The sequence below is a fragment of the Dactylosporangium sp. NPDC000244 genome (assembly GCF_040300725.1).
In the GTDB taxonomy this organism is placed as follows: Bacteria; Actinomycetota; Actinomycetes; order Mycobacteriales; family Micromonosporaceae; genus Dactylosporangium.
This window is the reverse complement of sequence record NZ_JBEPEH010000066.1, coordinates 1-48,168: the sequence shown is the minus strand read 5'-3', so window position 1 is coordinate 48,168 and position 48,168 is coordinate 1. Positions and strand designations below refer to the sequence as shown.

45 protein-coding genes and 7 pseudogenes are annotated in these 48,168 nt (G+C 68.8%); 28 read left to right on the top strand and 24 right to left on the bottom strand.

From position 1 onward, the window contains the following. Positions 1-280: 280 nt before the first annotated feature. Positions 281-970, bottom strand: a complete 690-nt coding sequence (locus tag ABT369_RS54200) for a BON domain-containing protein (protein WP_350625930.1) — start codon at positions 968-970, stop codon at positions 281-283. Positions 971-1,963: 993 nt separating this feature from the next. Between ABT369_RS54200 and ABT369_RS54195 the strand changes: the two are divergent. Further along, positions 1,964-2,224, top strand: a pseudogene (locus ABT369_RS54195) (SPFH domain-containing protein); the annotation flags it as partial. A 17-nt stretch (positions 2,225-2,241) separates the two neighbouring features. On the opposite strand, the gene ABT369_RS54190 reads toward ABT369_RS54195, so the two are convergent. Continuing rightward, a complete protein-coding gene (locus tag ABT369_RS54190; protein WP_502891951.1) occupies positions 2,242-3,036 on the bottom strand; it encodes a slipin family protein in 795 nt (264 codons plus the stop codon). A 404-nt stretch (positions 3,037-3,440) separates the two neighbouring features. On the opposite strand from ABT369_RS54190, the gene mgtA reads away from it, so the two are divergent. Beyond that, positions 3,441-6,077, top strand: coding sequence for a magnesium-translocating P-type ATPase (mgtA, locus tag ABT369_RS54185; protein WP_350625926.1), 2,637 nt, complete (start codon positions 3,441-3,443; stop codon positions 6,075-6,077). 524 nt (positions 6,078-6,601) lie between these two features. Here the strand turns inward: mgtA and ABT369_RS58110 are convergent. Beyond that, positions 6,602-6,805, bottom strand: a pseudogene (locus ABT369_RS58110) (transposase); the annotation flags it as partial. Between the two features lie 283 nt (positions 6,806-7,088). Here ABT369_RS58110 and ABT369_RS54175 point away from each other — a divergent pair. The 6 genes and pseudogenes from ABT369_RS54175 to ABT369_RS54150 all read left to right on the top strand — a co-directional run. Beyond that, positions 7,089-7,445 (top strand): annotated as a pseudogene (locus ABT369_RS54175) (IS30 family transposase); the annotation flags it as partial. Next, positions 7,423-7,752, top strand: coding sequence for an integrase core domain-containing protein (locus ABT369_RS54170; protein ID WP_502891948.1), 330 nt, complete (start codon positions 7,423-7,425; stop codon positions 7,750-7,752). The pseudogene ABT369_RS54175 and the gene ABT369_RS54170, both read left to right, overlap by 23 nt. Positions 7,753-7,795: 43 nt before the next feature. Next, a pseudogene (locus ABT369_RS54165) lies at positions 7,796-8,440 on the top strand (IS5 family transposase); the annotation flags it as partial. Positions 8,441-8,671: 231 nt separating this feature from the next. Continuing rightward, positions 8,672-9,223, top strand: coding sequence for a hypothetical protein (locus ABT369_RS54160; protein ID WP_350625920.1), 552 nt, complete (start codon positions 8,672-8,674; stop codon positions 9,221-9,223). A gap of 6 nt (positions 9,224-9,229) precedes the next feature. Beyond that, positions 9,230-10,312: an SRPBCC family protein gene (locus ABT369_RS54155; RefSeq protein WP_350625918.1), complete on the top strand. Its 1,083-nt coding sequence runs from the start codon at positions 9,230-9,232 to the stop codon at positions 10,310-10,312. A gap of 210 nt (positions 10,313-10,522) precedes the next feature. Further along, positions 10,523-10,897: a hypothetical protein gene (locus tag ABT369_RS54150; protein ID WP_350625916.1), complete on the top strand. Its 375-nt coding sequence runs from the start codon at positions 10,523-10,525 to the stop codon at positions 10,895-10,897. Between the two features lie 286 nt (positions 10,898-11,183). On the opposite strand, the gene ABT369_RS54145 is transcribed toward ABT369_RS54150, so the two are convergent. Continuing rightward, on the bottom strand, positions 11,184-11,600 hold the full coding sequence (locus ABT369_RS54145) for a hypothetical protein (RefSeq protein ID WP_350625914.1): 417 nt from the start codon (positions 11,598-11,600) through the stop codon (positions 11,184-11,186). Positions 11,601-11,712: 112 nt separating this feature from the next. Between ABT369_RS54145 and ABT369_RS54140 the strand changes: the two genes are divergently transcribed. Beyond that, complete coding sequence (locus tag ABT369_RS54140) at positions 11,713-12,036, top strand: transposase family protein (protein ID WP_350625912.1); 324 nt, start codon at positions 11,713-11,715, stop codon at positions 12,034-12,036. Continuing rightward, positions 11,999-12,247: a transposase gene (locus ABT369_RS54135; RefSeq protein ID WP_350625910.1), complete on the top strand. Its 249-nt coding sequence runs from the start codon at positions 11,999-12,001 to the stop codon at positions 12,245-12,247. The genes ABT369_RS54140 and ABT369_RS54135 overlap by 38 nt, the downstream gene beginning before the upstream one ends. A 401-nt stretch (positions 12,248-12,648) precedes the next feature. Here ABT369_RS54135 and ABT369_RS54130 read toward each other — a convergent pair whose 3' ends face one another. From ABT369_RS54130 to ABT369_RS54105, 6 genes are all read right to left on the bottom strand, one after another. Next, on the bottom strand, positions 12,649-15,078 hold the full coding sequence (locus ABT369_RS54130) for a winged helix-turn-helix domain-containing protein (RefSeq protein ID WP_350625908.1): 2,430 nt from the start codon (positions 15,076-15,078) through the stop codon (positions 12,649-12,651). A 324-nt stretch (positions 15,079-15,402) separates the two neighbouring features. After that, positions 15,403-16,131, bottom strand: a complete 729-nt coding sequence (locus ABT369_RS54125; protein ID WP_350625906.1) for a GAF and ANTAR domain-containing protein — start codon at positions 16,129-16,131, stop codon at positions 15,403-15,405. Positions 16,132-16,182: 51 nt separating this feature from the next. Then, positions 16,183-16,833: a GAF and ANTAR domain-containing protein gene (locus tag ABT369_RS54120; protein ID WP_502891950.1), complete on the bottom strand. Its 651-nt coding sequence runs from the start codon at positions 16,831-16,833 to the stop codon at positions 16,183-16,185. Between the two features lie 273 nt (positions 16,834-17,106). After that, entirely contained in the window at positions 17,107-17,520 is a 414-nt protein-coding gene (locus ABT369_RS54115; protein WP_350625902.1) for a sigma factor, read from the bottom strand. Positions 17,521-17,821: 301 nt separating this feature from the next. Continuing rightward, the gene (locus tag ABT369_RS54110; protein ID WP_350625900.1) at positions 17,822-19,330 is read right to left on the bottom strand and encodes a GAF domain-containing sensor histidine kinase; all 1,509 of its coding nucleotides are present in this window, start codon (positions 19,328-19,330) and stop codon (positions 17,822-17,824) included. Positions 19,331-19,601: 271 nt separating this feature from the next. Next, positions 19,602-19,781, bottom strand: a complete 180-nt coding sequence (locus ABT369_RS54105; protein WP_350625898.1) for a hypothetical protein — start codon at positions 19,779-19,781, stop codon at positions 19,602-19,604. Positions 19,782-19,871: 90 nt separating this feature from the next. On the opposite strand from ABT369_RS54105, the gene ABT369_RS54100 reads away from it, so the two are divergent. Beyond that, positions 19,872-20,372: an inorganic diphosphatase gene (locus ABT369_RS54100; protein ID WP_350625896.1), complete on the top strand. Its 501-nt coding sequence runs from the start codon at positions 19,872-19,874 to the stop codon at positions 20,370-20,372. Positions 20,373-20,463: 91 nt separating this feature from the next. Here ABT369_RS54100 and ABT369_RS54095 read toward each other — a convergent pair whose 3' ends face one another. Then, positions 20,464-20,676: a hypothetical protein gene (locus ABT369_RS54095; protein ID WP_350625894.1), complete on the bottom strand. Its 213-nt coding sequence runs from the start codon at positions 20,674-20,676 to the stop codon at positions 20,464-20,466. A 314-nt stretch (positions 20,677-20,990) separates the two neighbouring features. On the opposite strand from ABT369_RS54095, the gene ABT369_RS54090 reads away from it, so the two are divergent. Further along, positions 20,991-21,686: a hypothetical protein gene (locus ABT369_RS54090; protein WP_350625892.1), complete on the top strand. Its 696-nt coding sequence runs from the start codon at positions 20,991-20,993 to the stop codon at positions 21,684-21,686. Here the strand turns inward: ABT369_RS54090 and ABT369_RS54085 are convergent. Continuing rightward, positions 21,647-23,335: a Na+/H+ antiporter gene (locus tag ABT369_RS54085; protein WP_350625890.1), complete on the bottom strand. Its 1,689-nt coding sequence runs from the start codon at positions 23,333-23,335 to the stop codon at positions 21,647-21,649. The genes ABT369_RS54090 and ABT369_RS54085 overlap by 40 nt on opposite strands. Positions 23,336-23,862: 527 nt before the next feature. Continuing rightward, entirely contained in the window at positions 23,863-24,072 is a 210-nt protein-coding gene (locus tag ABT369_RS54080) for a hypothetical protein (protein ID WP_350625888.1), read from the bottom strand. Between the two features lie 347 nt (positions 24,073-24,419). Here ABT369_RS54080 and ABT369_RS54075 point away from each other — a divergent pair, with 347 nt between their 5' ends. Beyond that, a complete protein-coding gene (locus tag ABT369_RS54075; RefSeq protein ID WP_350625886.1) occupies positions 24,420-24,623 on the top strand; it encodes a cold-shock protein in 204 nt (67 codons plus the stop codon). A 230-nt stretch (positions 24,624-24,853) separates the two neighbouring features. Here ABT369_RS54075 and ABT369_RS54065 read toward each other — a convergent pair whose 3' ends face one another. Next, on the bottom strand, positions 24,854-25,837 hold the full coding sequence (locus tag ABT369_RS54065; RefSeq protein ID WP_350625884.1) for a DUF8129 domain-containing protein: 984 nt from the start codon (positions 25,835-25,837) through the stop codon (positions 24,854-24,856). A gap of 273 nt (positions 25,838-26,110) precedes the next feature. Then, positions 26,111-27,547: a wax ester/triacylglycerol synthase family O-acyltransferase gene (locus ABT369_RS54060; protein ID WP_350625882.1), complete on the bottom strand. Its 1,437-nt coding sequence runs from the start codon at positions 27,545-27,547 to the stop codon at positions 26,111-26,113. Between the two features lie 532 nt (positions 27,548-28,079). Here ABT369_RS54060 and ABT369_RS54055 point away from each other — a divergent pair. Together ABT369_RS54055 and ABT369_RS54050 are read left to right on the top strand one after the other, a co-directional pair. After that, positions 28,080-28,766, top strand: a pseudogene (locus ABT369_RS54055) (transglutaminase-like domain-containing protein); the annotation flags it as partial. 46 nt (positions 28,767-28,812) lie between these two features. Then, complete coding sequence (locus ABT369_RS54050) at positions 28,813-29,070, top strand: ricin-type beta-trefoil lectin domain protein (RefSeq protein ID WP_350625938.1); 258 nt, start codon at positions 28,813-28,815, stop codon at positions 29,068-29,070. A gap of 344 nt (positions 29,071-29,414) precedes the next feature. Here the strand turns inward: ABT369_RS54050 and ABT369_RS54045 are convergent, their stop codons facing one another. Together ABT369_RS54045 and ABT369_RS54040 are read right to left on the bottom strand one after the other, a co-directional pair. Then, positions 29,415-30,143 carry a GAF and ANTAR domain-containing protein gene (locus ABT369_RS54045; protein WP_350625880.1) on the bottom strand — a complete coding sequence of 243 codons (729 nt, stop codon included), beginning with the start codon at positions 30,141-30,143 and terminating at the stop codon, positions 29,415-29,417. A 39-nt stretch (positions 30,144-30,182) separates the two neighbouring features. Beyond that, positions 30,183-30,815, bottom strand: coding sequence for a GAF and ANTAR domain-containing protein (locus ABT369_RS54040; protein WP_350625877.1), 633 nt, complete (start codon positions 30,813-30,815; stop codon positions 30,183-30,185). A gap of 482 nt (positions 30,816-31,297) precedes the next feature. Here ABT369_RS54040 and ABT369_RS54035 point away from each other — a divergent pair, with 482 nt between their 5' ends. Beyond that, positions 31,298-32,230: a sigma-70 family RNA polymerase sigma factor gene (locus ABT369_RS54035; protein WP_350625875.1), complete on the top strand. Its 933-nt coding sequence runs from the start codon at positions 31,298-31,300 to the stop codon at positions 32,228-32,230. Here the strand turns inward: ABT369_RS54035 and ABT369_RS54030 are convergent. Further along, positions 32,195-33,460, bottom strand: coding sequence for a glycosyltransferase (locus tag ABT369_RS54030; RefSeq protein ID WP_350625873.1), 1,266 nt, complete (start codon positions 33,458-33,460; stop codon positions 32,195-32,197). The genes ABT369_RS54035 and ABT369_RS54030 overlap by 36 nt on opposite strands. After that, the gene (locus ABT369_RS54025) at positions 33,457-33,795 is read right to left on the bottom strand and encodes a glycosyltransferase (RefSeq protein ID WP_502891947.1); all 339 of its coding nucleotides are present in this window, start codon (positions 33,793-33,795) and stop codon (positions 33,457-33,459) included. The genes ABT369_RS54030 and ABT369_RS54025 overlap by 4 nt, the downstream gene beginning before the upstream one ends. Positions 33,796-33,904: 109 nt before the next feature. On the opposite strand from ABT369_RS54025, the gene ABT369_RS54020 reads away from it, so the two are divergent. After that, entirely contained in the window at positions 33,905-34,060 is a 156-nt protein-coding gene (locus ABT369_RS54020) for a hypothetical protein (RefSeq protein WP_350625869.1), read from the top strand. 27 nt (positions 34,061-34,087) lie between these two features. Here the strand turns inward: ABT369_RS54020 and ABT369_RS54015 are convergent, their stop codons facing one another. Both ABT369_RS54015 and ABT369_RS54010 read right to left on the bottom strand, forming a co-directional pair. Beyond that, the gene (locus ABT369_RS54015) at positions 34,088-34,408 is read right to left on the bottom strand and encodes an STAS domain-containing protein (protein WP_350625867.1); all 321 of its coding nucleotides are present in this window, start codon (positions 34,406-34,408) and stop codon (positions 34,088-34,090) included. A 381-nt stretch (positions 34,409-34,789) separates the two neighbouring features. Further along, positions 34,790-35,041, bottom strand: coding sequence for a hypothetical protein (locus ABT369_RS54010; RefSeq protein ID WP_260729069.1), 252 nt, complete (start codon positions 35,039-35,041; stop codon positions 34,790-34,792). Positions 35,042-35,180: 139 nt separating this feature from the next. On the opposite strand from ABT369_RS54010, the pseudogene ABT369_RS58105 reads away from it, so the two are divergent. Next, positions 35,181-35,473: pseudogene (locus tag ABT369_RS58105) on the top strand (response regulator); the annotation flags it as partial. A 459-nt stretch (positions 35,474-35,932) separates the two neighbouring features. On the opposite strand, the gene ABT369_RS58100 reads toward ABT369_RS58105, so the two are convergent. Continuing rightward, positions 35,933-36,022 (bottom strand): hypothetical protein, encoded by a 90-nt coding sequence (locus tag ABT369_RS58100; RefSeq protein ID WP_502891949.1) that lies wholly within the window; start codon positions 36,020-36,022, stop codon positions 35,933-35,935. A gap of 867 nt (positions 36,023-36,889) precedes the next feature. Here ABT369_RS58100 and ABT369_RS54000 point away from each other — a divergent pair. The 3 genes from ABT369_RS54000 (at position 36,890) to ABT369_RS53990 (ending at position 38,715) form a co-directional block, all read left to right on the top strand. After that, entirely contained in the window at positions 36,890-37,936 is a 1,047-nt protein-coding gene (locus tag ABT369_RS54000; protein WP_350625864.1) for a fatty acid desaturase family protein, read from the top strand. Positions 37,937-38,019: 83 nt separating this feature from the next. Continuing rightward, positions 38,020-38,475, top strand: a complete 456-nt coding sequence (locus ABT369_RS53995) for an STAS domain-containing protein (RefSeq protein WP_350625861.1) — start codon at positions 38,020-38,022, stop codon at positions 38,473-38,475. Positions 38,476-38,517: 42 nt separating this feature from the next. Continuing rightward, a complete protein-coding gene (locus ABT369_RS53990) occupies positions 38,518-38,715 on the top strand; it encodes a hypothetical protein (protein ID WP_350625936.1) in 198 nt (65 codons plus the stop codon). A 57-nt stretch (positions 38,716-38,772) separates the two neighbouring features. Here ABT369_RS53990 and ABT369_RS53985 read toward each other — a convergent pair whose 3' ends face one another. Further along, positions 38,773-39,213 carry a DUF5994 family protein gene (locus ABT369_RS53985; protein WP_350625934.1) on the bottom strand — a complete coding sequence of 147 codons (441 nt, stop codon included), beginning with the start codon at positions 39,211-39,213 and terminating at the stop codon, positions 38,773-38,775. 433 nt (positions 39,214-39,646) lie between these two features. Between ABT369_RS53985 and ABT369_RS53980 the strand changes: the two genes are divergently transcribed. The 3 genes from ABT369_RS53980 (at position 39,647) to ABT369_RS53970 (ending at position 43,013) form a co-directional block, all read left to right on the top strand. After that, a complete protein-coding gene (locus tag ABT369_RS53980) occupies positions 39,647-41,062 on the top strand; it encodes an AI-2E family transporter (RefSeq protein ID WP_350625858.1) in 1,416 nt (471 codons plus the stop codon). Between the two features lie 272 nt (positions 41,063-41,334). Beyond that, the gene (locus ABT369_RS53975) at positions 41,335-41,622 is read left to right on the top strand and encodes a DUF4193 family protein (protein ID WP_350625853.1); all 288 of its coding nucleotides are present in this window, start codon (positions 41,335-41,337) and stop codon (positions 41,620-41,622) included. Between the two features lie 932 nt (positions 41,623-42,554). Continuing rightward, on the top strand, positions 42,555-43,013 hold the full coding sequence (locus ABT369_RS53970) for a hypothetical protein (protein ID WP_350625850.1): 459 nt from the start codon (positions 42,555-42,557) through the stop codon (positions 43,011-43,013). On the opposite strand, the gene ABT369_RS53965 is transcribed toward ABT369_RS53970, so the two are convergent. Next, entirely contained in the window at positions 42,972-43,127 is a 156-nt protein-coding gene (locus ABT369_RS53965; protein WP_350625848.1) for a DUF6131 family protein, read from the bottom strand. The two genes, ABT369_RS53970 and ABT369_RS53965, sit on opposite strands and share 42 nt — an antisense overlap. Positions 43,128-43,856: 729 nt before the next feature. Between ABT369_RS53965 and ABT369_RS53960 the strand changes: the two genes are divergently transcribed. From ABT369_RS53960 to ABT369_RS53945, 4 genes and pseudogenes are all read left to right on the top strand, one after another. Further along, positions 43,857-44,564 (top strand): hypothetical protein, encoded by a 708-nt coding sequence (locus ABT369_RS53960; protein WP_350625846.1) that lies wholly within the window; start codon positions 43,857-43,859, stop codon positions 44,562-44,564. A gap of 396 nt (positions 44,565-44,960) precedes the next feature. After that, positions 44,961-46,046, top strand: a complete 1,086-nt coding sequence (locus tag ABT369_RS53955) for a ferredoxin reductase (RefSeq protein ID WP_350625932.1) — start codon at positions 44,961-44,963, stop codon at positions 46,044-46,046. 23 nt (positions 46,047-46,069) lie between these two features. After that, on the top strand, positions 46,070-47,194 hold the full coding sequence (locus ABT369_RS53950; RefSeq protein ID WP_350625844.1) for a fatty acid desaturase family protein: 1,125 nt from the start codon (positions 46,070-46,072) through the stop codon (positions 47,192-47,194). Positions 47,195-47,403: 209 nt separating this feature from the next. Then, positions 47,404-48,102 (top strand): annotated as a pseudogene (locus ABT369_RS53945) (IS256 family transposase); the annotation flags it as partial. Positions 48,103-48,168: the final 66 nt, after the last annotated feature.

Below are 48,168 nucleotides of genomic sequence, written 5' to 3'. Positions count from 1 at the left end.
GCAACCCACGCCCGTTCATCTGGACCAAGACCGCCGAAGAGATCCTCGAATCACTCGCCCGATTTTGTAGGCGAATTTCCGGCGCAGCACACTAGTGGGCCGACCGCGCCGAGGCGGAGATCACCCGATCCCGCCACCGTGCCGTCCGCGCCGCAGGCGGGTCCGAAGACGGGACCCGAACCGAGAGGACCGCAGCGCGCCGCTGAGACCATCGCGTAGAGACAGCGAACAGAGCTGCGTGCGGGCGCGGATGCGCTCGCAGCCGTTGATCACCGCCGGGTCAGGATGCGATGTGCAGTTCGTTCCGAACGCTCGTCACGCCGGCGGCACTCCAGGCGGATCGCTCCGCCTCGCGTACCTCCGACCACGACCCGACACTGCCGTGCAGCGTCAGTTCGGATCCGTCGAGGTCGATCGTGATCCACCGCGGGTTCAGCATGGCGTTGCGTCGCATCGCGGCCTCGACCGCTGCCTTGGTGTCGGCGGTCGGCGGCTGCGACTCGAGCGAGATCTCGTTGCTGATCTGCGTCACGCCCTTGAGGTACATTACTGCCCGCGCTGCGGCGTTGCGCTGGTACTCCCATGTCACCTCACCCGAGAGGGTGACCTTGCGGTCGCGAACATGGGCGGTGACCGCGTCGGGCGGGACGTCGACTGCCCATGCAAGGATCTGGTGGGCGGCCTGGGCGATGTCCTGGTCGTTGATGGCCTGGGCCGTGGGGGCGCGGACGTTGGTCTTGTTGGTGACACTCTTGACGCCGCCGACCCGGATGGCGGCGTGTTTCGCCGCGAGCCGTTCCGGCAGGCTGGCGACCTCGCCGGATAGCGTCACCGTTCCGTCGCTGACCTGCACGTCAACGCCGGATGCGTCGACGCTCGGGGTGTATTGTAGTTCCTCGATTACGGCGGTCTTCAGTTCCTGGTCGGTCTTGTGCGGTGTCGGTGCCACAAGCCCCACGATGTCCCACATCCGGAGTGGGTGCCAGCCAATTTGGTCCGTATTGCCAAGATCTTTTTGATCCGCGAGAAACGCCACAGTTCATAGCGATATAGATGCTTCATCCGGGCAAGGTATTTGGCCCTGAGTATTGTGGCGGCAACGGTCGATCCAGACCCCGGCAGCGTGATCGCCGTGCCCAACCGGTGGTTTGCGCGCGTGCTGCGTCAGCCGCGGCGTGCCGTACGTGGGGGACCAGCCTGGTGGATTCGCACCGGGAGGCGCTGCATCACCTGCACACGGTTGACCGGGATGACCGGTCAGCCGGACCACTCGCACTGGACAAGTCCGCGGGCAATCATCAGTCGTGATCGGACGTTCAGCAGTCCCACAGGGATCGCACGACGGGCTGTAGTGGCTCCCGGCGGCGAGTCTGCGAGCCGTCGACCGCGACCGGCAGGTGTCGGCGCTCGCGGCTTGCAGTGGATGCAGCCGGTGTCGGGTCCACTCGCGTTGCCGGTTGGCGCAGACGACAGGGTCCCGACGTTCGTGAGCGGTCTGCCACGCCATGGCGCGTTTGACGTACTCGCGGAGCACAACGTCATTGAGGTCGACCCGTTGGGCCTGCACGCCCCACGGACCTTCGGTGACGGCGTTGATGGCGTTGGTGAGATCGATGGTGACGTCGTCGCGCGGACGCTGGATCCGCTGATCCGGTGGTGCTCTGCGGGGAGGCCGACGTGCACGACGAGCAGTGACCTCGGGACGTTCGCCTCTGTCCGGCACGGCCGACACGACGGACGGTTGAGACCTGGAAGGACCGTCAAGCATCGATCCTCCCGGCTGCGCGTCCGGCAGACCTCACGTCCGCCCGCGGCGCGGCGACCGAACGATCACCGTGTCGTGCAGGACGTCGCGGCGGCGCGCTGACCGGCAGGCCAGCCGTTGGCGGACGACCCGTTCGCCGGTCACCGCGCCGCGTATCTCCCGTGCCCGCAGTTCGCGGACCGGACGCGAACACCCGAAGTGGAGCGCGTCAATGAACACCTTCATCACCGTCCTTGTGATCGTCGCGGTCGTAGCCCTGAATGTCCTGGCCCTCGCGATCCGGATCGTCAAGCAGTACGAGCGGGGCGTGCATCCGGCTCGGCCGGGTCATCGGCGCCCGCGAGCCCGGGCTGCGGCTGCTTCATCCCGATCGTCGACCAGCTGCACCGCGTCTCGCTGCGCATCATCACCATGCCGATCCAGTCCCAGGGCATCATCACCCGCGACAATGTCGGCGTCGACGTCTCAGCCGTCGCCTACTTCCGCGTCGCCTCGGATGTTCCGGTCGGGGCGGCGACCACCGGGGTCAGTTTGGTGATGTCGGACGGTACGGTCCGTGACGCGGCGGCGGTGGCCTCGCGGGTCAGGAAGGAGCCGAGCTCTCCGATGGTGCTCATCAGCGGTGCGGGGAACACGACGGTGGTGTTCTTGTCGACGCCGATCTCGACGAGGCTCTGCAGGTTGCGCAGTTGCAGGGCGAGGGGGTGGGCCATCATGGTGTCGGAGGCGTCGCCGAGTGCGGCGGCGGCGAGGGATTCCCCTTCGGCGTTGATGATCTTCGCGCGCTTCTCGCGTTCGGCTTCGGCCTGGCGGGCCATCGCGCGTTTCATGGTTTCGGGCAGTTGGATGTCTTTAAGCTCGACCAGGGTCACCTCGATGCCCCATTCGGTGGTCGTGACGTCAAGGATCTCGCGGATGTCGATGTTGATGCGGTCGGTTTCGGACAGGGTCTCGTCGAGGGTGTGTTGTCCGACGACCTTGCGCAGGGTGGTCTGGGCGATCTGGTTGATCGCCGCTTGGACGTTCTCGATGGCGACGACCGACTTGACCGCGTCGACGACGCGGAAGTAGGCGACGGCTGAGACGTCGACGCTGACATTGTCGCGGGTGATGATGCCCTGGGACTGGATCGGCATGGTGATGATGCGCAGCGAGACGCGGTGCAGCTGGTCGACGATCGGGATGAGCAGCCGCAGTCCGGGTTCGCGGGCGCCGATGACCCGGCCGAGGCGGAACAGCACGCCGCGTTCGTACTGCTTGACAATGCGCACCGCCAACGCCAACGTGACCAGGGCCAGGATGACGACGACGACGATGATCAACGTTCTCATCGACTTGCTCCGTTCCGGTTCGAAGCCGAGGAGCGGGGACTTCGCTCCTTGTCAAGGTCAACCGTTGCTCGACCTCAGCACCGATGACAGGGGTCGAAGGTCACCAGTTCGATCCGAATCAGGTGCCCGGGGTGCAACGCCTCATTCGGCCAGCTGGCATCGGACGCTGCCAGCCCGTTGGTCCCGACCGGCCGGGCGACCGGCCCTGATCCGCACGGGGGCGTGCGTGGCAGGCTCGGATTGTTATGACAGCAAGGCGTGCGGGGCGTACCGGGGTTGAACGGTCGGCGATTGTGACGGTCGCCGGCGGGCCGTCGCCGGACCTTTTCGAGTCCGGGTTGGACGTGTCCAGGGCCGCGGAGCTGCCCGGCGAGCAGGTGCTGCACGGCCTCGGCGTGGACCACGACGGGCTGTCGGCCGGGGAGGTGACGCGCCGGCTCGCCCGGTACGGACGCAATGCGGTCTCTACGCACCGGGCTCGGCTGCTGCCGGTGCTGTGGCACCAGGTGCGCTCCCCGCTGTTGGTGCTGTTGCTGGTCGCCGCGGTGGCGTCGTACTTCGTCGGTGAGCGCAGCGACGCGATCATCATCGCGGTGATCCTGGCGCTGTCCGTCGGCCTGGGACTGGTCAACGAGTACCGGGCGGAGAAGGCGGCCGAGGCGCTGCACTCGAAGATCAGCCATCGGGCGCTGGCCGTACGCGGCGGACACCCGGTCGCGGTGGAAGTGACCACGCTAGTCCCGGGGGATGTCGTCGACCTGCAGCTGGGGGACGTGGTGCCAGCTGACATCAGGCTGCTGCAGGCATCCGGGCTGGAGTGCGACGAGTCGGTGCTGACCGGCGAGTCACTGCCGGTCGACAAGAACCCCGCACCGGTGCCGGCCGGTACACCGCTGGCTGGGCTGTCCGGCTGCGCGCTGATGGGCACCGTGGTGCACGCCGGGAGCGGGCGTGGGGTGGTGACGGCAACGGGGACGCGCACCCGGTTCGGGAGCATCGCGGGGGGTCTGGGCGGCCACCCGATCGAGACGCAGTTCCAGGCTGGGTTGCGACGGTTCTCGATGCTGCTGGTCTACGTCGCCGCCGGTCTCACCACCTCGATCTTCGTCATCAACGTGGTGCTGCACCGGCCGATCCTCGAAGCGCTGCTGTTCTCCCTGGCCATCGCGGTGGGGATCACTCCACAGCTGCTGCCCGCGGTGGTGTCGATGAGCCTGGCCGCCGGGTCCCGGCAGATGGCCCGGCGCAAGGTCCTGGTCAAACGCCTGGTCTGCATCGAGGACCTCGGCGACATCGATACCCTGTTCACCGACAAGACCGGCACCCTGACCCAGGGGCGGATCAGCTTCATGCGCGCGGTCGCCACCGACCCGGATTCACCCGACGCACCGTTGCGGTGGGGCCTGACCTGCACCGAATCCGTCGTCGAGGACGGCCACGCGATCGGTGGCAATCCCCTCGACATGGCGTTGTGGGACTCGCCGGCCGCGCTGGGCCAGCACGTTGCCGTGGCCGGGGACACCCGGCTGTCGATCCTGCCGTTCGACCACGAACGGCGCATGGTGTCCATCCTCGTCCGTGACCAGCACGGCGCCCAGACGATGGTCACCAAGGGTGCGCCGGAGGCCGTCCTGGAGCGTTGCGGCAACGTGCCGGACACCGCCGCGACGGCCCTGGCCGCCGAGTTCACGGCCGGCAACCGGGTCGTCGCCGTCGCCACCCGCCCCGCTTCCGACCTCACCCAACTCACCACGGCCGACGAAGGCAACCTGCGGCTGGCCGGCCTGCTGGTCTTCCTGGACCCGCCCAAGCCCGACGCGGCGGCCGCGCTGGGCCGCCTCGCCGCGCTCGGCATCACGGTGAAGATCGTCACCGGGGACAACCCGGCGGTGGCCGTCAAGGTCTGCCAGGACGTCGGCCTGCCCGTCGGCACAGCGCTGACCGGCACGGACATCGACAGCCTCGACGACCCGCACCTCGCGGCAGCGATCACGACCACGACGGTGTTCGCCCGGGTGAGCCCCGAGCACAAGGCTCGCATCGTGCGCATCCAACGCATGACCGGGCGGGCCGTGGCATTCCTCGGCGACGGGGTCAACGACGCCCTCGCTCTGCATGCCGCGGATGTCGGCATCTCGGTCGACTCCGCCACCGACGTGGCCAAGGACGCCGCCGACGTCATCTTGCTGGAGAAAGACCTCAACGTCTTGGCCGACGGCGTCGCCGAGGGCCGACGGATCTTCGCCAACACCATCAAGTACGTCCTGATGGGCACGTCCAGCAACTTCGGCAACATGTTCAGCGCCGCGGGCGCGTCGATGTTCCTGAAGTTCCTACCGATGCTGCCCTCCCAGATCCTGCTCAACAACCTGCTCTACGACACCAGCCAACTCGCCATCCCCACCGACCACGTCGACGAAGAACAGCTACGCCGCCCGTCGCACTGGGACATCCGGTTCATCCGCCGCTTCATGCTCTACTTCGGGCCGTTCAGCTCCGTATTCGACTTCGCCACCTTCGCCGTCATGCTGTGGGTGTTCCACTCCGGACCGGCCCAGTTCCGCACCGGCTGGTTCGTCGAGTCCCTCGCCACCCAGACCCTGGTCATCTTCGCCATCCGCACCCGCCAAATCCCGTTCTTCCGCAGCCACCCCAGCCTCCCGTTAACCCTTGCCGCCCTCGGCGTGGTCACCGTCGGCGCGCTGCTGCCCGCCACCCCCCTCGCCAATGTGCTGGGCTTCCATCCCCTACCCAGCGGCTTCTTCGCCGCACTCGCGATCATGGTTGTCTGCTACCTCGGTCTCGTCGAGGTTGGCAAGCGGCTGTTCTACGGCGTTGCACCCGCGCCGCCCGGCCTGCCGGCACTCCCTGTCGGGCGCCGTCACCTGCGTCGCCGTGCCGCCTACTTCAGCATCGGCCACCGCCGCGAGCTCGGATCCGATCAGGCCGCGACGGCGCCTGCCGATGTGTCAACGAAGTGACCCTCGTTGTCTCACACCGAAGTCGGTCGGCATCGCGTTCGGCCCGGGACCCGGTACCGCGGACGCGCGCCGAGCACATCCGGTGCCCGGACGGTGTCGGTCGGGTCGGCCGCCACCGCGATCATGGTGCGCCCCACGGCTTCGGCCGCGCATCGGACTTCCACCATTGCGGACGTCACGGCCAGCCGCCGTACCGGCCACCAGCCCCGACGTCACCTGGTAGTGCACCGGACCGATGCCAGCAGCATCGGTGGTGGAACCCGGGACGTGCAGACGCCGTTGCAGCCGGGCGAAACAGGCGCTGCGGTGGCCGGGTCGAGGGTGACGAACTCGCGGTCGAGGACGGCACTGCGCCCGTGCAGGAGCGTGGCCACTTCCCGTGTCTCGGGTAACGAGGTGCTGATGTCGTGTCCGGCTCTTGAGTGCACGATCGCGGTCGAGCTGCCGGTGCGGGCGATGGCCCGGATGCCGTCGAACGTAGGGTGCATCAAAGTACACCAGCGATGGTGGTACTGAGAAGAGCGCCGAACAATGGTGTGCAGCCCGGAGGCGACCTCGGCGTCGCATCGGGTGGCCATCACGTACGAGATGTCCTGCTCCTCCAGCCAGCCACGCAGCTCCGGGTTCTGTCCGTAGAGCTCGGCGGCGGGGAATCAGGCGAACGGCACCCCCGCCGCGATCGCCCGTTCCAGCATCACCCGGGCCTGCTGCGGCTTGGTCGCGAAGGCCCGCTCAAATCGGGCCTCGTGCCCAGCTTCGCGAATAGCACGAGCGCCCTCGCGCCTGCGAACGCGCTCGTGTTGAACTCGCCGGTGCCCAGCAGGTTCTCACCGTTCGCCGGCCCTTTGCGCAGGTAGGAGGCGGCGGCTTCGGCGGCAAAGGCGCGCTGGTCCGCATCGAGCTGGGTCCAGCCGGGCAGTTCGGCGACGTTCAGAGCGTCCCGGTCGGAAGAGTAGGCCTGCCCACCGGTGAACGAGCCAAGTAGCAGAGTTGGAAGAACGCCTGGTCGGGGCGATCGCCGCGACGATCACCGCCCTGCCCGAGCAGTTTCGCCGCACGCTGACCTGGGATCGCGGCAAAGAACTCGCCCAGCACGCGAAGCTGACGATCGACACCGGCGTGCAGGTCTACTTCGCCGACCCGCACAGTCCGTGGCAGCGCGGCACGAACGAAAACACCAACGGGCTGCTTCGGCAGTACTTTCCCAAGGGCACGGACCTCGCCCGCTGGAACACCGGTGAACTCGAGGCGGTCGCCGCAACGTTGAACAGCCGGCCGCGCAAGGTACTCGGGTGGAGGACGCCTGGCGAAGCCATCAACGACCTGGTACCGTCCACTCAGGACAGTGGTGTTGCAACGATCGGTTGAAACCGGTCAGTACACCAGCGCCCAGCACGCCCGCCTCGCCCGCCAGCACGGCGTGCGGCTCTCCGTTGGCCGGCGCGGCCAATGCTGGGACAACGCCGTCGCAGAATCGTTCTTCGCCACGATCAAAACCGAACTCATCCACCGGCAGGCCTGGCCCACCCGCACCGCCGCCCGCCAGGCCATCTTCGAATACGTCGAAGGCTGGTACAACACCCGCCGCCGGGACTCCAGCCTCGGCTACCACAGCCCGACCGCCTACGAAGACGCCACCAACGTCCCGCCGCTACCCGCACTCAAGGTAGCTTAAGGATCAACACATCGGCCCTGTCCGTCGAATCGGGTCAAGCCTCGTGGACACCTTAGCGGTGACGAGGCGGCATGACTTGACCGACGCGCAGTGGGCGGCGCTTGCGCCGTTGCTGCCTGCGGTGTCGGTGCTGGGCAGGCCGCTGAAGTGGAGTAGGCGGCAGCTGATCGATGGGATCCGGTGGCGGATCCGGGTTGGTGCGCCGTGGCGTGATGTGCCGGCGGACTATGGGCCGTGGCAGACGTTGTACTGGTTGTTCCGCCGGTGGCAGCGTGACGGCACCTGGCAGATGGTGCTGACCGGGTTGCAGGCGCACGCCGACGCCGCGGGGCGGATTCGGTGGGACGTCAGCGTCGATTCCACGAGCGTCCGCGCGCACCAGCACGCCGCTGGCGCGCGCCGTGACAGTGGCTTGCAGAGGGAGCCGCCTGGTGGGGTGGACACCGAACCGGACGATCATGCGTTGGGCCGGTCACGGGGCGGGCGGACCACGAAGGTCCACCTCGCGTGCGAGCAGGGCCGTAAGGCGTTGTTGCTGCTGCTGACCGCCGGGCACCGTGGTGACAGCCCGCAGTTCGTGCCGGTCCTGCAGGGCATCCGCGTTCCCCGTCTCGGTCCTGGCCGGCATGTCCACGGCGATGAACGCACCTGGGTCAGGCCGCGCCACGTCGGCCACGAGCGGCGGGCCGGGGCCGTGCGGTACTGGGTGTCCTTGCCGAAGCGCCTCGTCCTGAAGGCGTTGCACCGTCCCGCGGGCCGCGCGGCCCGTCGCGGGTGAATGGCTGTTTCGCCCAGGGGGGTGGGGGTACTCCCCGGTACTGCGAGCCTCATAGGTCAGTTCAGCTCCGCGCCGACCGCACTGCCGTCGGGGCGTCGCACGGGCCAGGTGCCGGTCGGCCATCACGCCGAGGGAGAGGCCATGAACTGCAAGACTCAGGTTGCTCTGGCGGCCGGCATCGGCTACCTGCTCGGGAGACAACGCAAGCTGCGCTGGGGCCTGCTGCTTGCCGCGGCGGCCGCGTCCGGCCGGCTCCGGCCCGGTTCCCTGCTGGACCACGGCGCGCGCGCACTCAAGGCGACGCCGGAGCTGGGCAAGCTCGGTGAGATGGGTGGCCCCCTGGTCGCGGCCACGAAGGACGCCGCGCGGGCCGCGGTGACCGACCGGATCGGCTCGATCAGCGACCGGCTGCGTGAGCGCACCGAGACGCTGAAGGGACGGGCCGTGCCCGAGCCCGAGGAGGAGGCCGAGGAGGCACCGGAGCGTGGGAGGCGGCGCGCCGGCGGCGCCCGTCGTGCGCGGCCGCGCGCCGAGCGCGAGGAGGAGCCGGAGGAGGACGAATACGAGGAAGAGGACGAGGACGAGGGAGCCGACGAGGACGAGCGCGAGGAGGAGGACGAGAGCGAGGACCTGGTGAGGGCGGGCAGGCGGCGCGGTGGCCGGCCTCCGGTACGGCGGCGCAGAGAGGGATAGCCCATCATGACTGGACAATCGAGCGGCAAGGTCGTCGGCGGCATCGGCGAGAAGATCGGCCAGCTGGTGAAGGACGAGCTGCAGGAGCTGGCCAAGGCCGCCGGGCGCAGCGCGATCGAGACGGCCGGCCGGAAGGTCGGTTCGTTGACGGAGCACCTGACCGAGTACGCCAGCGGCTCGGGCAACCCAGGTCTCAGCGCGGCCGCGGCCGGCGCCAAGCAGATCTCCGAGGGCAAGTCGCCGGCCCGGGCGGCGATCTCCGGCGGCTGGGCCGGGCTCAAGGAGAAGGTCAAGGGCGTGTTCGGCGGCGGCGGCAAGGGCAAGCCCAAGAAGCTGAAGCTCACCAACATCGAGGAGACGCTGGACGTCGGCGTCCCGGTGCGGGTCGCGTACAACCAGTGGACGGAGTACTCCCAGTTCCCGAGCTTCATGAAGAAAGTCGAGAACGTCGAGAAGGAGTCGGACGAGAAGACCAACTGGAAGGCCCAGGTCTTCTGGTCCCACCGCACCTGGGAAGCCACGATCGTCCAGCAGATCCCCGACTACAACATCGTCTGGCGATCCAAGGGGGCGAAGGGCCACGTCGACGGCGCGGTCACCTTCCACGAGATCGGGCCGAACCTCACCCGGGTCATGCTCGCCATGGAGTACCACCCGCAGGGACTGTTCGAACACACCGGAAACCTGTGGCGGGCGCAGGGCCGCCGGGCCCGGCTGGAGTTCAAGCACTACCGGCGGCACGTCATGACCCAGTCGATCCTTAAACCGGACGAGATCGAGGGCTGGCGCGGTGAGATCCGCGACGGCGAGGTCGTGAAGGACCACGAGACCGCAGTACGGGAGGAAGAAGAACAGGAGAAGGAGCAGGGCGGCCGCGAACCAGAAGCGCCCGAGAAGCCTGAGGAAGAGAAGCCTGAGGAAGAAGACGAGGAAGAAGAGCCTGAGGAGAAGGAAGCGGAAGAGGCCGAAGAGCCGCAGGACGAAGGCGAAGAGGCGGAGGAGCCGGCATCAGGGGAGCGGCCCCGGCGGCGCCAGGAGCAGCCCGTGCGGCGCACCGCAGACCGTTCCGGCCGCGACAGGAGGGATTGACGGCGAGCTGAGCGGACTGCGCCGGATCCGGCGGTACCCCCGGGGCAAGGGCGATTCGGAGGTGGCCCGACATGAGCCATAGCCCGTACTCCGGCTCCGCGCTCGCCTCCGGCGGCAGCCGCGCGGCGGCGCCCGGGCACCAGCCGGCGAACCTCGGCGACATCCTGGAGCGCGTCCTCGACCGCGGCATGCGGGCTCTGCCAGCGCAAGATGCAAGCCCAGCACTCACACGACGTCGCGTACTACCGGTGTCGATTCCCTCAGGAGTACGCGCTGGCGAACATCATCGACCATCCCCGCAACGTGATCATGCGGGAGGACGTGATGATCGGTCCGCTCGACGCCTGGCTCGCCACCGCGTTTGACCCGGTGGGCCGCGAGCAGACGATTCGAGCGCTCGCCACCGCATCACTCGACGACGACCGGCCGGACCCGATCGCAGCGGCGGCGCGAGCCGCGATCGAAGAGTGCGACACGAAGCTGGAACGGTACCGCGCCGCGCTGGAAGCGGCGCGGATCCGGCGATCGTCGCCGGATGGATCAGAACCGCCCAAGCGGCTCGTGTCATTGCCGAACGGGATCTGAGTAGCCGAACCACGCGGCCGGACCGCGCGCTGACCGTCGAACAGGTCACTCGACTGGTCGACGAACTGGGTGACCTCGCGACCGCAGCCGGGGGAGGCCTCACCTGAGGACAAGGCCGCCGTATACCAGCAGCTTGGGCTGCGTCTGGTCTACTACCCAGACAAGCAAGCGGCGCATGCCCACATCGATCTGGGCATGCGCCATTGGGAAATGGTTGGTGTCGAAGGGGGGATCCCGGCCCTCGTTTTGTGGCAGCCTGCACAATGCAGGTGTCCATACGAGAATCTTAGCTATCGCGAGCTACGACCTCAAACGTGGTTTTCTGTCTATTTGCCCGGCCGTTTTGGCAAATGAGCCCACAACGGTTCGACTGCGGTTCGTCCATGGCAGCCAGGTCGGCGGTGAACTCTTGGGCGTTGACGAACATCAGCACGTACTTCATCGGTGATTCCTCCCCCTCGGTCTGCTGGAACATGGCGGCCGGTCGACGCCCCATCTCCTCCTGGCTGACGTCCTCCACGTGTGATGCCACCACCCCAAGCCGTGCCCGAAGGGGCAGGGTCCCGCCAGAGTCGTGATGGGTGTCCGACTTGAGGTGCTTGGTGTAGACGCGCCTTTGCTGGCGGTAGTAGGACGGGCATGACCGATTCGAAAGATCATCGAGGTTCTCTACGCCTTGTTGATCGCTTCCGAAGTGAGTCATGCCCGCATCGCATCATCGCTGATCGTCTCGCTGTCGGCCGCACGGGCCGGACTCTCCGCGCAGGAACTGGCTTCCGGGCTGCCCACGGCCCTGGCGCGGGTGCCCGATCCGCGTGCTCGCCGGGGCATCCGTCATCAAACTTGCGGTCGTGGTCACCGCAGCGGTCTGCGCGGTGGTGGCCGGCAACCGCTCGTACACCGCGATCGGAGAATGGGTCGCGGACCTGCCCGCCGACACGGCGGTGCTGCTGGGCATCGACGCGGACCGGCGACCGTCCGAGGCGATGATCCGCAGACGGTTGCAGGCCCTCGACCCCCGATCTGCTCGCCGCCGCGGTCGGGAAATGGCTCGCCACACGGACTCCCGCACCAGCGCCCGGATCCCGGCGAGCGATCGCCGTGGACAACAAGACCCTGCGTGGCTCACGCAGCCGTGACAGCCCTGCCCGGCACGTTCTGGCCGCCGCCGACCAGCACACGGGCATCGTGCTGGCCAGCATCGACGTCGACACCAAGGCCAACGAGATCACCCGCTTCGCCGCCCTGCTGGACCACGTCAACGACCTGCGCGGCATCGTGGTGACCGCCGACGCGCTGCACTGCCAGCGTGACCACGTCGCCTACCTCGCCGGGCGCGGCGCCCACTGAATCCTGACCGTCAAAGGCGACCAGCCCAGCCTGTACCAGCAACTGGCCGGCCTGCCCTGGCGGCTCGTGCCCGACGCCGACCGCGACTCCGCCCGCCGACACGGCCGCCGCGAGATCCGCACCCTGAAGATCCTGTCCGTCTCCACCGGCATCGACTTCCCCACGCCGCGCAGGCGATGCAGATCCGGCGCCGCCGGCGCCGTCTCGACGAGCCGAAGCGCTTCACCACCCAGACCGTCTACGCGATCACCGATCTCCAAGCGCACCAGGCGAAACCGATGCACCTGGCCGACTGGATCCGCGGACACTGGTCCATCGAGAACAAGACCCACTGGGTTCGCGACGTCACCTACGACGAAGACCGCTCCCGCTCAAGGCGGCCGTGTTCATCGGCAGCCTCGTCAGGTGCCGGTCGGCATGGGATTCGGTGGAATGTGGCCGGTGGGGAGGATGTCGAGGGCGAGCGCGGCGTGTATGGCGTCGCGCCGGGTGTGGACCGCCAGCTTGCGGTATATCGACGCGACGTGGGTCTTCACCGTGTTCGGGGAGAGGTGCAGCTCGGCGGCGATCTCGTGGACGGTTCGGTGTCCGGCCAGGTGTCGCATGACCGAGAACTCACTTGGGCTCAACGGACCGCCCGCCGGTGGGGTGATGGCCGTCGAGGGGAGATGGTTGAGGGTCGGGGCGAGTACGTGGTGGTTGGCATGGAACGGGTGCCGTAGCTGTTCCAGGTCGGCGAGGACCATGGCCTGGCGCAGCAGGTGCGTGCCGTGCTGCGGGTCGCCGGTGGTGGTCGCCTGGTGCGCCATGAGCAGGCGGTGCTCGACCTGGTGGAACAGCGAGAGGCGTGGGTCGTGGAGCAGGGGCCGCAGCAGTTGGTCGAGGCGGGCCTGCGGTTGGCGGGCGAGCACGAGTTTCGCGGTGGTGATCGCTGCGGTCGACGCGGGGACGGCGGCTGCGTCGGCACGCCAATGCCGGTGGGCGTCGTAGAGCTGGCCGGTGGCGACGAGGAGCTCGATCCGTAGCACTCGTGCGGCCCATTGCGGGACCAGCAAGGCGTCGTCGCCGTCAACGATGAGTCGTTGGACGACATCCAACGCGGCGGCGTAGTCGTGGCGTTGCTGGCAGAGCAGCGCGGCCTGGAACTGCTGGGCGGCGACGAGCGTGGGTACCGACTGCCACAGTTGGACTGCGAGCGCGTCGAGGTGCTGCACGGCCGCTTCGGGTGTGCCACGTTGGACGGCCACTTCGGCAAGGATCAGCCGCGCCCAGCCGCCGTCGTGGGAGCCCACGAGGCCGTTCGCGCGAACGTCCTCGCCGAGGGCGTCGGCGTGGCGGACCGCGTCGCGTAGCCGGCCGGTCATCCGGGCGGTGACGGCGTGCAGGCGCAGCATCGTGCTTCGTCGCAACGGGCTGCGTCCGGTGGCCGACCCGTCGGAATCAAGCGCTGCCCGCGCAGCTTCGTAGTCCCCTCGGCGCAATGCATGCCAGATGGGTTGCGCCGAGTGCTGGATCAGGTCAGCCGGTCCTGCTGCCTTCCGCCGGACGGCGGTCGTCGAGTGCCGGACCGTGGATGGCGGGCCTGCGGTGTCGTTGCTGACGCTGCGGTGCGCGGCGAAGGCGCGGGCGAGTGGTGCATCGTTGGTGAGTGATGCCCAGAGGCCCGGAGTTGCGGCGGTGACAGCCGCCTGTGGGGTGGCCTCGCGGATCTGCTCGCCGTGCTGCTGCATGATCCTGATGGCCGATGACCGGTCGGCCGCGGCCAGTGCGTGACGCAGTCCTTCGGCGGGCTGGAGGTGTGCGGTGTACCAGTCGGCGGCGGTGGCATGCAGTCGGTGCGTGCGGGCGGGGTCGTCCTCGGTGAGTGTGGTGTAGAGGGCGGTGCGCCAGAGCCGGTGGTAGCGGTACCAGGCGGACGTGTTGTCAAGGCGGGTGGCGAACATATCGTCGCGGGCGAGGTCGGCCAGGACGTCTGCGGCGTCGGTGCGGCCGGTGAGCGCGGCGAACAGGTCCGGGCAGACGGATTCGACCACGCTGGAGTCGCGTACGGCTTGGCGGAGGTCGGCCGGGTGCCTGCCCAACACGTCCCGCATCACGTACTCCGACAGCCCCGCGCCGGTGCGCAGCAGCTGTTCCAGGACGCTTTCCGGCTCATGCGGTTCCCCGTTCAGCATCGCGGTCGCGACCGCGAGCCCCGCAGCCCATCCCTCGGTGGCGGCGTACAGGCGCCTGCTGACGGCCGTGGTCAGGTCAAGCCCTCGCTGAACGCAGAGGGTAGCCGTTTCGGCGGCGGTGAAGGCCAGGTCACGCCCGCGGAGCGCGTTGATCTGGGATTGAGCCAGGCGTTGCGGGGATCCGTCCGGCGGGGCGTGCCTGCCCAGCAGCACGACGTGCAGGCGATCCTCACTGGTGGCAAACTGATGGACCTGTGGCAGGAAGCCGGTGCCGGCAACCGCCTCGGTGCCGTCCAACACCACGATCACCTGGCCGCCGATGTGCGCCGGAATGCCCTCATGCAGCGCCTGGGCCAGCTCGGCCGCGTTGACCGCCCACGACGGCCACCACGAAGGGGAGCGCAGCGGCGCCTGCCACCATCGGACGGTAGCGCACGCGGCGAGGTCCACGAACACTGACCGGGACAACGCGCCGACCGCCTCGATCCAGTCCACGACGAGATCCGTCTTGCCCGCACCGGCCGGAGCATAGACCGTCGTGATCGACTGCCGGTCAGCCGCGGCGAATGCCGCGTGCAGCCGGGTCCGGCGCAGATGCCGTGACGCGACGGCCCGACCACCGACGATCTCAGGTGAGGATACATAGCCGACCATCATTACCCTCTGGGTGACGTCGAATCCTTGACCTACAGAATTCGCCACCGGGGTCCGAGGTGACGCCCGACGATATCGCAATCCGGTCGGCCGTTTCCAGCCCAGCAGACAAACCAGCCGCGCAGCTTCTATTAGGTCCCTCGGATGCGGCCCTGCTCCAGGTACTGGATGGCGTCCGGTTCGTCCAACGGTCATGAGGTTCGATCCATGGCCATGTGAGCTCCCGCCCGTGGTGAAGCAGGCATTGCAGCGTGCGATGCTCCCTGGAGTCCGATGCGAGGACCGGCCGGCGGACAGGCTGTACTGAGGAGATGCTGTGGCAGTGCGTCAGGCAGTGGTGAGGTCCGGCAGGCTGCTCAGGTCGGTGACCACGAGGCGGGCGACCTCGCTGAGCCGCCGGTTGGTCCGCCGGGCGTAGGCCCGGATCAGTTCGAAGGCCGCATCGACGGAGATGTGATACGACTGGGCGATGGCACCCTTGGCCTGCTCGATGACGATCCGGCTGTTCAACGCCCCTTGGAGTTGTTCGGTGAGGACCTCACCGCGGCGGATCGTCCGTTCCTGCAGCAGGCCGATCGCGGCGACGTCGGCCAGGGCCTGCACGATCTGCACGTCGGCATCATCGAAGGCGGTGCTGCCGGTGCCGAAGACGCCCATCGCGCCGATCACCTCGTTGCGCAGCCGCAGCGGGAACGCATGCACTGAGCGGAACCCGGCGGCCGTGGCGTAGGGCGCGAACCGCGGCCAGCGGGCGCTTGCGGTGCGCAGATCGGCATTGACGACCGGCTCGGCGGTGCGGAACGCGTCCAGGCAGGGGCCGTCCTGCCACTGCAGCTGGAACAGCTCCAACAGCTTGGTGGTCTCGTCCGAGGCGGCCATGAACCGCAGCCGGTTCTGCTCGTCGGCCAGCAGCAGCCCTACGGTGGCGGTGTCGATAAGCCCGGCGGCGCGGTCGGCGAGCATCTGCAGGAACTCGATCAGGTCGAACTCGTCGACGAGGGTGTCGGCGACCTCGACGAAGATCCGCGCCAGGCGTTGCTCGGATACGGTAGTCATGACGGCTTCCCGGCCTTCCTACAATCGTCGTCGCGGTGGTCCTTGCGGTGGTCATGCGTGGTCGCTGTCGAACCGCAGCCGGCGGGCGACGATGTCCGCGGCCACCTCGCTCAACGGCCGGTTGCTGGCATAGGCGTGGGCCCGGATCCACACCAGGGCATCGGTGAGGGGTATGCCCAACTGGACCATGACCATTCCCTGGGCCTGGAACAGCTCGGCGCCGTGCTCGAACACCTCGTCGAACTCGCCGACGCCGGCCCGTTCCTGACCGTCCAGCAGCGTCATGACCATCAGGTCGGCGAACGCGAACGCCTGACCCAGTTCCGCTCGGGACAACGAGCCAGGGCGAGTGCGGAAAACGTCCAGGACGCCGAGGCGGGCCGCACCGATCTGCAACGGAAACGCGAACACTGCCCGGACCCCGGCGTCGCGGACCGCGGGGGTGTACAGCGGCCATCGACTCGTCGCTCCATCTGCCAGATCGCTCACCAGAACGGGCCGACCGGACGCAAAGGCATCGATGCAAGGGCCTTCGCCGAGGGTGAACTGCAGCTCCTCGATCCGTGCGGTGCTCGAGTCCGACGCTGCGGCCATGCCGTGCACGCCGTCGCTGGCCATCACGCTCACCCCGGCTCCCGAGGCAGACAGCGCCTGCACGACGTCGACGCAAACACGCTCCAACAGCTCAACCACGCCGGCCATCTTGCGTGACAGCCAGGCGTCGAAGACACGGCGGGGCACTTGACGGATGAGCATCGGCCGTGCCGATTACGACAGCCCAGGGCAACGGGTCACAACTGCCGGCAACACGTTGGTCTTGGCGCCAGCTCATGACCGCACCCCTCCGCAGACCGGCACTGCCGGCCAGGGCAGTCAAGCGCCGGGATCGGCGTCGTGCGCTGACGCTACTCCCCAGCTGTGCGTCAAGACAATGCGGGCAGCGCAGGCAGGTGACATGACGGCGGGCCAGGATCATCAGCTGCCCGATCGCCGGTGTCCCTCGCGGTACGCGGCCCGCCCGTGCCGGAGCAGGGCGTTCAACTCCTGGCTGATGTGCTCGTCGTAGCCCATCGCCGGCGGGAACGGAAGTCCTTGTGCCCGCAGATGATCGGCAACCCGCCGATTGGCGATCGTGAGCAGCCATGCGTGTGCATCGTCGTGCCACAACCTCGACGCCGGTGCGAGTCGCCACACTTCGACGAAGACCGCACGGACGATCGACACAGCGGCGGCAGTGTCGCCCAGGCCGGCGCGAACGTGGACGAAGATCCGGCGGACCAGGAGACGGTGGAGATGGGCAAGGGCAGCCGGGTCCCCGCCTGCGATCTCCCGGACGAGACTGTTGTATGACGTCGAAACGATGGACGGGTCCACCTGCGGTGTTGTCATCGGAGCTCCCAACGATGCCAGCAGCGAGGGCACCGCCGGGGTCCGGAGCGGTCGAGACGCGCCAATGGTAGGCCACTGAGGGGTTCGACAGCGCATGAGCGATGCACCAGCCCTCTTTCGGGGTTCATCATCGGAAACCGACCCGGTACGCCTGACAACGGTTCCCGCGGCTGCGGCGCTGGTCTTGCACATAACGATCACCGGGTGCTGCTGCTGAAATGGCATCGGCGGGCGGCTCCAGACGAGGCCGTCGTCCGCTGCTCCAGCGCATCGCCCTTGGTGCATCGCTGCGACCACTCACTCAATCGACATCTGGCGGCGAAGCGTCAAACCGCCCGGAGTCGATGTCGGTCGGGAAGATGATGCACAGTGACGTCGCCCGACCTGCCGGACGTGAGATCTCCAGGCGTCCGCCGTGTGCCTCCACCCAGTCGGTGAGGCCGACGAGCTCCGTGCCGAGGGACAAATCGGCTTCCCCGACACCATCGTCGCGGACCGAGACCACGAGGAACTCGCGCCCGGTCGCCCGGTTGACGGTGGTGTCGACATCGACATTGATCGAGAGAGAGTGCGCGTCCTTGGCCGCGTTCGTGAGCACCTCGCATACGGCGTCGTACGCGGCCACCTCGACGCTGCGGGGCAGCTGGCGCTCGGGACCAGGGCTGATCGTGACTGGGACGGCCGAGCGTCGCGCGAGCGCCTTGAGCGCAGGCATGAGCCCGGCCTGGGTGAGGAGGGCCGGGTGGATGCCGCGTGTGATCTCTTCCAGGACCGTGAAGAGGTTTGTCAGGCCGTCGATCGTGCGGGAGAGCCGCGCCTTGAGCTCGTCGAGTTCGTCCGGCACGATCGCCTCCGCCGCACGAAGTTCCAGGCCGAGCGACACCAGACGCTGCTGGACGACGTCGTGGACGTCGTGTTCGAAGCGACGGCGGTCCTCCTCGACGCCACGGACGATCCGGGCACGTGACGCGTTGCTCTCGACGTTCGCCATCGCGGTGGCCACGCCCTTGGCGAACTGTGCCAGCCGCTCCTCGGCGCCGGGTGGCGGTGGCTCCCGGCGGGACCACAGCACCACGAGGGAGCCCCACGGGCGGCCACCCACCGTGATCGGTGCGGCGACCGACGAGGTGAAGCCTTCGCGGCGCGCGAGGTCGGCGAAGGCACCGGGACAACCGTCGTAGCTGTCCACCCTGGCCGGGCGGGAGGCTCGCAGCACCGGCTCCGTGACGTCGCCGTCCATGTGGAATCGCCGACCCAGCCAAGTCTCGGTGCCGGGCGTGCCGTACCCGGCGAAGACGGTGACGGTGCCGGCGGACGTATAGCGCATCAGCCTGGTGGCGTCCGCGTCCAGCAGCGTGGCGGCCTCGGCGACGATCCCGGCGAGCACATCGGCCGGGGGAGCACCGGACGCGACGAGCACCGCCACCCGCCGCAGACCCGCCTGTTCCGTCGCGAGGTCGTGCACTTGGTCCCGGCTCGTCCGCAGGGACTCGGCCATCGCCTTGTATTCGGTCGCGACTGCCAGCAGCGTCTCCAGCTGGGGCACCACGCGTTCGCGGAGGCGCTGCAGGGTCGCCTCGGGCAGATCGGCGGGGACGAGGAGGGTGCCGGGCTGCGAGCGATACCGCAGTGGCAACGCAACCCGGCGCTCGTCGCCTGGGACGCTGTCGAACTCGATCGCAGCGAACGGCACCCGCAGTTGCAGCGCCAGGCGGCGCGAAACCTCCGGCAGCACCGAGCGCACATCGTCCGCGCACATGATGAGACGGCTCAGCACGGCAAGGAAGTCCGCCTCCTGGTATGCCTCCATCAGCGGCCCCTTCGCCGACCAGACGCATCGGCGCCCACACTATGCCGGTCACCGGTGACCACCGGGGTGAGACACCGGGTGACCATCCCGCCGGTCGACCGGCCCGACCCCATGGCAGCCCACGGCGTGGGGATGGCTGTTCCCCGGTAGCGGTAGCGTGTGGTGCGCATCTTGTCCGGCTTGAACAGGCCGATCTCCGGCGTGGTTGGCCAACTGTCGCCAGGTCCTGGAATCTGATGCCGACGTCGCGGCTCTGGCTGCCAGACCGAAGTCACGAGCCGCGTTGGGCGCCGATCGGCGGCGGGTCCGGTGGAACCTCGCCGGCCGAGAGAATCCCGAGGGCTTGTGCAGCGGGTACGGCGTCGCGCCGCACTGCCGTCTTGCGATAGATCGACGCGAAGAGCGGTTTGCGGACGAGCCCACGTGCCACTTCAGCCGTGTAGCTTTGCACCAGAGGTCTCCCGTGCGGTGGGAGTTCGGTCGGCTTGAGTCAGCGCAAGTGAAATCCCCGTGATGTCGTCCGAAGGGCGGAGCATCGGCCATGGAGTTCGACGTCACTATCGAGATCCCCAAGGGAACGCGCAACAAGTACGAGATGGATCGCCGGACCGGTCGGATCCGGCTGGACCGTACCCTCTTCACCGCGACCCAGTACCCGGCCGACTACGGTTTCATCGAACACACGCTCGGCGAGGACACCGACCCGCTCGACGCACTGGTCATGGTGCAGGAACCGACCTTTCCCGGCTGCCTCATCCGTTGCCGGGCCATTGGCATGTTCCGTATGCGCGACGAGAAGGGACCCGACCCGAAGGTGCTGTGCGTGCCCACGGCTGACCCTCGCCTCGGGCACCTGGGCGACATCACGGATCTGGAACACTTCTACAAGCTGGAGATCGAACACTTCTTCCAGATCTACAAGGACCTTGAGCCGGGCAAGAGCATCGACGTCGAACGCCGGACCTGGGCCGACCGGGCGGAAGCCGAGGCGGAAATCAAACGCTCGCAGGAACGCGCCCGCCCATCGCTGCCTGCCGGGTGAGCAGGATGCGGCCGATGTTCGTCGAAGTACGGCACCTGGCCAGGCCCGCCCGTCATCGGACGGCAGACCTTGGCGTGTCGAGAGTGTTGCGTCACACCGCCGGCGGGTTCGGCAACCGGGCGTGTTGCAGGGTACTGATGAAGGCCAGGGTGGATTCGGCGCCCTGGTTGAGGTTGGGTCCGTGTGGGGCCAGGCTGTCGTATCCGCCGCCGGTGCTGGGATCCCACATCGCGCCGAGGCCCGCGAAGGTCATGGCGCGCAGTGCGGTGGACCGGCGGCTCGCGGCGACGGTGAACGCCGTCAACGCCTCGATGCGGATCCAGGGTGCCGGGCTGCGGGCCGCTGCCGTGCCCAGGCCCCACAGCGCGCGCCCCCACCAGTCGCCGAGCCCGGGCTCGTCGGTCCAGCGCCGGTCGTGGGAGAGTTCGGCGATGCGAAGTTGTTTGGCTCCAGCTGGTTCGGGCGCGGCGGCGGTGGTGTGGTCGGTTGGGGTCGTAGCATCAGCGCAGGGCGGGCCGGTCCGGGCTCCTTTCCGACAGTTGAAGCGCGGACCGGCCCGGCGCTGTCTGGCAGGTGATGGTGGGGTGTCGGCGCTTCGGGTTGGCTCGTTGGTTGGGTGTGGAGCGGTTCGAGCCGGTGGGGCCGGTCAGCGGCGATGAGGTCACGTGTGGCGTGGTGGATGCCGCGTTAACGGCGTTGGCGGCGCGCCGTGGCCTGTGGACGGGCGATGACCGGGTGATGGTGCATATGGTCGCGAGCTTGATCGATCAGGCGCGGCGTTGTCTGCCGGAGCTGGTCGGTGAGTTGCTGGCCGAGGGCGACTGCTCGTGGGACGACGTCGCGCGGCTGCGGGGGTCAGCGTCGAGCAGGCCCGGCAGCGGTTCGATCCGGCGTCGCCGGTGGCCGACGGCCGCTGGCTTCTCGATCTGGACGGCTGCGGCCCGGCGGGCTGGGCGCGGTTCTGGGCGGGTGCGGCCGTGGCTGCGGGGCTCATGCGGTGCCTTTCCTGGTGCGTTTGAGCAGCTGGTCATAGATCGCCACGGACGGCAGCGGTCTGGTGTCCTCCGGCAGCACGGGCCGCCGGGGATGCAGGGTGATCACGGTCCCGTCGACGGACGGGCCGGTGGGCAGGTCGACCTCGCCGAGCAGGTCGGCGAGGTCGTCGTCCTCGTCGGGGCCGGCCGCCGCGGCGACGGCCGAGCCGAGCGTGATGTCCTCAAGCGATCCGTGGTCCTGTGGGTCAACGTCATGGCCGCTGGACCTGCGCGCCGGACTCAGCGCGATGGCCTCGTGGGCAGCTGCCCTTCCTCGTGATCGAGTTCCCGTTCCAGCGCGCGGAGGCCCTCATCCGGCAGTCTGCCGGCGTCACGCCACTGCAGTAGTTCCTCCCGTTGGGCATCGATGACCTCCCGGCGGACGTACAACGCGGCCTCGTGTCGCGGCGACGCCGGCACGTGCACCAGGTCGGTGCTGCTGAGCTGATCTCGTCGATCCTGATAATGGGTCAACTGGCCGCGGAGTTGCCCGCGCATCGTCTCGATCGAGTGGGTCTCGACGTCGTCGTGCGGTTGCGCCGCCAGTTCGTCGAGCCTGGCCAGGGCGGCCTCGACAGCGGCCGAGCGTGCCTCGTTGCGTAGCCGCGCCTGGTCGACCTCGTCGGCGCGCACGCCGAGCGCCCGGACAAGCGGTGCGAAGGTGAGACCTTGACCCACCAGTGTGACCAGTACGACGACGAACGTGCAGAACAGCAGCAGATCGCGGTTCGGGAACGGAGCGCCGTTGGCGGTGACCAACGGCAGGGTGGAGATCGCCGCGAGGCTGATCACGCCTCGGGTGCCGGACCAACTGAGGACTATGACGTCGCGACCCGCGAGCCGCTGGGATACGCGATCGTGTGACGGAGCCGCCCGCGTCTTGTCAGCCCCAGCACGGTCGTGGTCGTGAGTCTGGCCACCCAGCCAGACACGCAGCGATCGGGGCAGCGACTGGGTCAGCACCAGCCACACCGGGCGCAGCACCAACACCACACCGACAGTGATCGTAACCGCGATGACAATCGTGGCCGGGTCGTACCCCACAAGTCCGCGCACGGCCCCGGGCAGCTGCTGCCCTATCAGCAGGAACACGAAGCCTTCGAGCAGGAAGTCGACCAGCCGCCAGACCGCGCTCGTCTGCAGCCGGCTCGCGCCCGAGGCCGACCGTGGCCGGTGGTGCCCGACAATCAGCCCCGCGACGACCACCGCGAGCACACCCGAGACATGAGCCGTTTCGCCGAGCAGGTAGGCCCCGAACGGGGTGGCCAGGGAGACGGCGTTCGCCATCAACGGGTCGCTGCCCAGAGGTCGCGTCAACAGCCGGACACCGTAGGCGACCAACGCTCCGGCCACGACGCCACCCGCCGCAGCGATCAAGAACTGACCGAGCGCGGACGGTGCCGAGAAACCGCCACCGGTGGCCGCGGCGACGGCCACATTGAGGATCGTGAGCGCCGTGGCGTCGTTGAGCAACCCCTCGCCCTGGATGAGCGTGAGGACTCTGGGTGGTAGGCCAACCTTGCGCCCGACCGCGAGCGCGGCCACCGGATCGGGCGGTGCGACCGCCGCGCCGACCGCAATACCGGTGGCCAGGGTCGCTCCCGGGACGAACCATTGGAAGCCGGTGCCGATCATCACCGCGTTGAGGAAGACCAACAGCACCGACAGGCTCACGACGGTATGTAGGTTGCGGCGGATCGCGAGCAGCGACGAGTCCAAGGCGGCGCTGTACAGCAGCGGTGGCAGGACGAACGCCATGATCATGTCGGGGGCCAGGACGACACCGGGTCCTGGCAATATGGCGTAGCCGATGCCGATGATCGACAGAAGCGCCGCAGCCGGCAAGCCGGTCCGGTTTGCGACCCACCGCACCAATACGACCACAGTGACGGCGGCAAGCACGAAAAGCAACGTCGACTCGACGCTCATGGCGTCCATTCTCCCGGACCTGACCTGCGAAGAGGCGAGATGGCGGCCTTACCACGGTGACCGCCGAGGCGCCGCGACACACCCGCTGACGGCCCGGAGAGGCACCATCGATGCCTACTCCTCCCCGCACGCCTCGCGATCTCGCTGCGAGGCGGCACACATATCCGTCCGCGCAGGGGACGTGGGGGCCGGGACGGAAGCGCGTCGCTGCCCCGTTCCGCTTTCCCGAAGATGTGAGCCTGGTCCCGCAGGCACCGTCTCGACGGTCTCGGCGGCGGCGTACCGCGGCAGCCGCCACCGGCCTCCACGACGGTGAATGGGATGCCGCGTTCGGCAAGATTCCGGGCGCGGTGGCTCAAGGATCAATCTGGACAGGGAACACAGGTCGGCGGGCCAGATGTCGAACAGATATTCGTCGTGGTGCCCCCGGCACTTGCGGCACTGTAGGCCAGCACCGAGACGGCGCGGCGCCAGGGCGACACTCCAGGCGGGGCTACAGATGATGCCAATTCGGCTCAGAGACGCTGTTATTCGTGAGATCCGTTGAGGTCTCGACCGGGTACCAGCGTCAGTCGGACGCCCTCCCGCAGTTCCTCGACGCGGAAACGTTCCGCTTGGCCGTTCTCGGGCAGCATGGCGTCGTAGAGCTCAGCGTTGCTGATCTCGATCGTGCCGCCCGCTATGCCGATCAGGACGCTGAGAACGGCGCGTAGATTAACGTCACTGAGGTACTGCACGTGGACCGCCTCCACCCGTGAGACGACGTCCCTCGCACCGGGTGGTACGCAGTGTGCCGTCCGGTCGTCGACACTACCCGTCCAGGCACCACCGGTGCTCCGCCCAACGTTGACGGCGTTCGCCGTGGTCCTTCCGTCGCATGTGTGGCACGGCGGCTCGTACCCACCCGGGCGTGGTCCCGTGGGCGCGTTGCAGTTGTGATTTCCGAATACTTGGCCAGCGCCTGGTGGGTATCTGATCCCCCGGGCGCTCTGTGTTTCCGGTCATCTCCGGATGTGGGCGATCAACACCGCGACGCTGGGACCCGCACGGTGTGGGCCCAGATCCAGCCTTCCAAGGAGAAGACATGGCTATCGGCACTGTGAAGTGGTTCAACGCGGACAAGGGCTTCGGGTTCATCACCCCGGACGGCGATGGCGCGGACGTGTTCGCGCACTTCTCGGCGATCGTCTCGAACGGCTTCCGCAGCCTTGAGGAGAACCAGCGGGTCGAGTTCGACATCACGCAGGGCGCCAAGGGCCCGCAGGCCGCGAACGTCCGCGCCATCTGAACCTACCGCCGGCCGCGTGCCCGCCGTCCCCAGACGGTCGGCCCGCGGCGGCGTCGGCGTAACGCCCGCCCCGAGGAGGAACGCACGTCCACAACGTCCGAACTCATCCAGCGGCAGGCCTGGCCCACTCGTGCGGCCGCCGGCAGGCGATATTCGAGTACATCGAGGGCTGGCACAACACCCGCCGACGGCACTCCAGCCTCGGCTACCAAAGCCCCGCGCGGCGTGTGTCAGGCGGCAACGGCGACCTGGACTTCAGGGGCGTTGAGGATCGAGGACCGGTCCTTGTGACCGCGCTCGTAGTCCAGCACCGCGCGGATCTGGTCCTCGTCAACCTCCCGCAGCCGGGCACGGATCTCGCCCACGTTCATCCGGTCGTACTCCGGCCACGGCTCCGCGCCGTGCAGCTTCTGGATGGTCTCCAGGATCGGTATCCGGTTGAGCGTCACCCGCTCGTAGGCCTCGACGGTGGCCAGTTCCAACTGGGACAGCCGTGTCAGCCAGTCACGGATCTGCTCCACCGACAGATTGTCGTAGTCCGGGATGACAGACCGGGCTCCCTGCCGCACGGCCTCACGCCGGGCGAACTGCAGTACGTCAGCGGCTCCGTCCCGCAATCGATGCATGCTCTCCCGCAACTGCGGCAGTCCCAGCATCTGCACTGCGCCGATACGTCCGATCTGGTAGACCGGCTCACCCTCTACCTCCGCGAAGACCACCGCCTCCGCGAGCCGGTCCAAGGACGCGTAGCACTCTGACAGCATCTCTTCGCTCTGCGCCTGTAGGTCGACAGCGAGCTTGGCGGTGCGCTCATCCCTGCAGGTGTGGGCGATCTGCGCCAGCGCCCGATAGTTGGCGTCCAGCACGCCCGTGGCCGCGCACAGGTCACGGGCGTTCTTCAACACCCGCTCCTCACCACCTGGGCCGCGCAACAGCTGCACCGGTACCGTTGCCAATGCCACGGCCTGCCCGCCCGTCACCCGGGCGATGTCCATGCCCAGGTGCCGGATGCTGCGGCGGACTCCCAGCTCACCCAGCCGGTCCGACACCCGGGACACCCGCTCGCGGGACCGTTGCCGCTGCGACTCCAGCCGCCGTCGGTAATCCCCCTCCGGGGTGACGGCGATGTTGACGGCGAGCATGGTGGTCAAGGCGTACTCCGCCGCACGTGCGTCTTGCAGATACTGAACGACCTTCTCTCGGACAGTCGCCATGTCGTTTACTCCTTGGGAATCGGCGAAATGGTGGTGAGATCGGTTCTGGTTCGGTTCCGGATCGGTTCCGCATTGGCTGTTCCTGTAGACAGCCGGTTCCCCGCATACGCCCCGCAAACCGGCCGGGCCCCACTTCGGCATACGGCACGACCGTCATCACCCGAAACCCGGCCACGAACTGACCCGTCCGGAGGGTGTGACGCAGCTTCCCGAACGGTCGCGTCAACCCAGCGTGCAGTCCACGTCTGGGACCGACCGGGGTGGTTTGCCGGTTCAGGGTGCCGGAGGGGCCGAGTCGTTCAAGGCGGCCAGCACGGTCGGGATGGCGTCGGCGACGCAGTCGAGGTCTGGCACGGCACGATGGTCGGCGTGCAGGCCGATGTGGACCGAGTCACGGTAGGTCGACACTGCGATGGCCAGCGCCTGGCCATGGGCCAGCGGAGCGATGGGGTACACATGCTGGAGCGGGGCCCCCGCAAGCGCCATCGGTCGCGAGGGGATCGGGACGCTGGTGATCGTCGTGTCGAACAGCAACGGGCCGGCACGACGCAACAGCGGGATGGTGATGAGCTGCACCGGGGCCGGCATCCGGTCGGCGAGCACCGGGAACGCCCCAGGGCCACGGGCGAATCCGGCGGCCTTGTTGCGATCCATCGCGGCACGGATCTCGCGCAACACACCAACCGGGCCGTCCTGGTGGATCGGCAGATCACACAGGTACCCCGACAGCACATTGTGCCGTTGCGGCCCGTCGGTGCGGCTGCGTCGGCTGACGGGGATGAACGTCCGGACACCGAGGCCCTGCGAGCACCGGTCGTTGGCGATGAGCCAACGCTGCAGGGCGCCGGTGATGACGGCCAGCAGGACGTCGTGTTCGGTGCCGCCGTGCCGCCGGCGCACCTGCCTGACGTCACGGGTGTCGAGTCGGACGAGCGCGAGCCTGCGTACCGTGGCCGGCCGGTCCGCCGGCGACACAGCACTGCCGTGGTCAGGGTTGCCGAGCGCTGACGGCAGCAACGCGGCGAGGCGCACGTGCGACAGCACCGACGCGGCGATGCTCACGGTACTGGTTGCCAGATCGAACGCGCGGGGAAGCTGCAGGATGCCCCGGATGGCGACGCCGGTGACGGTCTGTGCCGTTCGGAACGCACGTTCGGCAGATGTCTGCGCGGCCGGTACGGTGGACGGCGCCGCAGCGGCCGGCTCCGGTTCGCCATGGTCCGGCCGACCGGGCCGACGGTCGGCGAACCCATCCAGAAGGCGAAGACCGAGCTCGACCGTACGCAGTCCATCGGCCATGGCATGGTGCAGCTTGATCAGCACCGCGAAGGGACCCTCGGGCAGGCTGGTCATCAGGTGCAGTTGCCACAGCGGCCGGCACAGATCAAGGGGTTCGGCCATCAGTTCGCTTGCAAGCGCCGCCGTCTCCTCCGCGTCCGGGCTCAGCTCGTGGAGGTGCAGATGCCGGGCCAGGTCGAACGTCGTGTCCGCGGTCCACGCCGCGCCGCCGGGCGGCAGCCAGGCGGCACGGAGGCGCTGGCGCAGCGACGGTATCCGCGTGACGCGCTCGGCGAGGACCGCGGCGAGTTGCGCGGGCGGAATCGGTTCCCGCGGGTCGAAGATCGCCAGTGCGCCCAGCTGCATCGGTGCCTCGGGAGACTCCAACCGCAGGAAAGCAGTATCGAGGGAGCTCAACCGCTCGTCGTCCACCGACAGCCTCTCTCCTGGCGATGTTGGCCGAATGCGGCGCCTCCGCCTGCACGACCCACGCTGCACCAATGTCGGGCCTCCCGCGGCCCGTTCGACCAGGAGCGCCCGAACATCACCCCGGCAACGGCTCGAATCACCCAGGGCGAGCGGCGACAACAGCTGGGTCAGGATGCGACATGCAGCTCGTTCCGTACGCTGGTCACGCCGGCGGCGCTCCGGACGGATCACACCATCACCGCGGGGCATCCCCACTGTCTCCGAGCCCCGCGGCACGTGCGAGGTCCGTCGGTGCTGCGGGGCTGCGGTGCTGCGGTGTCCGTGCGGTCGGCGTCGACGGTGTGGCGGCGTAGGGTGTAAATGTTGCGATGTCACGTCAGCGGGTTCGCCGCCACTCGCATCGATGCCTTGCTCCCACGGTAGTCGGTATCAGGCACCAGGCCGTCGTGATGCCGCCACCTGCAGGCAGGCAGCGCCATTCGCTTTTGCTCGCACGCATTGGAGCCGATAATGACCGGTGAGGCGGCGTTCCCTCATGCCTGCGGGCCGCCCGGGCCGCACTGTTCGCTTTCTCGCAGTACCGGAGACTGAAACACGGCAGGCGCCCCTGCCCGCGCCCGACGAGCGAGGCCGCCCTGAGCCGGCTGCGAGCACCGTTCGACATCGGGTCCGGCGATGCGTCCGGGCCTGCCCGATGAGCTTGCCCGGCCCGGACCGTCAGTCGGGGCACGTCGGTTGCTCGCTCACCCTCGACGTGGCCGCGCCGGGCAGCATCGTGATCCAGATAGTCGCTGCCCGCCGGCCAGGGGTGACGATCAGCGAGCGTCTGGAGATCGTCAACAACATGGTCGCGTTGCCCGCGCAGGAACTGGCCGGGGCGGCCGGCGGGCGGCAGCATCTGCTCCATGTCCGGCCCGGCAGCGTGACCATCGAGTACGACGCGACGATCACCGCCGGGCCTGGCACGCCCGTTCAGGTGACCGATGAGGAGCGGGTGGCGGCATTGCGTCCCAGCCGGTACTGCCCGTCGGACCGACTCACCGGCATGGCGCTGAGCCACTTCGGTGAGCTCCCCACCGCGCTGGAGCGGGTGCGGGCGATCTGCGACTACGTATGGCGGCACGTGATGTATATGTCCGAGTCGAGCGGGCCCGCCACTGATGCGGTGGACACGCTGTTGTCCGCCCGCGGCGTCTGCCGCGACTTCGCGCATCTCGTCGCCGCGCTCTGCCGGGCGGTCGACGTCCCCGCACGCGTCGCTGCCGTGTATGCCCCCCGGCCTGGCCCTGATGGACTTCCACTCGGTGGTGGAGGTCGCGTTGGACAGCCGCTGGCAGGTGTGGGACGCGACACGGCTGGCGCCCCGCCCGACGCTGGTCCGGGTCGCCACTGGCCGGGACGCCGCCGACATCGCGTTCACCACGGTGACGGCCGGTCGTGCCGTGCTGCGCAGCCTGGAGGTCAGGGCGGTGTCCGCCGGCGATCTTCCCGGGGACGACCACGACGGGCTGATCGCCCTCGGCTGAGCCTCGGGAGTGCCGCGGCCGGGCGCCCACACGTGGGGCACGTGGACGCGGCTGGATCCACGTAGGTGCGGCCCGGCGGCCGCCGGCGTTGATCGCCCGGCTCAACCTGGCCACGTTCGTGTTCGCCTTCCGGCTGGGGCTGGAGGCCAACCCGGCTCGCTGCGCGAGGTCGGCGTCGCCGCCGGGTTCCACCATTGACCTGCGGTCCGCCACGGAGGCGGCCGGGTCGCGGTTACCAGTCCAGGTCCGTCACCGCTTGCCGGCGTGCGGCACGCCGGCAAGCTCGGCGCGGCCGGTCCATCGGCGAGCTGGCCGGCATTCAGGTCGTCGCGCCTGCGCGCCGGTCAGTCAGCGGTGAGATCGGGCAGGCTTGTGACGTCGGTGAGCACGCGAAGAGCGACGTCGCTGAGCCGCCGGTGGGTGCGCCGGGCGTGGTCCCGGATCAGTTCGAAGGCCGCGTCGACGGAGATGTTGTGCGCCTGCGCAACAGCCCCTTTGGCCTGCTCGATGATGATGCGGTTGTTCAGCGCGCCCTGCAGCTGCTCGGTGAGCATCTCGCTGTGGTGGATCGCCCGTTCCTGCAGCAGGCCGATCGCGGCGACGTCGGCCAGGGCCTGCACGATCTGCACGTCGGTGGCGTCGAGGGCGGCGCTGCCGGTGCCGAATACGCCCATCGCGCCGATGACGTCGTTGCGCAGCCGCAGCGGGAACGCGTGCACCGAGCGGAACCCGGCGGCCGTGGCGTAGGGTGCGAACCGCGGCCAGCGGGGGCTTGCGGTGGACAGGTCGGCGTTGACGACCGGCTCGGCAGTGCGAAACGCGTCCAGGCACGGCCCGTCCCGCCACTGCAGCTGCAGCAGCTCCAGCAGAGAGGTCGTCTCGTCCGAGGCGGCCATGAACTGCAACCGGTTCTGCTCGTCGGCCAGCAGTAGGCCCACGGTGGCGTTCTCGACCAGCCCGGCGACGCGGTCGGCAAGCATCTGCATGAACTCGATCAGGTCGAACCCGCCGACCAGGGTGTCGGCCACCTCGACGAAGATCGTCGCCAGACGTTGTTCGGATACGGTGGTCATGACAGCTTCCGGCCTTTCTTGTGGAGTTCGTGCCACTGTTCATGCGTGGTCGGTGTCGAGGCGGATCCGGTGGGCGAGGATGTCGGCGGCCACCTCGCTCAACGGCCGGTCGGTGGCGTAGGCGTAGGCCCGGATCCGCGCCAGCGCCTCCGCGAGGGAGATGCCCAACTGGACCATCACCATGCCCTGGGCCTGGAACAGTGCGGCACGGTGCTCGAACGCCTCGTCCAACTCGTCCACGCCGGTGGTCCGTTCCTGACCGTCCAACAAGGTCGTGACGACCTGGTCGGCGAGCGTCAGCGCCCGGCCCAGCTCCGGTCTGGACATCGCCCCGGAACTGGCCCGGAACACATCGAGGACGCCGAGGCGAGCCGCCCCGATCTGCAACGGAAACGCGAACACCGCCCGGACCCCCGCGTCCAGGATCGCGGTCGTGTACATCGGCCATCGGCGCATCGCCCCGTCGGTCAGGTCCGGCACCAGCACGGGGCGGCCGGCCGCGGCCGCGTCGATGCACGGGCCCTCCCCGAAGGTGAACTGCAGCTCCTCGATCCGCGCGGTGTTCGGGTCCGACGCCGCGGCCATGCCGTGAGCGCCGTCGGAGGTCATCAGACTCACCCCAACCCCCGAGGCCGACAATGCCCGCGCAGCGTCGACGCAAGTCCTTTGCATCAGCTCCACTGTGCCGCCCACCTTAGGAGGGTGTCCGGTGATGAGTCCGACCAGTGACGGCCCGCGCGCGACCATGGCCCGCGCCGATCACGCCGAGACGCCGATGGCCCGCAGCCGCGACCCGGCGCCGCAAACGTGCTGGTGGTATCTCACCCGCAAGCCCTGTCGGCTGGCGGTTTCTGAAGGCGGCTCGTGTCGATCGAACGCCGAACGAACATCACTCCTGGTAAGGCTACCCTCATGCGTTCGGCCCGACAATGACGGCGACGCGACCGGTGAAGTCCGGGCACGCTTTGAGGACCGCACGAATCAGCGTACTGTTACGTGCAGGATGCGGTCTGCATCCCCGCGCCCGTCAGCCTTCGTGTCGGGCGCCTCTTCCGCCGCCCGGACCTCGCGGTGACGACCAGTGAGCCCGGCGCTTTTAGCAGAGGCGCCGTCCCTGCCGATTGCTGCGGCTGTCCCCTGATGGGGCGTGGACCATGACTATGCTCGCCGTGCCGACCCCGATCACCGAACCACCTCCGGATACCGAACGCACACCGCGGCCCGCGCCAATCCCTTCCGGGCCGCCGGCAACCGGCTTCGATGCTCCTGCCCTCAGCAGGCTGCACCTGCGCAGGGATACTCCGTTCCCGACGGAACACCTACTTCGCGCACGCGGACGCCTGCCGCTGGATCACCCTGACCGTGATGTCCTGCGGACCCGAGCCGTCGAGGACAACCTCGCGCTGGCCAACCGGCTCGCGCGGCGTTATGCCGGTCGTGGGGAACACTACGACGACCTGCGACAGGTCGCCGCGCTGGCGCTGGTCAAGGCCGTCGACGGCTACGACCCGAACCGGACCACCCCGTTCGTCAGCTACGCCGCTCCGACCATTGTCGGCGCACTCAAACGGCACTTCCGGGACACCGCCTGGGCCATGCGCGTGCCCCGGGCTGCCCAGGAAATCCTCCTCGAGATACCGGCCGCCACCGAGCAGCTCACGCAGCTGCGTGGCCGTTCACCGACGTCGGTCGAGCTCGCAGACCACCTCCACGTCACCATCGCCCTCCTGCGGGCGGCGGTCAGCGCAGGTCAGGCGTACCGGCTGCCGTCGCTCAACGAGTCCGTCACCGGCCACGACAGCGCCGAGCTCATCGACCTCGCCGGCGCCGTCGATCCCCACTACGGCACCATCGACGACCACCTCACGCTCGGGCCGCTCGTCGCCGCGTTGCCGTCTCGGCAACGGCGCATCCTCACCATGCGGTTCTCCGATGAGATGACCCAGGTCCGCATCGGTGCCGAGCTCGGCATCTCACAGATGCACGTCTCCCGCCTGCTGCGCGAAGCCATAGTCCAGCTCCGGGCCGGTTTCCTCGCCGAGACCGACGCATCACCGGTGGAAGGGCCACCGTATGCACACCGTTGACGTACAGCCTGCCCGAGATTCGCCGGCTGGACCGGCGGCACCCGAAGGGGCGGCACCGGCATCCCTGGCATAGCCATCCCCGGCCGGGCCCCCGGACCACTGGGCCCGGCCGCGACTTCGCCACCACGGCGACCTGGCCGTCAGCGCCACACGACAAGGCGGCGGCGTTCGCCATCCTCCACGGCCGGCCGGCCGTTCCAGCCCAGCCCACGAACCATTCGTGTGAAGTCGGCGGGCGTGCTGGAGGGTGGAGAGCAGGGCGAGCGTGGACTCCGCGCCCTGGTTGGCGTTGTGCCCGTCGGCGGTGAGTCCGTCGTAGCCGCCGCCGGTGTCCGGATCGCGAAGGCTGACGCCGGTGTCGTTTTTCCCGATGAACCAGTCCACCGCCGAGACGAGCCCGGCCTCCCACCGCTCGTCCCCAGTGGTGTCGAGGGCACGCACGCACGCCTCGGCGATCGTGGCCGCTTCGATCGGCTGCTGGTCGAAGCCCGGCTTCCGGTCGCCCGGCTGCCCGCCGCCGACCGGCGTGCAGGACAGATGCCCGTGGTACGTCTCCTCGTCCAGCAGCCAGCGCAGCATGTTCAGCCCGTCGGTCAGCACGGCTGGGCGCCCGAGATGGTGCCCGGCCGCGATCACGGCGTCCGCGAGCAGCGCGTTGGCGTACGTCAGCCGGGGCTCGGGCCACGGCCGGCCAGGGTCGTCGTGGGCCGGGCCGATGGTCGTCGCCGCGTCGCTGAGCAGCCAGTGCGCGCCGGAGTGGTCCGGGCGCACCGACAGGATCTCGGCGGCGCCGAGCGCGGCGTAGGCCATCGACCGCGGCCAGCGCGACCGGCACCGCGCGGCGAGCTCGAAACATGTCAGGGCGCTCTGCCGTGCGGAGCTCAGTGGGCTGCGCACGGCGGCGGTTCCGGCGGCCCACACCGCTCGGCCCCACCAGTCGCCGGTGCCGGGCTCGTCCAGCCAGTGCCGGTCGTATCCGAGCCGGTTGTGGAACGTCCCGTCGGGCGACTGCGCGTGGACGGGGAACGCGAGGTACACCTCCGCCTGCCGCAGCAGCGCCTCCGGCGGGTCCGGCTCCCGGCAGAGCACCACGAGGCCGCGCGCCACGTCGTCGACGCAGTAGCCGTGCCGCCGGAGAGGCACAGCGTGGTCGGCGTGCTCCAACAATCCGGTGTCGGCGCTGAGCCGCAGCAGGTGCTCGTATGAGGGCTCCGGGTACCGCGCCGTCACAGCGGCACCGGTGCCCGGCTCAGCAGCGTGACCGCGAGGGTGCGATACCGCTCGGCGACGACGATCCAGCGGCTGTTCTGGGAGATGCGTGTGGCCTGGTGGTGCATGCCGCCGACCAGGTCGGGTTCGGTGAGGACTCGTTTGAGGGCGGTGCCGATCGCCTGTGCGTCGTGGTGTGGTACGAGTAGGCCGGCGCCGTCGCTGAGGACTTCTACGGCGTGTGGGAAGGTGGTGGCGATGACGGGTTTGTGCGCGGCCAGTGCCTCGACGAGCACGCCCGAGGTGGCTGAGCCGAGGCGACGACTCGATCTCGCAGGTGACGCGAGACGATTCACGGCGGACGCCACACGTCGTGTACCGCCCGGCACCCGTGACGTTGCGTCAGAGGCAAGGCGGCCCGCGTGGGGTATCTCAGCGATGTCAACCTAACGCGTCGTACTCAAAGTGCTGATCGGCCGGGCGGGCGGCACGATCGAGATCAGCAACGCTAGGTTCTACGACGCTGTGCTGCCCGACAGCGGCCAGGTCGAACGCTTCCGCGTCGAGGAACTGGGCGACGCCCTGCGCCTGACAGTGATGCCCCGGCCGGACCAACATTGATGCGCATCCGTCCCTGGCCGCCGGCGATCAGGGTTCGATGACGAAGACCTCGGTCAGGCCGGTGATCTCAAGCATTCGCCGGAGGTCGGGTGCCGGTGCGTGGAGGATGAGCCGTCTGTTGTAGCGCTGGCCGGCTTTGTGGATGCGGACGAGGGCGGCGAGGCCGGCTGAGTCGCAGAAGCCGAGGTCGGTGAGATCGAGCACGATGGTGGCGACGGTATTGGTGGCGGTGGCGTCCGTGGTGGCGGCGAGCAGGTTGTGGCAAGTGGTGAGGTCGAGGTCGCCGTGGGCGGTGATGGTGACCATGTCGTCGTTGGTGGCGACTTCAAGGGTCGGCGCTGCTGTCATCCGGGCCGCTTGATGGTCGCCGGCGCCGCCTGCGGCGGGTGCGGGGTGCGCCGGTGGACGTGCTGATGGGTGGCGGTGGGCGGTGTCATGCGGGGAGGCGGACGGTGTCGGGCCGGAAACTGGTTGATCTGTCGGATGACGGCGGTAAGTCGTCGTAGGTCATGTCAGGGTCTCCTTCAGCCGTACCGTTCGTGGCCCGCGGAGTGTCGCCGGCGAAGGAGAAGCCGCTCGTTGCCGGCCGCCGCCGTAACGGACACCGTCACCGTACCCGCTGCGCGTGGCCCCAGCGACCGACTCCACGGCTCTGGCCGCGCCGCAATAGCTGCTCTCGGGTCCGCGTCAACCTCGCCATCGACGACCTGCCGCCCGCGGTCGAGCCGTTCAGAACGAGCCGGTGCGCGTCTCGCTGTAGGGAGCGAGCCGTGCGCCGACCACGTGCCGGAAGTTCAGCAGGAGCGTGGAGGTCTGTTCGTCGCCGAACCGCGAGACCGTCAGCGCGTGGACGGACTCTTCCGCCATCCACGCGGTGAGCTGCTCGATGGAGAGTTCGGTGCCGTGCACACGCAGCACGAGTTCCTTGTCGCGGCCGACGGTGAGCAGGTACAGCAGGCAGGTCGGATGCTCGACGGTCATGGCGTGTGTCCCATCGACGGGTTGCGACAACGTCCATCGTCCACAATGGACAATGACCACTGCGGTGCCGGCTCGAGCCGCCGATGGGCGGCACGCGCCCAAACCTACACCTCCGGCGCGGAGCCTGGCACGGCGCGAGGCGGTCGACAATGGACCGGCCCTGCTGCCGGCCCTGCTCGAACACCGGCCGGATGTCGCGGTCATCGACGTCCGCCCGCCGCCGACCGTCACCGACGAGGGGCTGCAGGCGGCGATCGCGGCCCGCACCCGCATCCCCGGCCCGCCGACGCTGATGCTCTCCCAACACGTGGAGCCGCTCTGCGCGCGCGAGCTGTTCGCCACCCGCGCGGCGGAGTCGGCTACCTGCTCGAGGACGGCGCGTCGCACATCGGCGGGTTCGTCGACGCCGTCCGGCGCGTTGCCGCTGGCGGCAGGCGACTGCGCCGAGTCGACGCTGTGGGTGACCGGATCGGTCAGGTAGCGCCGGACGAGCACGTCGACGCCGGCGTTGAGTGTTGCCGAGAACAGCGACCGCTGGCCGGACGGCGGGTCAGATCGAGCAGCCGCCGTACCGCAGGAAGAAGGCCCAGGCCGGCCATATGATCGGCCTCGTCAAGGACGGTGATCTCCATCGCGCCCAAGCACGCGCCCGGACGCCACGTGGTCGGCGAGGCGGCCCGGGCAGGTCACAAGGACGCCCACGCCGGCCGCAGGTCGGCGATCTGAGCGGCCGCCCGACCCCGCCGAAGACGGCCAGCGTCCGCAGCGACAGCGCCCTGGCCAGTGGTGCCATCGAGGCCTCGATCTGCGCGGCGAGCTCGCGGGTGGGCGCCAGGATCAGCGCCCGCGGCCGCCCGGGCCGTCTCGGCGGGCTGCGGGCAGCCCGCCGGGTCAGCACCGCCAGCACGAACGCGTATAAGTCTTGCCCGACCCCGTCCGGCCTCGGACGAGCACGTCACGCCCGGCGAGCGTGTCCGGCAGCGTCGCCGCCTGGATCGGTAACGGCTCGGTGATCCCAGCGGCAGCGAGGACCGGTCAAAAGCCCGCCAGGGCTGCAGGCTGCCCAGGTCCGTGACGGCGAGTTGAGCGACGTCGCTGAACCGGCGGTTGTTGCCGCGGGCGTAGGCACGCAGCCGGGTGAATGCGGTGTCGACGGTGAGCGGACACGATGCTCATGACGGCCTCCCGACCTTCCCGAGTCTGGTGTTCACGAAGAGCCCTCCGCGCTGTGCTGGTCCAGGCGCAGGCGACGGGTCACGATGTCCGTGGTCGCGTCGTACGATGGATGGCCCGTCGCATAGGGCCTCGGCGAGCGGGACACCGAGTTGGACCATCGCCATGCCCAGGGCTTGGAACGGCCCAGCGGTACGGTCGAATGCTTCGTCGAGGCCGTCCGTCCCGTCGGCGGTGCGTTCCTGGCCGTCGAGCAGGACCGTCACGGGCCGATCCGCGAATGTGAACTCCTGACCGAGTTCCGCCCGGGACAGCGCCCCAGGGCGATCGCGGAACACATCCAGGACCCGAGCGGAGCCGCGCCGACCTGCGACGGGAACGCGAACACCGCCCGCACCCCGGCATGGCCGCACCTTCCTCCGCAGGCGCTGCCATGGGCCGGGGCAGCCGGACGCCGGACCGGCGTCCCATTCGTCCGAGCGTACTCGGCGACACCGGACCAGAGCCAAATCACCCGTAGGCGGGGGTTCCCTGGCCACAGCCATGGAATGGCACAGATCCTCATCGGAAAGCGCGTTACCCACTTCCCATCCGGGGTAATGAGACTGAGGGTCAAGTCGCTCAGGACCCCGGCGACGGCTCGGTTCGTTGTAGATCGTGTCCGTGGGAGTCCGTATGCGCAGTGCTGCTGGCCGCCGTATCCCAGAGGCGGTCGTGCCTCAGGGAACCGCCTATTCCGAACTGTCCCGCCGCATCAAGCAAGCCGGCCTGCTCGACCGGCGTCCCGGTGACTACACGGGCCGGATCGCCGCCACCATCGTGGCATGCGCCGCTGGCGTGGCCGGTTTCCTGCTCGTCGGCGATTCGTGGTGGCAGACGGCAGTCGCCGTCTACTTCGCGGTAATCTCCACGCAGTTGGGTTTCCTCGGCCACGATGCGGGGCACCGGCAGATCTTCCGGTCCGGCCGCGCCAACTACATCCTCGGCGTGGTCCTGGCGAACATCGGCGTCGGGTTCAGCTACGGCTGGTGGGTCGACAAACACAACCGCCACCACGCCCACCCCAACGACGAGGAGCGCGACCCCGACGTCGGCGCGGGCGTCCTGGTGTTCACCACTGGACAGGCCGGAGCGAGCGGACCCGTCGGCCACTTCTTCCACCGTTACCAGGCATGGGGATTCTTCCCGCTACTACTGCTGGAAGCGCTGAACCTGAGGGTCGCCAGCGTGCGATACCTTCTCAAGAACCGCACCCGGTCCCGGCTCCGTGAAGGACTCATGATGGGGCTGCACGTCGGGGTCTACCTGGCCGGCGTGTTCCTGGTCCTGCCGCCGGTGAAGGCGCTCGTGTTCATCGCGATCCATCAGGGCCTGTTCGGGCTGTACCTGGGCTGCTCCTTCGCCCCGAACCACAAGGGCATGCCGCAGCTCGACGCGCGCGACAGCGCCGACTACCTGCGCCGGCAGGTCCTGACCTCCCGCAACGTGCGCGCCCACTGGCTCACCGACCTCGCGCTGGGCGGGCTGAACTATCAGATCGAACACCACTTGTTCCCCTCGATGCCCCGAGGAAATCTGCGCGACGCACAACGCATCATCCGGGAATTCTGCGGCGCTCACGGAGTCTCGTACCTCGAAACCGGACTGATCGCCTCCTACATTCAGGCACTCCGGCACCTCGACACCGTGGGACGTTCACCCGCGACTCCCGCCGAAGCCTGACCGGCGGGTATACCATTCGCAGTCCAACTTTATCTGCTCTGGACCTCGGCAGCCATGACTATCCTCTTGCCGAGGTGGTTGCGATGGGGGAAGAATCCGTCCGGCCGTGTGTCGTAGTTGATCGGCCGCACAGCCCGCGGTCGGTCGAGATCTCGTTGTTCGGCGCCATAGACGTGGCCATCGAAAATGAACTTGATAACGTGCTCGATCATGTGAGCAATGCCCTGCCGTCGAGCATCGCGATCAACGTAGCGAATGTAACATTCGCGTGCTCGACGCTGGCGAATTTCATCGTTCGCCTCCGTAACATCGCTCCTGCCGCCCTTGTGGTGCTTTCGGGCTGTACACCGATGATTCATCGGATTTTGTGTCTCACCGGTGTGGACGACCTCGTCACACCCCACGACCACGCCGGGTTTCAAGCAATCGCCAACAGCACGGGCGCCGGACGATCGCTTGGGCCCTGCGACATACCCATTGATCACCGTGCCGTCAAGCCGGTCCGCCCAGGGCGCTTCCAGGACGTATTCAAGAGCTGATCGAGCTCAGCGCGGGACGGGACTCCCACCGCCGATCCGCGTCTGGGCCACCTGCCCGACATCGAGGATCTGGAACACTTCTTCCGGCTCGAAATCGAGCACTGCTTCCGGATCTACGTCGACCTCGATCCGGGCGTGAGGATCGACGTCGAGCGCCGGACCTTGACTGACCGGGCCGAGGCCGAAACGGAGATCGGACCGGCGCGGCGCCGCGCCCGTTCCTCGACGCCTACCGGGTGAGCGCCGTCCGCGTGCCTTTTGCATGCCGGGCGCTCGTGCCAGGTCAAGCCGCAGCCATCATCCGGCCGGGACGGACAGCACGGCGAGGATGGCCGGAGCCTGCAACCGATTGGCCGGATCCGCCGCCTTGTCCATGGCGGCCCGTGCGGTGGCGGCCTTGACGCCGGGCGGTACGACCAGCAGGTTGATCTGATTCCCGGGCTCGGTGATCGCGATCAGCAGACCCGGCTCAGTCGTGCTGAACCAGCGGACCGGAACCGGGCCGGAGTTGACCGCGGTGGACTCCAGGCCGGTCCGCCAGACCCGGCTGTTGAGGATCAGTCGGCGGATCGGTCCGTAGTGCTCGGTGAGCGCAGCGACCAGACCCGGCAGCTCGGCAGCGGGCTCCCACGAACGTGGCCACCAGCCGCCGTTGAGGGTGGCGTTGGGCATCCGGCCCCCCGCCAGCGTGAGGCGGGCCTGGACGGGCGATTCAGGGGTTTGAGCGCCGGCAAGCATGGCTGGCCTTTCTGTCGGTGTGTGTCCAAGTGGGGGAGTGGCCGTCGAATGCCGCTGGATGCCGCCGGGCGGCGTGCTCACCGGTGTCGGGCGAAGCGCCACCGGTTATGGAAGATGGACGTATGTCCACACTACGTCCGGCCGCGGGTTGCGTCTGGTCACGCCGGGCGGCGTGACCGCGGAGTCTCCAGGCAGGCACCGGCCAAGCGCTTATGTCCGCGTTTTCTCGCGCTCATCGGTGGGTATCAGTATGTGGGCCGTCTGGACGCCGCGGCACACGATCAGTCTCTCCGCTCGGCTGTCGCGGCTGCGTCAACGGCGCGGCGGGCTGCCGACGATCGCCCCGCCACCCCGCCGGGCAGCAACGCTCGGGCGATGCGCACAGTGCATGGCCGGGCGTGACCCCTGACTCCCACAGAAGAGAGCTGCCGCCGTGAGCTGGCTGAGGCATACCCGTGACCGGGTGCAGCTGCGCCTGATCGCCACACGTCGCGGCACCCCGCCGCCGTTCATCGGCGGGGAGCCCGCCGATCGGACCGCACCGGCGCTGGTCGTCGAGGCGGCGCCCACCGTCGATGACGGCATCCCGCGGAGCGTCCGCGTTGCCAGCGCCTGGTCGTGGCGGGTGATTCTGTTCGTGGTCGCCGCCTACCTGCTGCTGCGGCTGCTCGGTGTGCTCAGCGTCGTGGTGATCCCGGTGGCGGTGGCGCTGCTCCTGGCGGCACTGCTCGAACCGGCCGCGGCCGCGCTGCGCAGCCGCGGCGTCAACCGCTCCCTCGCCGCCGGGACGGTGCTGGTCACCGGTCTGCTCGTGGTCGGTGGTGGCCTCACCCTGATCGTGCAGACGTTCATCAGCCAGTTCGACGCCCTGGCCGCCCAGGTCGGTCAGGGCGTCGACCAGGTGCAGACCTGGCTCGGCCAGGGCCCGTTGCACCTGTCCGACGCCCAGCTCAGCAGTGCAGTCGACAAGCTGCGGCAGACCGTCACCGCGCACCAGGGCGCGTTGACGTCCGGCGCGCTGAACACCGCGACGACTCTCACCGAGCTCCTCGCCGGCTTCTTCGTCGTGTTGTTCACCCTGTTCTTCTTCCTGCGCGACGGCGGTCAGATCTGGCAATTCCTGTGCCGTCTGCTGCCCCGGCCGGCCCGGGTGCCGGTCGCGCGCGCCGGTCACTACTCGTGGCACACCCTGGTCTCCTACGTCCGCGCGACGGTCCTGGTGGCGTTCGTCGATGCGGTCGGCATCGGTATCGGCTTGGCGATCCTGCGGGTCCCGCTGGCGCTGCCGCTGGCGGCCCTGGTGTTCCTGGGCGCGTTCATCCCGGTCGTCGGCGCCACCCTGTCCGGGGGTATCGCCGTGCTCGTCGCGCTCGTCACCCACGGCCCGGTGACCGCGCTCATCGTGCTGGGGATTGTGGTCGCCGTCCAACAGTTGGAAGGCCACGTCCTGCAGCCGCTCATCATGGGCAGGGCGGTCGCCCTGCATCCGCTCGCGGTCATCCTGGCCATCGCCACCGGCGTCGTCACCGCCGGCCTCGTCGGCGGCCTCGTCGCCGTGCCGCTGCTGGCCGTCGGCAATACCGCCGTGCGCTATCTCGCCGACCAGCCCGCCGGGGAGCCGACCCCGGACGGGGAACCTCCTGGCAGTGAACCGACCGACCCCGACGAGGCCGCGGCGCAGCACGCAGCCGCGGTCGAGGAGGCGGCCCCCGACGCGCCACCCGCCGAGGCCACTTCGGTAGAGCCGCATCCCGGTCGTGCCGACGTCGGAGCCGGCGCCGTCGTTTCAGGCACCTGGACCCACCTGGACCGCGGATTACACCCCGGGCAAACCCGACGGTCCTGCTAGTGTGGGGCGGCGCCCATCAAACGATTCCACCGCAACCCGTCATCGAGCAGTCGCGAGCATCGCTGGATGCTCCGCAGCTCCTCTCGGCGGCCGCGGTCAGCACCACGAGGGCACGCCCGAGCACCCACTCCAGCCGCGCCGGGATTCCGACCTCGGCTGCGGCCTTCAGGCACAGCGCGTCCCGTCGGCGGCACCGCCTGGCGCCCGCCCAAGACGATCGATCACCCTTCGGAGCGGACATGCGTGCAGCACACCCAGAGACTCGGCGGCGAATGAACGTCGACCACGACGCGGCCCGCCCGAGCCAGGCCGAGGCCGCCGACGACGGGCTCGACGCGCTCACGAGCTCGTACGCCAAGGGCCGGGCCGACAACGCCGACGTTGACGACATGGCCGGGCCGGTCTCGGCATCCGATCTCGAATCCATCGACGAAGAGATGTCCGTCCCCGTCGTGCCCATGCGGGGTGACGAGTTCAGGTGCGGACGATGCTTCCTGATCCACCACCGCAGCCGGCTCGCCGACGATCACCGCGTTCAGGTCTGCCGCGACTGCGCCTGAACGGCACGGCGGTCAGACGCGGAGCGGCACGTGCGGGGCGCGCAGCGCGGTATCGCGCTGTAATCCTCGGCGCTCTCGCTCCGGCAATGTGTCGCGCTCAACCGCAGGTCGTTGCCTCATGCGACAGGCGCGACCTGCCTGTCGGGGGCCAGGTCGCGGCGGGCGTTTGAGTCGGTGCCATCGCCGCGACGAGGGTGCAAAACACGCACGACGTCATGCGCGACCCGATGGTGGACCACAATGTCCAGAGCGCCACCTGGCCGTGCGATGGCGCCCGGATCTCGTCACGCGAACGACGCCTGGCTCGCTCACCCCGTCACCGGCGCCTTCGTCTCTCCCGGCGACCGCGCCGCAGCCGTCGGCGTGCCGCGCTCACTTTCGGACTGGGCCTGTCCCTTGCCGGTCGGCGAACCAGTAGCGAGCCGGTCCGCGGCGAGGTGGTGGAGGCGGCTGATCGGCGACTCATGGGCGGTCGGTGAGCTACTCCGCGGCGTTCGCCCGGTAGCCGTCGGCGGCGCGGGCGCGTACGGTAACTGTGTCACCCCGGTCCCCGGTGGCTGAGTCCTGCTGAGATCGCGGCTCACCGACCACCTTGGGGTTCACACGACCGGGTTTCTGCATTCGTTGTTGGTGGCCTGTCCGGCCGCTCCCCGGGCTGCGGTGGCGCCGTCGTGACCACGCCTGTCCGCATCGATGCTTTATTCGGAGGGGGAAGGTGGTATCCCGGACGGCACGCTGCCCGGGATACCACCACCACTCACGGCGCTGCAGCGCGGAGGCCGAGAGACGGTGTCATCGCGGCGACCAGCAGCAACCCACCGCCCAGCAGATCTCCGACGCTCGTGCCGACCAACTGGCCCTCGCGAAGGTGGAGCTGGTCGAGAAGGGTAACCGGGCCCGGGCTCGGCGGCGGGCTGGGCGGGGCAGGGACGATGCTGGCCTGGTTCGGGGTCGGGCTGCTGCTCATCCTGCTTGTGGCTGCGCTGAACCTGGTCTGGCCGCTGTGGCTCGCGGGTACTGGTGAGGCGGTCGACGACGCCAAGCAGCGCCTCGGCGCCGCGGCGGAGTGGACACGCCGGACGGTGAGCGATACGGCGCCGTCGACAGTGGCGGACAAGAGTCGTACCGCGATGGGCCTCATGGCGGACAGGATCGGCGCCGCGGTGACGTCGACGCGCGAGACCGTCCGGCGCGCCGGCCTGCCGGCCGAGGCGCGCCGCCCGCTGTTTTGTGGCAGTGATTGCGGTCATCCCCGCTGCGGCGGGGCGTGGTCGTGCCTGGGGCCATGCTTCACCGCGACGCGCGCCGCCTGCCGCGGACCCACAGGATCCAGCGCGATAGCCCATGAGCTACCAGTAGTGCCGCCGGCCGGCGACCGGCTTTCCAACTGAGCCCAGGATAAACAGCACCGCCCCGACCACGAGCAGGACCGCGCCGATAATCGTCAGGATCGGGAGGTGCAAGAACAAGCCGAGTAACAGCAGGATGACGCCGAGTATGAACATTTGAGCTCCCAGAACGAATTTCGACTAGGAGCCGGACTACCCTCGCGCGCTTGCGATAACCGTTGCGACCGCGGCGGTCCGTACCGGTGCCGCATGGTTCGGCTCCCCGAACGCCGCAACCCGGGCGCCGACCCTGGCGTTACCCGTACACCGGCCGGCGAGGGCACACTACCGGTTCGCGCACCAGTAGCACACAGCCCAAGCACGACGGGCCACCGGCCGATAATCACGCGTTCACCGCGAAGGCGACCTGCGTTACGGCACCGGCGTGTTCGCATGGCCAAGGGCTGTGTACGCACACTGCGGCTGGCTGTTCAACCGCGAGGTCACCAACAAGCCCGCGTCTCCGCCGGGCCAGACTGCGGCACCGACGTCGTGCAGCGTGCGGACGAGTGTGTCTGCGTGTAGCCGGCATTTGGTGTTTACCTCCGCACACGCGGGAAGGTGCAGGAGGTGCACATCGGCGCCATGCGGTCCGTCGTGGCGAACCTGGCGTCCGCGGCCCCTATACCTCCTCGGCCGGGCATGAGCTGGTTCGGGCCTTGGCGCGTACACCGACGGATCTGGTCCGCATACCCGCAACAGTGAAGGCACCGCGGGACCATGGATGCCGTTGTGGTGTGCGGGATGCGGCGTCCCTGCCGATCGTTCTGTCCAACAGTCGAGGTGGACGTTGGTACAGGGGCAGCCGCCGGACCAAGCGATCATCCACCATCTGTTGGAGGGCTGATGAGCTACGAACGGGACGCATACGGAGCCGGTGAAGGGCGGAGCGACGAGCCCATGCCGGCCCGGCGTGACACAGGTCGCGCCCGTGACCGCGATCCGCGCTTCGATGGTGCAGAGCCGGACGACGGTGCCCGCTCGGTGCCCGCGGACCGGCACACGGTCCTCGACAGCGAGCAGCGCTACGGCGGGATCAAATGGGGTTCGGCATTCTTCGGCTGGCTCACCGCCATCGGCACCGCCGTCATCCTCACTGCGTTGCTCGCCGCCGTCGGCGCCGCTGTTGGCGTGGCCACCGGCACCAACGCCACGAACGCCGCCGGCAGGGCTGGCCAGCAGACAACCACGATCGGTATCGTCGGGGGTATCGCGCTGCTGGTGGTCCTGTTGGTCGCCTACTTCTGCGGCGGCTACGTCGCCGGCCGGATGGCGCGCTTCAACGGTATCAAGCAGGGCATCGCCGTCTGGGTGTGGTCGATCGCGATCGCCGTGATCGTTGCCGTCATCGGGGCGCTGCTGGGCAGTAAGTACGACATCCTCAGCAAACTCAACGGCTTTCCCCGGATCCCGATCAACGAGGGCGACCTGACGACCGGCGGCATCATCGCCCTGGTCGTGGCCATCGTCGCGGCTCTGGTCGGCGCAATGCTCGGTGGCGTGGCCGGCATGCGATTCCACCGCAACGTCGACAAGGCCGGTCTCGATCGTTGAGGACGGGTTACCCGGCCGCTGGAGGGAACAACGCCGACCCGCGCCTATGGGGCGCGGGTCGCTCGGTGGCCGGTCCGGGTCCGTAACGGGGTGCCATGGGTACTGCCGTCCCGCTGGCTGATTTCCGGCCCGGCAGGGCGAGGCGGGCTGTGGTCTTGCAGACGCCGGCGGTCAGGTGGGCGAGGGAGCCGGTGCTGTACCGGAAGCCGAACCGTTCGCAGAGGGCGCGGACTTCGGGGGTGATCTCGGCGTACCGGTTGCTCGGCCAACTGGGCGTCATCCGGTCTCTCAGCCGTGGGGCGAGGTTAGGTGCCGGTCGTGGTAGGGCAGGTGACAGTCCACGTGAAGGGGGTGCACGGGTTGGCTCTTGGGTCCGAAGCCAAGACCGAGGCCACGGTGGAGGCGGTCAGGGGGGAAAGCCGGCTCAGCGTTCGCGACCGCCTGCTCGGGGCCGCCGCGTGGTTGACCACGCCGCTCCTGCCGGACGACTATCTTGAGTTGCTCAATCCGCTGTGGTCGTCCCGGGAGGTGCGTGGGCGGGTCGAGGCGGTTGTGCCGGAGACTGCGGACGCGGCCAGCCTGGTGATCCGTCCCGGGCGTGGCTGGGGGCGGCACCGGGCCGGGCAGTTCGTCCGGGTCGGTGTGGACATCGGAGGGGTGCGGCATGCGCGCAGCTACTCGGTGTCCTCGCCGCCGGAGCGGGCCGACGGGTGTATCACGATCACGGTGAAGGCGGCCCCGGGCGGGCTGGTCTCACCCTACCTGGCGCGTCGGACGGCGCCGGGAACCATCGTCCACCTCACGCCGGCACAGGGTGAGTTCGTACTGCCGGAGCCTTTGCCGGCCCGGCTGCTGTTCCTGACGGCCGGCAGCGGGATCACGCCGGTGGCGGCGATGCTGCGCAGCCTGGCCGCGCAGGGCGAGATGCCGGACGCGGTGCTGGTGCACTCGGCGCCGACCGCGCAGGACGTCATCTTCGGCGCGGAGCTGCGCGCCCTGGCCGCCCGGTTTCCGCGTCTGCGGTTGCACGAGCGGTACACCCGTGACGGCGGCCGGCTGACGATGGCGCAACTGCGCGGGATCTGCCGGGACTGGCGCCTGCGCGACGTCTGGGCCTGCGGCCCGGCCGGTCTGCTCGAGCGGGCCGAGCGGCACTGGCGACGCGCCGGGCTCGGCGACCGGCTGCACGTGGAGCGATTCCGGCCCGACATGACGTCGGGCGGCTGCGGGGGCCGGGTCACGTTCACCGTCAGCCGGCGGCACGCCGACGCCGACGGCGCCACTTCGCTGCTGGTCGCCGGTGAGAACGTCGGTGTGCTGATGCCCAGCGGCTGCCGCATGGGCATCTGCTACACCTGCGTGGCCCTGCTGCGGGCCGGCCGGATACGTGACCTGCGCACCGGTCGGGAGCACGGCGACGAAGGAGAGCTGATTCAAACCTGTGTGTCGGCGGCCGCAGGCCCCGTCGAGATCGACCTGTAGCGACCAGTTGGGAGAGCTCTCAGATGACAGGTACCGCACCCGCGTCAGCCGGCCCCGCTGCCCATCTGTCCGAAGGCGACATCAAGGAGATCGGCCGCGAACTGGACCAGATCCGCGACAAGGTGATCGCTGACCTCGGCGACGACGACGCCCGATACATCCGCCAGGTCATCACGCTCCAGCGGGGCCTGGAAGTCGGCGGCCGGGCACTGCTGATGGCCTCGCTGTTGCCGCCGGCCTGGCTGGCCGGCACCACGTGTCTGACCGTCGCGAAGATCCTGGAGAACATGGAGATCGGCCACAACGTCCTGCACGGGCAGTGGGACTGGATGCGAGACCCTCAGATCCACTCCAGCACCTGGGAATGGGACTTCGCGTCGCCGGCCGACATGTGGAAGCACTCGCACAACTTCGTGCACCACACCTACACCAACATCCTCGGCAAGGACCGCGATATCGGCTACGCATTCCTACGAGTCAGCCCCGATCAGCCGTGGCACCCGGTCGACCTGGCCCAACCCGTCTCCAACGCGATCCTGGCGGCCGGCTTCGAATGGGGCATCGCCATCTACGACGTCGAGCTCGAACGGGCCTGGCGCGGCGAGAAGAGCTGGGCCGAGGCGCTGTCCCAGCTCGGCAGCGTCCTGCGAAAGGCCACCCGCCAGGTCGTCAAAGACTACGTCGCGTTCCCGCTGCTCGCGGGTCCGGCCTTCCTGCCCACCCTGCTCGGCAACCTCACCGCGAACGTCACCCGCAATGTCTGGTCGCACGCGGTCATCTTCTGCGGCCACTTCCCGGACGGCTCGGAGGTCTTCACCGAAGACCAACTCGAGGACGAAAGCCGCGGCGAGTGGTACATCCGCCAACTGCTTGGTTCGTCCAACATCGACGGCGGCCCACTGCTGCACATCATGACCGGCAACCTCAGCCATCAGATCGAACACCATCTGTTTCCAGATCTGCCCAGCAATCGGTACACCGAGATCGCTCCCAAGGTCCGTGACCTGTGCCAGCGCTACGGGCTGCGGTACAACACCGGCTCTTTGGTTCGTCAGACCGCTAACGTCTGGAAGAACATTTTCCGTCTGGCGCTGCCTGGGCCGAAACCGCGCCCGGCGGATACCCCGCCGATCTCGGCGACCGCCTGATCAGCCGGGACACAGCCACGCTCCATTTTGTGAACTCCGGTGACCGCGGCGGAGTTGGCCTCTGCCTACCGACCGCCGAGAGCGCCGACCGCGGCACCGCGGAGGCATCGTTCTTCTGCTCATCATGGCCCAATCTTTCGATCGGCGGCCCGGGCGGGACTGTACAAATAACGGCGGATCTGCTGATCAAGGGAGAGACGCCAGCTGACGACGGAGACCACCGTCGAGCAGGAGTCGGCTGCCGTGTCGGCGTCGACGGCCACCGCGACATCCTCGGCATCTGGGCCGGTGACGGTGGTGAAGGCGCCAAGCACTGGCTGCACGTCCTCACCGAGCTCAAGAACCGCGGTGTGGCGGACGTGCTCATGCTCGTGTGTGACGGGTTGAAGGGCCTGCCGGACGCGGTCGCGACCGTGTGGCCGTGAACCATCGTGCAGACATGCGTGGTCCACCTCCTGCGCAACTCGTTCCGGTACGCGGCCCGGCAGGACTGGGACAAGATCGCCAAGGCGCTCAAGCCCGTCTACACCGCGGCGACCGAGGACGCCGGGACCGAGCGGTTCATGGAGTTCGCCGAGGCGTGGGGCAAGAAGTACCCGGCGATCGTGAAGCTGTGGTCGGACGCGTGGGCTGAGTTCGTGCCGTTCCTGGCCTTCGACGTGGAGATCCGCAAGGTTATCTGCAGCACCAACGGGATCGAGAGCGTCAACGCGCGTATCCGCAAGGCGGTGCGGGCTCGTGGGCACTTCCCCAATGAGCAGGCCGCGCTCAAGTGCGTGTACATGGCGTTGATGAGTCTGGACCCCACTGGGCCCGGCCGCCGGCGATGGACCATGCGCTGGAAAGCACCGCTCAGGTGCTGCAGCGACTGCAGGCCACGCAGGTGCTGGACTGGTCGAGGGCGGTGATCGACTCGATCCAGGTACGCGCTGAAAAGGGGGCGATCTGACCGGGCCGAGCCCGGTCGATCGTGG

What these genes read in the sequence shown, in the direction of transcription:
- ABT369_RS54200 (WP_350625930.1), bottom strand. Translation starts at nt 970, where the DNA reads ATGTGGGACATCGTGGGGCTTGTGGCACCGACACCGCACAAGACCGAC.
- ABT369_RS54160 (WP_350625920.1), top strand. Translation starts at nt 8,672, where the DNA reads ATGAACTGCAAGACTCAGGTTGCTCTGGCGGCCGGCATCGGCTACCTG.
- ABT369_RS54155 (WP_350625918.1), top strand. Translation starts at nt 9,230, where the DNA reads ATGACTGGACAATCGAGCGGCAAGGTCGTCGGCGGCATCGGCGAGAAG.
- ABT369_RS54150 (WP_350625916.1), top strand. Translation starts at nt 10,523, where the DNA reads ATGCAAGCCCAGCACTCACACGACGTCGCGTACTACCGGTGTCGATTC.
- ABT369_RS54145 (WP_350625914.1), bottom strand. Translation starts at nt 11,600, where the DNA reads ATGACTCACTTCGGAAGCGATCAACAAGGCGTAGAGAACCTCGATGAT.
- ABT369_RS54130 (WP_350625908.1), bottom strand. Translation starts at nt 15,078, where the DNA reads ATGATGGTCGGCTATGTATCCTCACCTGAGATCGTCGGTGGTCGGGCC.
- ABT369_RS54125 (WP_350625906.1), bottom strand. Translation starts at nt 16,131, where the DNA reads ATGACTACCGTATCCGAGCAACGCCTGGCGCGGATCTTCGTCGAGGTC.
- ABT369_RS54120 (WP_502891950.1), bottom strand. Translation starts at nt 16,833, where the DNA reads ATGGCCGGCGTGGTTGAGCTGTTGGAGCGTGTTTGCGTCGACGTCGTG.
- ABT369_RS54115 (WP_350625902.1), bottom strand. Translation starts at nt 17,520, where the DNA reads ATGACAACACCGCAGGTGGACCCGTCCATCGTTTCGACGTCATACAAC.
- ABT369_RS54110 (WP_350625900.1), bottom strand. Translation starts at nt 19,330, where the DNA reads ATGGAGGCATACCAGGAGGCGGACTTCCTTGCCGTGCTGAGCCGTCTC.
- ABT369_RS54100 (WP_350625896.1), top strand. Translation starts at nt 19,872, where the DNA reads ATGGAGTTCGACGTCACTATCGAGATCCCCAAGGGAACGCGCAACAAG.
- ABT369_RS54085 (WP_350625890.1), bottom strand. Translation starts at nt 23,335, where the DNA reads ATGAGCGTCGAGTCGACGTTGCTTTTCGTGCTTGCCGCCGTCACTGTG.
- ABT369_RS54075 (WP_350625886.1), top strand. Translation starts at nt 24,420, where the DNA reads ATGGCTATCGGCACTGTGAAGTGGTTCAACGCGGACAAGGGCTTCGGG.
- ABT369_RS54065 (WP_350625884.1), bottom strand. Translation starts at nt 25,837, where the DNA reads ATGGCGACTGTCCGAGAGAAGGTCGTTCAGTATCTGCAAGACGCACGT.
- ABT369_RS54050 (WP_350625938.1), top strand. Translation starts at nt 28,813, where the DNA reads ATGCCCCCCGGCCTGGCCCTGATGGACTTCCACTCGGTGGTGGAGGTC.
- ABT369_RS54045 (WP_350625880.1), bottom strand. Translation starts at nt 30,143, where the DNA reads ATGACCACCGTATCCGAACAACGTCTGGCGACGATCTTCGTCGAGGTG.
- ABT369_RS54040 (WP_350625877.1), bottom strand. Translation starts at nt 30,815, where the DNA reads ATGCAAAGGACTTGCGTCGACGCTGCGCGGGCATTGTCGGCCTCGGGG.
- ABT369_RS54035 (WP_350625875.1), top strand. Translation starts at nt 31,298, where the DNA reads ATGACTATGCTCGCCGTGCCGACCCCGATCACCGAACCACCTCCGGAT.
- ABT369_RS54015 (WP_350625867.1), bottom strand. Translation starts at nt 34,408, where the DNA reads ATGACAGCAGCGCCGACCCTTGAAGTCGCCACCAACGACGACATGGTC.
- ABT369_RS54010 (WP_260729069.1), bottom strand. Translation starts at nt 35,041, where the DNA reads ATGACCGTCGAGCATCCGACCTGCCTGCTGTACCTGCTCACCGTCGGC.
- ABT369_RS54000 (WP_350625864.1), top strand. Translation starts at nt 36,890, where the DNA reads ATGCGCAGTGCTGCTGGCCGCCGTATCCCAGAGGCGGTCGTGCCTCAG.
- ABT369_RS53995 (WP_350625861.1), top strand. Translation starts at nt 38,020, where the DNA reads ATGGGGGAAGAATCCGTCCGGCCGTGTGTCGTAGTTGATCGGCCGCAC.
- ABT369_RS53985 (WP_350625934.1), bottom strand. Translation starts at nt 39,213, where the DNA reads ATGCTTGCCGGCGCTCAAACCCCTGAATCGCCCGTCCAGGCCCGCCTC.
- ABT369_RS53975 (WP_350625853.1), top strand. Translation starts at nt 41,335, where the DNA reads ATGAACGTCGACCACGACGCGGCCCGCCCGAGCCAGGCCGAGGCCGCC.
- ABT369_RS53970 (WP_350625850.1), top strand. Translation starts at nt 42,555, where the DNA reads ATGCTGGCCTGGTTCGGGGTCGGGCTGCTGCTCATCCTGCTTGTGGCT.
- ABT369_RS53965 (WP_350625848.1), bottom strand. Translation starts at nt 43,127, where the DNA reads ATGTTCATACTCGGCGTCATCCTGCTGTTACTCGGCTTGTTCTTGCAC.
- ABT369_RS53960 (WP_350625846.1), top strand. Translation starts at nt 43,857, where the DNA reads ATGAGCTACGAACGGGACGCATACGGAGCCGGTGAAGGGCGGAGCGAC.
- ABT369_RS53950 (WP_350625844.1), top strand. Translation starts at nt 46,070, where the DNA reads ATGACAGGTACCGCACCCGCGTCAGCCGGCCCCGCTGCCCATCTGTCC.